Origin of the sequence: Nocardiopsis ansamitocini, from assembly GCF_030268225.1 — a bacterium.
In the GTDB taxonomy this organism is placed as follows: domain Bacteria; phylum Actinomycetota; class Actinomycetes; order Streptosporangiales; family Streptosporangiaceae; genus Nocardiopsis_D; species Nocardiopsis_D ansamitocini.
In genome coordinates, this window is record NZ_BSQG01000014.1 from 1 (window position 1) to 57,671 (window position 57,671).

Consider the following 57,671-nt stretch of genomic DNA (forward strand, 5'->3'; position numbering starts at 1 on the left):
CGACTTCGCCGATTTCGTCGTTGGCGACGTCGAGGTCGGGGACTTCGGTGTGGAGGTCGACGGGTTCGTTGCGGCCGAGGCGGTCGATGAGGGCGGGCAGGCGCCGGTCGGCCAACTCCTGCGTGCCGTCGCGCAACCGGTTGAGCCGGTCGACGACCTCGCGTGAGGAGCGCATCGCGAACACCGGGACCAGCACCGACACCAGGGCCACGCCCAGACTGCCCAGCACTGCGGTGAGAATCGCCTCGTCGGCGACCTCGTGCTGGATGATGTTGGACTGCTTGGCCTGGACCGAACCGATCTCGGTGTAGGTCGCCTTGATCGGCGCGTAGAGTTCGCGCCACTCCTGTTCGTCCACCGGCATGGACAGGTCCCGTTCGATCTCCCCGGTGAAGACGTTGTACTCGGCCGCGACCTCGCGCTGGACGATCGTGTCCATCAGTTTCGACAGTTCGATGTACTCGGGCTGTTCCCACAGCTCGGTCATCATCCTCTGCGGTTCGGGCGTGAGGTGCTTGTGGACCGTGGTCATCTGTTCGCGGTAGGACCCCACGAGCCGGATGAACTCCTGCTGGTCGGCGACGCTCAGCTCATCGGTGGCAAAGGCCCGGGACAACTGCGTGTCGGCCTGGGCGAACAGGTCCAGCGCCCGGAAACCGTAGGTCGCGCTCAGCCCCGGACCGATCGAGGCGGACGAGGGGATCCGACGGGCCTGGGTGTCGAAGAGGTCGGCGCCGGCCATGGTCAGACCGTTGTAGTACTCCTGGACCTCGCGCCGCGACGCCTGGCCCGCGTCCACCCGGGCGCGGACCTCGGGGATGGTGTCGAAGCGTTCCTGGAGGTCGGTGATCCGCGCCTGCACGGGCTCGGAGGCCAGCGGCATCACCTCGCGCAGCGAGCCCAGGACCTCGCTCATGAGTCCGTCGGCCTCTTCGCGGATCTCCCGGAGGGTTTCCCGGTGCTCGTCAGGGCGTTCCAGGTAGGCGATGGTCTCGGAGCGCTCGTCCATCACCGCCACGAGTGCGATGGCCGAGGGAAGCATCCGCTCCTCGCTGCTGTTGGCGACCACGTACTGCACGAAGGCGTTGTAGGCGAGGTAGCCGCTGACGATCAGCCACAGGACGACGAGGGCTGCCGTGGGCGCGAGGACGATTCTGCGGAGGCGGGACCTGATCGAGGTGTGCCGCCTCTTCTTGGTTTCCTGCACTGCTCTCCTATTGTCCGTTGACCTCTGCGCACGTCGGGACGCGGCGAAGAAGTGATCGACGCCGTGGGGGGATTGCGGCATCGGTGGATCCCATAGGGGTGGCGCGGATCCGTGTTCGCGCCGCGGCACGGGGGGTGAGTGTGCCGGGGCGCGTGCCGGTCGAAAGCCCTACTGATCCATCAGGGGGCGGGCCCAGGAATCCGGCCATCGGATCGTACCTTGCCCGGAAGAGACGCATTCACCACTTGATGGGGGTATCTGGGTAGTGGGTCCGGTCTGTACACCATGCCAACTGGATTTTTGTCGATGGTCTGCTTGACCGAATCTGCGTTGTTCCGGTGAATCGTGATTGCGAAGAACTACCGAATGGTTACCACCCGTCCGATGATTGGAGAATAAAGAAGGAGAGGGTGCGCCAGTCAGGGCCTATGCCGCCAATCTCCTGCGCTGGGACGGTTTTCCCGTTAGCCTTTTGGACTTATGGGAGGGTTTTTCGGCGGGTCGCCGGAGGTTGCGGGGATCGCGGTGCCCGGTGTCGTGTTCGTGACGCTGGTGGGATCCGCGCTTTTTCTGGCGCGTCAACATGATCGTTACGGTCGGCTCAGAGGATGGCCGGGACAGGTCACCATGGCCGTGCTCGCGGTGGGAGCCGGTTTGGTGGCCTATGCGGTCTGGCCGCTTCCCACGAGCATCGACGGTCTGTGTGCCCTCGACGGCGGCGCTGCCGTCGAGCTGATGCCCGGCGCCACCCTGTCGTTCTCGGACCCCGTGCGCGTCGTCGCCGGGATCGGCCTGTTCGCGTCGGTGGGCCTGCTCGCCCGTTACCGTTTCCGACGCGGTGCGCCGGCTGCCGCCGGCCTGGGGACAGGAATCGCCACAGTTGTGGAACTGGTCCAGTTCAGTGCGGTCGTCGGCCTCTACCCCTGCCCCTACCGGGTGGCCGCCGTCGACGACGTTCTGCTGGGAACGGTCGGAGCGCTGCTGGGGTGGGCGCTGGGACTGCCGGCGGTGCGATTGCTGCCGCGTGGCTGGCCGGCCGCGATCCCCGATTTCCTGCCACCGGGGTTGGCGCGTCGGGCACTGGGACACGCCCTCGACGTCGGCCTCTGGTTGTTCGGATCGCTCACCCTCGTCGCCGTTCTGACCGCGATCGGTCCGGTCGCCGCGGACGGTCCCGTTTCGACTGCCGTCCTCGTCACCCTCGCCGTCCTGGGCGGCCTGGTGCTCCCCCAGTTGCGTGCGGACCGTTGCCCGCCGGGCCGGGCAGCGGTGCGCCTGGCCCTGGTCGGGCCGGGCCCGCCCGCTCCGGCCGGGCGGTGGCGAACGTTTCTGCGCGCGGTACTGCTCTACGGCCCGGTGGTCACCCTGTTCGTGCTGGGCCTCCCGTGGTGGGCACTGGTGGTCGCCGCCATTCAGGGCTCCTGCGCTCTGGTCCGGGGCGACCAGGCCGGGCTCGCCGACCTGCTCGCCGGAACCCGGGTCGCAACCCGCGTCGTGGTGCGCGGTGGCCTGCCGGATGCATCGGTGCGCTATGTCCGGCCTTCCGAGAGCGGCCCCGGTCCCGTCGAGCGATCGCGGGTCGCCTCTTCGTGAACACGCCGCGCAAGGGATTCGTCGTCATGTCCAGGCGAAGAAGCCCAGCGCCGCGCCGATGATCACCAGGCCGCTCGCCAGGCCCATGAACATGCCGCGTGGCCACGCACTCAGCCAGGGCGCGGCCACCACCCTGGCCTTTTCGGGATGATCGGGGTTGTAGCAGACGGTGACGAGGTCACCGTAGCGGGCCGCCGCCCACGAGGTGTTGTCGTGCGTGGTCAGGACCTCTTCGCCCGACTCGGTGTGAAAGCGCACGATCATTCGCGAAGTGCCGCTGGTCTCCTGATAACCCACCACCCGGGCCTCGGTGTGCTCGCCGCGCGAGCGCAGCAGCCGGGCGCCGACGATGTCGCGCAGTAGCCAGGCCATTGCGGCCAGGCCGATCCCGATGGGCAGCAGCGGGTAGAGCAAATCCATGGCAACACCGTTGAGTGGTCGACGACAGTACGGTTTCGGTGGCCGCTCCCGACGGGACCGGCCACCGGACGGTCAGTGCGTGGGTTGGCCCGGTGGGGTCTCACCTGTGCCCAGAACGCCGTCGGCGATCTGTTCGCCGATGTCCACCCCGTAACCGATGCTCTCCAACTCGCCGGCGAGGTGCTCCACGGCTCCGGGGTCGGGGCGGGTGCTCAGGAGCGCCCGGAAGCGCCCGGTCGCCGCTTCGAGATCGTCGGTCGCCGCGTACATCCGGTGGCGGACCTCGCCGTGACGTCCTTGGAGGTACTGGGACTGCTCGTACCCTCCGGGGTGGGCGACCAGCGAGGAGACCCGATGTGCGATCTCCGCGGAACGTTCCACCAGGTGCTCGATCGAGTCGGCGATCTCGTTGACGCGCCAGACCATGCGGTGTGCGGTCTCCGACAACGGCCCCGTGAACAAGGGGGCCGCGAGTTCCTCGAACGCGACCGCGGCCTCGTGCGCACGCGTTGCGCAGGCGGCGTCGGGGTGGGCCGGCGCCGCCTGCGCGAGTCCGTGCGGGGACTGCCCCGCAGCAATGTCCCCGGGCTGGCTGAACAGGTAACCGAACACGACGACCGCGGTCAACCAGACGATGACGCCGATCACGACCGCCGCGTATACCGGTAGTCCGATTGCCCAGGCGAGGCCACCCGCGATGGCCCCGGAAAGGAGCCGCCACGGGTGGGTGAACTTCTGCGACTGCATGCCGTTGTCGTCCTCGTCGAATCGGGCGGGGCTAGAAGTTGGAGATCACGGCTTCGAAGATCTTGTCGATGCTCTCCGGATCGGAGGAGTCGTAGGCGGCGGCGTTGGTCGCCTTGGCGATCGCCTCCATCGTCTCCAGGTCGGCGCCCTCACCGTAGCCGATGGTGAAGATCCGGACCCCCTGCTCACCTGTCTCCACGCTGATCTGACCGATGAGGTCGTCCATGCTGATGCTGTTGGGGTCCTCGTTGCGGCCGTCGGTCAGGAACACCACGGCGTTGATGGCGTCGTCGCGGAAGTTCTCCGTGACCATCTCGTAGGAGGCCAGCGCGGTGTCGTACAGGCCGGTACCGCCGCCCGGGGGCAGACCCGAGATCTGCTCGGTCAGTTCCTCCCGTCGAGGAGAACCGTTGACCTGGGCGTCGAGCGGCCCCATCGGGACCAGTTCGCGCCAGTCCTGGCCGCCGTCCTCCAGATTGGTGCTGAACATCCACAGTCCCAGGTGGTCGGTGTCGGAGAACTGGTCGAGAGAGGCGGTGGCCGCTTCCTGGGCCAGGGACAGCTTGTTCTTGCCGGTGCCGCCGACTGCCTCCTGCATCGACCCGGAGGTGTCGATCACCAACAGGACGTTGGCGGGCTTACGCAGGTCGGCCCAGTTCTCCAGCATCTCGCCGAGCACACCCGACGACGGGGGAGTGAGCAGTTGCGTGGGTTCCTGAGCCAGTACGCCGTTGTCCTGGGTCAGCTCCTCGCCGGTCCCGCCCTCGGCGTCGCGGAAGAAGTTGTCCTTGAACTCCTGCTGGGCCTTCTCCGCCAGCAGGTACTCCAGGAATCCCTCGGCGGCCGGGCGCTTGGCGTCGTCGATCCAGTCCAGGACCACGTAGGGGTGGTCCGACATCAGGGTGCCCTCGTCGGGGTAGACCGCGGCCAGCGGGACGTTCGGCGCGCTTCCCTCACCTGCGGTCTCGGGGTTTCCGGTGGGGTTGCCCTGGTTGTAGTGCACGACCGACATCTCCTCCACCGCGACGGCGGAGATGTAGGAGAGTCCGCGCCCCTCGGCGTCGGCGCGCTGCAGGTTCGACAGGAATGTCAGGGTGATGTCGCCGTAGTGCACGATCGAGCGTTCCACACCGCTGACGAAGGCCCGGGTCTCGCTGTTCTCGATGTCGGCGGAGGTCAGGTCCGAGGTCAGGCCGGTGGCCGCGAAGTAGGAGCCGATCGTGGCGTTCAGACCGGAGGTGGAGTAGTTCGGGTTGGTCTTGCCCATGCGGAACTCCCCCCACTCCGGATGTCCGTAGGAAGCCCAGCCCTCGTCGTTCTCCGACAGCTCCAGAAGGTCCGACCAGCCGAGCTTCTCCTCGGGCCAGCCCAGAGCCTCGGCCATGGGCCGCGGCATGGCGATCACCAGCGGCGAATTGGCGATGGAGGGGGCGTCCTGGGGGAGCAGGCCCGCCATGTCACCGGCGGTGGCGCGGTCCCGGGCGATCTGCACCCACCCTGAACTGGCGGGGGACCACACGTCGGGCTGCGTGCCGTACTCGGCTTCGTCCCAGGTGCCGTTCTGCAGTGCTTCCAGGGTGACGCCGGAGGACTGGTCGATGATGGAGACCTCGGCGCAGCCGCCCTCGACCTTCGTGCCGCTGTAGTCCTCGGCGAACTGCTTCATCAGCCCGGCCTTCTCGGGGGAGGCCGCCACGGTCAGTTCGATCTTGTCGCCCGAGCAGCCCAGCAGGGAGGGGAGTTCCCCTCCGGTGGACACCCACCGAACCGCCGCGATGACCACGATCGCGACGACCGCCACGATGACGTAGGGAACCAACCGCCGGTGCAGTGGTGCTGGTGCTGCTTGGTATGACATCGGGTCCCGTCCCTCGGCTGCTTCTGCTCCCTTTAGAGGCAGGCTAGAGGTTCTGGGTTGCATTACGGACGCGAAATAGTGCAATCGCGGAGAAAGAAGATATCTGGCGGTATATATCGGATATGGGGAACCCTGCGCTCTCCAGCAGGAACAGTGCTCAGACAGGTGCGTCGGAGGTGGGGACCCGCGTTCCCAAACCGTTTTTCCACGAGACGGATCAGAGCGGAATGCACCTCCTCCACGGGACGGTCGGGGGGTGAGGGTCCGCCAGTCCGGCGCGACGGTCGACACCACTGTGAACAATGCCGAACCGGTGACCGCGACGTCGAGGTCACCGGGCAGTTCGCCCTCGTCGACCAGGTCCTCTAGCAGCTCCGGGATCACCCGGATGGCCTTGGCGCGGGTCTGGAGGACGGGTCTCGTACCATGCCTGGCCGGTCCGCCACGTCTCGGCCATCAGGAGCCGGGCCAGTGCCTCATGGGCGCCGACGGACTCCAGCTCCGCACGCAGGACCGCCGCAAGTGCCCGGCCGCGGCGGATAACGCGCGCACGCTGCCCGTGGGTATTGGCCCGAGGCGGACTGGGACACAGCTCACCCCGGGGCGGGGCTGCCCGGCAACCCACCCGGGCAGGGGCGCCGCCGCAGCGGGGTCCCTGCCCGGGTGGAAGCGAACGACTACCAGCTCGTCGGAACCGGCTGTCCCTCGCTGTATCCCGCCGCACTCTGCACCCCGACCGTCGCCCGCTCGCGGAACTCCTCCAGGGTCGTCGCGCCCGCATAGGTCATCGAGCTGCGCACCCCCGCCACGATCTCGTCGATCAGGTCCTCCACGCTTGGGCGCTCGGCGTCCAGATACATCCGACCGGTGGAGATGCCCTCCTCGAACAGCGCCTTGCGGGCACGGTCGAAGGGGGAGTCCTCGGCCGTGCGCAGCCGAACCGCGCGGGCCGAGGCCATGCCGAAGCTCTCCTTGTACAGCCGCCCCTGGGCATCGCGCAGGGCGTCGCCCGGAGACTCGTAGGTCCCCGCGAACCAGGAACCGATCATCACGTTGCTGGCGCCGGCGGCCAGCGCCAGGGCCACGTCGCGAGGGTGACGCACGCCGCCGTCGGCCCACACCGATCGGCCCAGCTCACGAGCGGCCTCGGCGCACTCCAGCACCGCAGAGAACTGCGGTCGGCCCACGGCGGTCATCATCCGTGTGGTGCACATGGCCCCGGGACCCACGCCGACCTTGACGATGTCGGCCCCGGCCTCGATCAGGTCCCGGGTTCCCTGCGCGGTCACGATGTTGCCCGCCACGATCGGCACGCCCGGCTCCAGGGCGCGCACCGTGCGCAGTGCGGAGAGCATCTTCTCCTGGTGCCCGTGGGCGGTGTCGATCACCAGCGCGTCGGCGCCGGCCGCCAGCAGCTCGGCCGCCTTGCCCGCGACGTCGCCGTTCACGCCGACCGCCGCGGCCACCCGCAGCCGGCCGGCGGCGTCCACGGCCGGCTGGTACATGGTCGCGCGCAGTGCTCCGGTCCGGGTCAGCACCCCGACCAGGGCCCCTTCGGGGTCCACCACCGGGGCGAGTCGGTGCCGGAAGTCGTGGAGAGTGTTGAACGCCTCCTTGGGGTCGGTGCCCGCGGCCACGGTCAAGAGGTCGCTGGACATGACCTCGCGCAGTTGGGTGAAGCGGTCCACCCCGGTGCAGTCGGCCTCGGTCACCACGCCGAGGGGGCGACGCTTGTCGTCGATGACGATGACAGCGTTGTGGGCCCGCTTGGGCAGCAGGTTCAGCGCGTCGCCGACCGTACCCTCCGGGCCGAGCGTGATCGGGGTGTCGTGCACCAGGCTTCGCTGCTTGGTCCAGGCGATGACGTCGGTGACCACATCGATGGGGATGTCTTGGGGAATAACGGTGATCCCGCCGCGTCGTGCTACGGTCTCGGCCATCCGACGTCCGGCAACCGCGGTCATGTTCGCCACGACGATCGGGATGGTCGTGCCGGTACCGTCATGTGATGCCACATCGACATGCATCCTGGACTCCACGGCGGAGCGCCTGGGAACCATGAACACGTCGCTGTAGGTCAGATCCTGAGTCGGAACCTGGTTGTTCAGAAAGCGCACGCTGCTCCTCGGTCGTCGCGGCCGGGGGCGGGGACTGCGGGCGCCGGCCTGGACACACCCCGAGTACGCCCCTCCATTACTTCTTGATTATGTCCGCGCAGACCGTGACGTGTGGCACCGGCCCGGTCGCGTCCGGAGCCCACCCACGCCTTCCCCCGCGCGCGTCGCACGTGCGGCGGTTTCCGCGCCGGGGCCCTCGCAGGAGAGATTGATGACGCGCTTCACGCTCGATGACGTCCGGGAGCGGACCTACAAGCAACGCGATGCCTGGTGGACGGTCTTCCTGGTCGACCCCTTGGCCGGTCGGCTGGTGGTTGCGACGGCCAACCGCACGTCCCTCACCCCCAACCAGCTCACGGTCGGAGCAGGACTGTTCGGCCTGGGCTCGGCGATCTGCTTCGCCATGGCCACCTGGCCGTGGCTGGTGGCCGGGGCCCTGCTCTTCCACCTCAGTTTCGTACTGGACTGCATGGACGGCAAGATCGCCCGTCTGAAGGGCACCGGCACGGTGTTCGGTGCGTGGGTGGACTTCGTCTTCGACCGGATCCGGTTCTTCGGGTGCATGCTCGCGCTCATGATCGGCCAGTGGCTGCACACCGGTGAGATCGTCTACCTGCTGCTGGCCCCGGTCGCGACCTTCGTCGACCTGTTGCGCTACCTCAACGGCCCCCAGATGGGCAAGACCCGGGCAACCATGCGCACCCGCCTCGCCGAGGCCGAGGCGACCGGTACCGTCACGGTGCAGGACACCGACCCCGAGGCCATCGAGGCCGCGCCGATGGCGGGCGACGAGGGCGACGAGGGCGACAGCGCGGCCCAGCCGGCACAGTCCAAGGGCAGGCTCGCGCGCATGAGCGCCGCGCTGCGACGCCACCGGGTCCGTATGCACCTGTTCAGCGGCATCGAGTTCGAGATGTTCGTCTGCGTCGTTGCACCGCTCACAGCGGTCGTCTCCCTGTTCACGCCGCTGGACAGCCTCATCGTCGCGGTCGTGGTGCTCTCCTGTGCGGCACTGCTGGTGTTCGAAGCGGCACTGGTCGCCCGGTTGTGGGCGGAGACCCGCCGGTTCGAGAAGAAGATTCGCACCTACTGAGGGCTGCGCCGCCGAGGTCGGAGGAACGACCTCGGCGGCGCTGTGCTCAACCGCCGGCAGGAGCGGTCGCGCGCTCGTCGGTCCTGCGCCCGTCCGACGCCGCCGTCACAGGGGGGTCGTCGGGTTTGATGAGCCAGTCCGCCCGGGGTTCCACGACGGGGCGCAGGACGGCCCGCAGCGGGCCCCAGCACAGCAGCAGTGTCAGGGCCACCGCCATCACGATGTTCAGGGCCAGCGCGGCGAGCCCGTCGGCCAGGGAGTACCAGCCGAAGTGCTTGATCACCTGGAGGACGAGGCCGTGGCCCAGGTAGACGAAGAGCGTGTAGGCACCCAGCCGGGTGAAGACCGTGCGCCGACGGGGCACCGCCGCCAGGAACGCCGCGGTCATCACCAGCGCAGCGATCATGAGGGCGACGCGTAGCACCAGTGCCGGGCCGAGAGGGTCGATGTCGCGGTCGAGCAGGCTCTCGCGCCAGTACAGCGATTCCACCGACAGCCGCTGGGAGACCGGGACCGCCACCGCCGCTGCCGCCACGAGGACCAGCCACCCCACGATCCGCACCCAGATCGGCTTGAGCAGGTCGAAGTGTTCCCGACGCAACACGAGGCCGATCACGAAGAACGGCAGCATGGACAGGACCCTGCCGATTCCCAGCGCCGAGCCGACGTTCACGAAGGCCGTTGCCAGCGAGATCGCCACGGCCACCGCGACCGGCCAGCGCAACTGGTTCCACACCGGAACGCTCAGTCGCCAGATGAACAGGGCCACCAGGAACCACAGGGTCCAGGTGGGGGTCAAGGGGGAGTCGGGGGAACCGCGGTCCATCAACTCGGCCAGTCCCACGTGGATGACCCAGAAGATCAGATAGGGCACGGCCAGCGCCAGGACCAGCTTCTCCACCCGCCGGGGAGAGGCGTCGAAGGACCTCGACAGGTAGCCGCTGATCAGGATGAAGGCCGGCATGTGGAAGACGTAGATCCACAGGTAGAGCGTGTCCGCGCCGAGAGAGCCCCGCAATGGGCCGATCGAGTGTCCGATCACCACGAGAACGATCAGGAGGAACTTCGCGTTGTCCAGAAGCGAGTCGCGTCCTTGACCGCTGGGCGGTGGTGCGGCGGAAACGGGGTCGGGCTTGGCGGCGATGGGAGTCGGGGCCACGAGATCTCCGGGGCTGTTGTCGCACGGTCACTTAGAGGAACGTGCTGTGATTTGGCCAAGGTGAACCTGGGAATCTGCTGGGATTAGGATCTAGAGGGTACCCCTCGGACACGTCTCAAACGTTGTCCGATGGTAGAAAGTGAGTTTTGCCCGTGTCATGTGCGGTTGTGAGTCACGGGAGACCGCAGGAGTAGGCTCACTTGCCGGTCGCCGTGATTGAGATCTGTGCCCGCAGGCGAGACAATCGCCGGGGTGGCTGGTCCTCGGGCTGTATTCATGGCCGCCGTCGCGGTCCCTGTCGGAAAACGATGTCATGAAGGCGGTGGCGGCAGTGCCCCAGGCGGTCGATCCCCAGCGTGTCGCCGAACACGGCGGCGAGGTCATGCGGCTCGTCGACGAGATCTTCCCCCTCGTCGAGGGGTTCTACGTGGACCTGCACCGCAACCCTGAACTGTCGCACCAGGAGAACCGCACCGCCCGCGCGGTCGCCGAGTGGCTGTCCCGAGCCGGTTTCGAGGTCGAGACCAACATCGGCGGAACCGGCGTGGTGGGGGTGCTGCGCAACGGCGACGGCCCCACGGTGCTGTTGCGCGGGGACATGGACGCCCTGCCCATCGAGGAACAGACCGATCTGCCCTACGCCAGCACCGCACGAGGGGTGGACGCCGACGGTCAGGACGTGCCGATCATGCACGCCTGTGGACACGACGCCCATACCGCCTGCCTGGTCGGTACCGCCGACCTGCTCGCCAGCTCCCGCGACAACTGGCGCGGCACCCTCATGATCGTCGCCCAGCCCGGCGAGGAGACGCTCGACGGGGCCGAGGGAATGCTCCAGGACGGGCTCTACGAGCGCTTCGGCCGACCCGACATCGCGCTGGGGCAGCACGTCGGCCCCCAGCCGGCCGGCATGATCGTGCACCGCGCGGGCGTCATCCTGGCCTCGTCGGCCACCTACCGGGTGCGGATCTTCGGACAGGGCGGTCACGGGTCCCAGCCGCACACCACCATCGATCCGGTCGTCATCGCCGCGACCATCGTCACCCGGCTGCAGGCCATCGTCGCGCGAGAGATCAACCCCAGCGAGATGGCCGTCATCACCGTCGGGGTGCTACGGGCAGGGAGCAAGGCCAACGTCATCCCCGACGAGGCCTACCTGGAGATCGACACCCGCGCTCTCAACAACAAGGTCGCCGAGCAATTGCGCGCCTCCATCGAGCGCGTCATCACGGGGGAGGCCAGGGCGGCCAACGCGCCCCGCGACCCCGAGATCACCCTCACCCACTCCGGCGGCGTCACCCGCAACGACCCCGGGCACACCCGGGCGCTTTCCGCCGCGCACCGCGCCTACTTCGGCGACGCCTACGTGGTGGACATGCCGGAGCCCTTCACCGCGACCGAGGACTTCGGCCGGTTCGGGCTGCCCGACGATCCCAACCCCATCCCCTACGTCTTCTGGTTCGTGGGGGCCACCCCCCACGAGGTCTGGGCGGCGGCGCCGGGCACCACCCCCTTCGACAAGATCACCGGTGTGCCGGGCAGCCACTCCGCGCGCTTCGCCCCTGACCGCGAGCCCACACTGCGCGCCGGCCTTGCCGCGCTGACGCTGGGCGCGCTGTCCTACTTGGCCGCACCCACGACGGAAGACGACTCCGACGACCCGCACGCCTTCGTCCCCACGGCGTGGTCGGAGACGGAGGCTGCTGCGCCCGCGGCCGACGACTGGGACGATGAGAATCCGGTCGAATCCACTCAGAACGCAGACATGGACGCCCTGCTCGGCGACGACGAGGACGAGGGCGAGTCCACCCAGAGCGCGGGACCGGAGGATTTCTTCGACGATCCGCCCCCGCCCATGCGCGGACCGACCCAGGGCACGCAGACCGGACCCTCGGATTCGTTCCGCCCTCCGTCGGGTCCCGCCTACTACGCGCCGCCCCCTTCCGGATCCCCGATTCAGGCACCGCCACCCCTTCCCGGCACCGATCCCGACGACTACCGGATCTGATCCCGGTACGACCGATCCCCTGACCCGACCTGGCGAACCGGCCGCGGGAGCATCCCGCACAACAGAACGGCCTCATGACAGTGTGGCTATGGGGAGATCGCCTGAGACGGCGGGCCCTGCGGCATCCGCAGGAGAATCTGCTGCTCTGGATCTGTGTGGCGGTCACTGCGCTCACCCTGGTCGGCGCGGCCAACCGGGCGATCGAGGGTGACACGGGGCAGCCACTCATCATCCTCGGGATCCCCGCCCTCGTCTTCTTCGTGCGGGGTCAGCTCTATGCCAGACAACGGGTCAACGGGGTGCGCATCACCGAGCGCCAGTTCCCCGAAGCGCACCGGATGGTCGTGGACGCCGCCCGGGCGTTCGACCTGCCGAGAGTGCCCGATGCCTACGTCGTGCTGGGCAACGGCCAGATCAACGCTTTCGCCTCCGGCCACGGGTTCCGGCGCTACGTCGCCCTCAACAGCGATCTGTTCGAGATCGGCGGACGGCTCCGCGACCCCGACGGGTTGCGTTTCATCATCGGCCACGAGGTCGGCCACATCGCTGCCGGGCACAGCTCCTTCTGGCGGCAGTTGGGCATCTCCATCGCCAACATCATCCCGGGAATCGGCAGTTCCCTGGGGCGTGCGCAGGAGTACACCGCCGACAACCACGCCTACCAGTTCTGTCCGGAGGGGATGGAGGGCCTGCGCGTGCTCGCTGCCGGAAAGTACCTGTACCGGGAGGTCGACTTCGACGAGATCGTCGCGCAGGCCGAGGTCGACCAGGGGTTCTTCGTGATGCTGGTGAACTTCCTGTCCACCCATCCGATCAACACCTGGCGGTTCGCCGCGCTCAAGGACCGAACCCAGCCGGGCCGGGTCTTCTGACGTCCGACTTCGGGCGCCGGCCCCCACGGCCCGGCGCCCGGGCCGTTACAGGGACCCAACCAATTCGGGGTCGAAGTTGTTGCCGGTCAGCACGGTCGCCACCCGGCCTCCGGGGATGCTCCGGTCGGCCAGGGCGGCGATTCCCACCGCCGCGGAAGGCTCCACGATCAGCCCCAGGCAGTCGCGCAGCAGCCGCAGCGCGTCGAGGATCGCCTTCTCGTCGACGACCAGCATGTCGTCCACCACCTGGCCCATCCAATTCACCGCCTCGGCCACCGCGACCCGTACGGCAATGCCGTCCGCGCTCGTGCGGACGGTCTCGGTGGACAAAGGCGCCCCTGAACGCCAACTGTGCGCCATTACCGGTGCACCCGCCGGGACCACCCCGATCACCCGGGTCTGGGGCGAGCGCGACTTGAGCCAGCGCCCGATTCCCGAGATGAGCGCCCCGTTGCCGACCGGCACCAGAACCGCGTCCAATCGCAGCGGTGCCAGTTCCAGCCCGATCGTCCCTGCGCCCTCGGCGATCCGGGGTTCCCGGCCGTCTTCGACGAACACGCACTCCTCGCGCCCCTCGGCGTAGGCGCGGGCTGCTTCTTTCGCGCTGTCGAAGTCCGCACCCTCGACCACGACGCGGGCTCCCAACTCGCGCATCCGGGCGATCTTGGTGGGACTGGCGGTCTTCGCGGCGAACACCCGGACCGACAGTCCGCGCTCGCGGGCCACGTAGGCCAGGCCCTGACCGAAGTTCCCAGCGGACGCACAGACGATGGCGCGGGTTTCCTCGGTGTCGCGCAGCAAAAAGTCAGCGCCACGGCCTTTGAAGGAGCGGATCGGATTGAGAGTCTCAAGCTTGAGAATCGTTTCTCTCCCCACCCGCCTGGACAATGTTTCGTCGCAGATCTGTGGAGTATTTCGAAAAATAGGGTTGATGATCCGGGAAGCAGCTTCGATTCGGTCCAAACGGAGGGTATCGATCGACATGTGCGCATGGTAGATCCACCCGTGTCTTTACGGGGCGAATTCGGTGACGCTTATCGCCGTCCGGCAGCAATCCCCTCACCCTCGGCGGCCTCGGCATACCGGTGCGCAAGCTGCGTAGGCAGCGGCTCGTGCCGCAGGTAGTCACGGCTGAAGGCGCCCGTCCCATGGGACAGGGAGCGCAGGTCCACGGCGTACCGTGCGATTTCCAACTGCGGGACCTCGGCCTTGATCAGGATGCGTCCCCCGGGTGCCGGTTCGCTGCTGACCACTCGCCCGCGGCGTGCGGACAAGTCGCTCATCACCGCTCCCATGCAATCGTCGGCCACCAGTACCGACACCAGATCCACCGGTTCCAGGACGCACACCCGGGTGCTTTCGGCGGCGTCCTTGAGCGCCAGGCGCCCTGCCTTCTGGAACGCCATGTCGGAGGAGTCCACCGAGTGGGCCTTCCCGTCGTAGAGCGTCACCCGCACATCCACCATCGGATACCCCGACAGCACGCCCAGCTCCATCTGCGCACGTACACCCTTCTCCACCGAGGGGACGTACTGACGGGGAACCACTCCGCCGACGATTTCGTCCACGAACTCCACTCCGGCTCCCGACGGCAACGGCTCCACCTTGATCCGGCAGATGCCGTACTCGCCGTGTCCGCCGCTCTGTTTGACGTTGCGTCCCAGTCCGCGGGACTCGACAGAGAAGGTCTCCCTCAAGGGAACGCGGACCGCGTCCGTCTCCACGGCGACCCCGTAACGGTTGCTGAAGCGGTCCAGGGTGAGGTCGAGATGGGCCTCACCCATGCACCACAGCACCATCTGATGGGTCTCGGGATTGACCTCCACGCGCAGCGTCGAGTCCTCGGAGGTCAGCCGGGAAAGCGCCTGGACGAGCCGCTCCTCGTCGGCATCGTGGACGGCATGCACCGCGGTGGGCAGCAGCGGATCGGGAAAAGCCCAGGGCGTCATGCACAGGGGAGCGTCCTTCTCCGAGAGGGTGTCGCCGGTCTCCGCCCGCGTCAGCTTGGCGACCGCACACACGTCCCCCGCGACGACCGCGCCGACCGGATCGGTGCGCCGGCCGGTGGGGACGGTCAGCGGCCCCACCCGCTCGTCCGCCTCGTGGTCCTGGCGCCCCCGGGCGGCCGACCCGTGCCCGCACACGTGCACGACGGTGTCGGGGCGAAGGGTGCCGGAGAACACCCGGACCAGACTCACCCGGCCGACATAGGGATCGGTGACCGTCTTGACCACCTCTGCCAGCAAGCGGCCGTCGGGGTCGCAGGACAGGGCAGGGGCAGGCCGACCGTCCGCCCGGGTAAACGGGGGCAGTGGCCGTTCTGCGGGGGACGGGCAGGCCAGCGGCAGTTCTGCGCGCAGTTCTGCGACCCCGACCCCGCTCAGTGCCGACAGCGCCAGGACCGGGTGGAAACCGCCCCGTGCCACCGCCGCCTCCAGGTCGGCGACCAGCATCGCCCGGTCCAGGTCCTCACCGGCCATGTAGCGATCCATGAGCGTCTCGTCCTCGCTCTCCTGGATAACGCCCTCGATCAGTTCTGTGCGCAGCTCTTCGTTCCGGGCCACCAGCTCCTCCGGTGGTTCTCCCTCGACCCGGGAACCGGAGGAGTAGTCGTGGTAGCGCTGGGAGAGCAGACCGAGGAGACCACCGACCGACCGTTCGTCCCCCTCCCCGGTCATCACCGGTACGTAAGCCGGGACCACGCCGGGGCCGAACACCTCCCGACACTGCTCGACCACCCCGGCGAAGTCCGCACGGTGGTGGTCGATCTTCGTGACCGCCACCGCCCGGGGCATGCCCAACACGGCGCATTCCTCCCACAGCAGTCGAGTGCGCCCGTCGATACCGTCGGTCGCCGAGACCACGAACAGGGCTGCATCGGCGGCGCGCAGTCCGGCGCGCAGTTCGCCCACGAAGTCGACGTAGCCGGGGGTGTCCAGGAGGTTGACCTTGACATCACCCACCCAGACGGGCGCGACGTCGAGGTTGACCGAGCGTTGCTGCCGGGCCTCCGCCTCGTCGTGGTCGCTGACGGTCGTGCCCTCCTCGACCCGCCCGGCCCGATTGAGCACCCCCGACTCCACGAGGAGCGCTTCCACCAGGGTGGTCTTTCCGGAACCGGAAGGACCGACCAGTACTACGTTGCGGATGTTCTGTGGTCGGCTTGCCCTGGGGCCCCTCCCGTCGGCCGCCGAACCGGATCTGTCCGCCATGCTCACCACTCCCCACGGGGTGACGTCGCTGCCCCGCCCCGGATGTGACGTGGGCCATTACCACCGTTACTCGCATACCCAAAGATGACAAGAGGGATGCGAGGTCAGAAGTCCGGCAGGCGTCCGCCGGGCGGATGAGGAGCCCGCAACCGCGCGGGCGGGATTGGGGACAGGGGACACGTTCCGCCGGTTCGTTCCCGGGACCGAACGGGCACGATGGAACGTGTGTCCGATCTACTGCATGATCAGCTCCCACGTCCGGAACCACGCAGGCAGCGGCTGACCACGAGCGACGGGGTCCACATCGACTCGGTGTTGCGCAAAGTGGGAACCAGGACGGCCGCGGTCGTCCTGGCCAACGGGTTCACCGGTACCTGGCGCAGCCCCAACACCACCATGATCGCCGACCGGATGCTGGCGGTCGGCGACGTCATGACGTTCGACTTCCGCGGTCACTACGATTCCAGCGGTGAGTGCACGGTGGGGGACCAGGAGGTCCTCGACCTCGAAGCAGTGGTCGCCCACCTGCGCGAAATCGGCTATACCCGGATCGCCACCGTGGGCTTCTCCATGGGAGCGGCCGTGGCGGTGCGGCACGCGGGGATGTTCGGCGGGGTGAGCGCGGTGGTCGCGGTCAGCGGTCCCAGCCGCTGGTTCTACCGGGGGACCGCGCGGATGCGGTTGCTGACCTTCGGTGTCGAACAGCCGGTGGGCCGGCTGTTCCTGCGACTGGCCCGCAAGGTCCGCGTGGTGAGGCGCACCTGGGAGGTCATACCGCCCGACCCCACCGAGCTCGCCGGGGCCATCGCCCCCGCCGGACTGCTCGTGGTGCACGGCGACGCCGACAGCTACTTCCCGGTCGAGCATGCCCGCCGCATCCACGAGGCGGCCGCCGATCCCAAGGAGCTGTGGATCGAACCGGGAATGGGACATGCCGAAAGAGCCATGACCCCGAAGCGGGCCGAACGCGTTGCCGTGTGGCTGGAGCCCTTCCTGTGTTCTGCTTCCGATCCCGCAGGGCCTGCCGGAGATGACCGCAGGGACGAGTGACCCGGTCGTGTGCGCCCCCCGGATCCAGGGAAACGAGCCGGCGGGCGCACACGGCGCCGTCTCTAGTAGGAAGAGACGTGCGGGTGGTCGTAGTGGTTCTGGGTGATGCTGCCCCGGTCCGACATCGGCTTCCAGCCGGCGCCGGGGTTGCGGGAGTCCCAGATCTTCTGTTCCCAGATCACGTACATCACGCCGAGGCGGTCGGCGTTGTTCTTGGCGTACTCGGCGATCTGGGTGCCCAACTGCTGGTTCGCCGCGCTGGGCGCCGCACCACCGGCGCTCATCATGAAGTCGCAGGCGCGTCCGGACCCGTGCTCGCCGGAGTCGCCGGGGCGCAGGCAGCCCACGGGGTAGGGAGCGCCGAACTCGCCGATGATCTCGTCGCGGATGGCCGCCATCCGTGGGGTCACGCCGTCGAAACCGGGGCCCCGCGCACTGTCGGGAACAGACCCGTTGCCGCTCCCGCCACCGCTGCCACCGCCGCCGGCGGCGGGCTCGGGTACCTGCTCGGCCTCGTACTTCGCGATTTTTTCCTTGACCTCGTCGCGCTGGCCCTTCAGCTCGTCGACCAGTTCCTTGGCCTCCTTGAGCTTGCTCTTGGCCTCCTTGTCGGCCTCCTCGGCCTCGACCTGCACCTCTTGAAGGTTGCTGACCCGGGAGCCGTTGCTGTGCGAGATCTGGCCGAGCAGGGCTGCGTCGCCGAGCATGTCGTCGGGCGAGCTGCTCAACGCGATCTCGATGGAGGGGTCGAGTCCGCTGCTCTTGTACTGGGCCGCGGCGAGGCTGGCCACGCTTCCACGCGAGGACTTCAGTCGGCGCTCGATTTTCTCCAGCTTGGCCTCGGCCTTTTCGGCCTCCTGCTTCGCGCTGGTGTACTGGCGAAGCTCGCCGTCGTACTCCTCTTCCAGCGTCTCGGCCTGCTCGTTGAGTTCTTCGAGGGTGATTTCCTCGTCTTCCGGGTCGGCGTGCGCGGTGGCCGGCAGTGCGACCAGCGCCGCGGTGAGCAGCGCGGTGACGACGGCGCCGCGACGGCGGGCACGCGTGAAGACGGGTTCGTGGTTTCTGATCACAGTGAGTTGCTCCGTGGGGCGGACCTGTGGCCTCGCTTCGAAGGGGCGAATAGTTCCGGTGGGCCACGTGATGCTTCAGCAGACCCTACGAGATCTCCCCGTTATCTGCCTAGTCGGTGTCCTAATTTGTGACCTTAAAAGTCCGAAACTACCCCAAACCACCAAAAGCTGACGGGAGAGTACTGGGGGCCGGCGCCTGCGTGCGCAGGAACCACTCGGCCCTGCGGACCTCGCCCATCGCCTCCCTGCGGCTGTCCCGGTCCAGCCGGTCGAGGTAGAGCATGCCGTCGAGGTGATCGGTCTCATGCTGGAGGCAGCGTGCCAGCAGCCCACTGCCCTTTACGGTGACGGGTTCGTTGCGCAGGTCGACTCCGTTGACCACGGCATACTGCGAGCGCTTGGTGGGGTACCAGAGCCCGGGTACGGAGAGGCAGCCTTCGTTGCCGTCCTGGATTTCTTCCGAGCGCTCCACGACCACGGGGTTGATCACGTAGCCGATGTCACCCTCGACGCTATAGCTGAACGCGCGCAGCCCGACCCCGATCTGGGTGGCGGCGACCCCTGCCCGGCCAGGGGCGTCAACGGTGTCCAAAAGGTCGCGGACCAGGGCTTCGGTATGACGATCGAACGTGGTGATCGGGGTTGTCGGCGCGGTGAGGACGGGCTCGCCGAAGAGGACGATGGGGCGCTTGGTCATGGCTCACAGGTTAGCCCCGCCGGATCGGCCGGAGACTGCGGCGATCGAGGGCGAGCGGGCGCAACGGCGTCAGGCCGGACTGGTGGCCAACGCGTCGTCCAGCACCATCTCGATGTAGTCCAGTGCCGCACGCCGCCGTGCCAGCGCGTTCTCGTACAGCGAGGGCAGCGCCGAGTTCCGGCGTACGCGTAGGCACTCGTTGACAATGCGTTCCCAGCGGTCGGGGAAGGCGTGCAGCGCGTAGAAGCCGGCCCCCGATTTCGAGGTGATCTCCCCGGTGCGCAGGGTGAAGTGCAGCCGGCTCACACTGAGCACGCTCCAGGACGGGGCCAGCGACCCCAGGGCGGCCAGGCCGCGCGGTGTGACCAGGCGTCCGGCCTTGGCCCGCCAGCGTCGCCAGTGCTGGTCGAGGCTGCCCAGCGACCATGCCTGCAGGCTTGCGCGCTCGTCCCAGACGTCCAGTTCGAGCGGGTGCGGTCCGCGGACGGGGACTCCGCGCTCGGCGAGCACGTGCCAGGTCACCGGGTTGACGTCGGCACCCGCCCTGGTCCGGAAACGCCCGCCCAGCACCGAGGCCACCGGCCCACAGTGCTGAGGGTCGTGGGTGAGGTCGTCCCAGGCCACGTGGATACCGTTGAACTGGGGGTGGGGGAACCGGGACCGCATCCTGGAGTGCACCCGCCGCAGCGCGGCGTTCTGGGCACAGTCCAGGCGCTGACGGGTCACCACCACGAAGTCGACGTCGCTGGTCCGGGGCCGGTAATCGCCAAGGGCCACCGAACCGGTGAGGTAGAGGCCTTCGACCAGGCCGGGCGCCTCCTGGTCGGCATCGAGGAGGAAGGCCTCCGCCACAGTTCGCGCCTGCGGGTGGACAGCCATCGTCAACTCCAGTTCGATCCGGTGGTGGCGGGTGCCATCGGTCGGGGTGGCTGGTGACGGGCACATCGGCCGACTCGTCAGGGCGGCCCCGCGGCCCCGCGTCTTTACCCAACAGTGTGGGAGCCGAGCCTGCCGATGGCAAGTGAACGCGGTCGAACCGCACCCGTTCACCCCATCGATGGTGGTGCACGCACCACCATCGGGACGCGTGGGTCAGCGCCGTTCGTGCCGGCCACCGGAAGCGCCGGGCGAGAAGGAGGCGTCGCCGTCGAGGGCCGCTGAGGTGAGCCGGTTCAACTCGGCGGTCACCCGCTGTTCCTCGGCGACCTCCTCCGCGCTCGGGGACAGGATGACGACGAGTGCCAACAGCACCGAGAACACGGTCAGGGCCACACTGAGCGGAACGAAGACGTCTGACGCTCCAGCGCCGTCCAGCGCCGTCAGCGCCGCGGTCGTCCCGGTGTGGGCTTCAACCCCCATGCCCAGCATTCCCACGTAGTGCATCGAGGAGACGGCGACGCCCATCACCAGCGCCGCGCCGACGGTGGCCAGCTTGCCCCGTACGTTCAGGATCGCCCACAGCGCGGCGGTCGCCGCCACGACAGCGATCACCACCGCAACGGCCACGAACACGTAGTCGTGCGTCAGGTGACCGTTGAGCCGCATCGAGGCCACGCCCGTGTAGTGCATGCCCGCCACCCCCAGGCCGGTGATCGTGCCGGCGAGCAGCAGTGATTTGGCGCTCTGGTCCAGCAGGGTCACCATGGTGAGTCCGACGCCCACGAATGCGGTCGCCAGCAGCGCGCTGAGGACGGTGAGCAGCATGTCGTAGCGGATGGAGACGCCCGGGGCGCCGAAGCCGACCATCGCGATGAAGTGCATCGCCCAGATCCCGGTGAAACCGATGGAGATCGCGCCGACTCCGAGCCAGACCCACCGGATCGCCCCCTCTCCAGTTCGCGCCCTTGAGGTTGCTGCCAGCCCGAGCAGTGACCCGACGAACGAGACCAGGTAGGCCAGGCCCGGAGTCACGAAGCCATAAGAGAAATGCTGGATTTCCTGCATTAGCTCATCACGTTTCTTGGGGGAAGGGACTAAAGTCTTTTTTGCTGATTACCGTGAGTAAACGCAGTCGTTGATTAAGAAATGAATTCTTTTTGGACTCAAAACAAAATCAATGACTTGACTTGCGGAAACATTAACTCGCTGCGAGTGGCTGTGAGCGGTGTGCAATGCCGACCGACACGGAGCGGAATCAGTCCGCTGCCAGTAGCTCCTCGGCCAGCCCGACCATGGACTCCGCTCGCGTGTCCCAGTTGGGCGCGCCGGTGCAGAAGGGCTCCCCGGCCCGACGCAGTAATGAGGCTGCGGTGAATACCCCGAGGCCGCGTCGCACCGCCAATGCCAGATCCGGTGTCGATTCGTCCACGTAGCCCGCAAGAAGCGGCCCCAGGGTCGCAGTCGGGTCGGTTCCCATCGCGCGCCCGTGGAGGTAATCGGCCGCCGCGAAGTCGGCGAGATCCGAGGCGGGATGTGCCATGCGCACCCGGTCCAGGTCGACCAGGGCCAGGCCCTGCTCGCCGCGCACCACCTGCTCGGCGCGGAAGTCGCCGTGCGACAGTACCTGCGGGGCCGCCAAGCTCCGCAACGCCTCCCCGCACCGCCGTGCGACCGCCTCCGCCCGGGCTGCCAAGCCGGGGAGGATGCCGGCCAGGACGGTGGCGGCGGCCACCGGCGCCCCGGAAGCGTCGGACCGGGAGAGTTCCCGCGGTGGTGTCACGGCATGGATCCGGGCGAGGAGCCCGCCGGCTTCGCGAAGAGCCTCCTCGCGTTCTCCCGTCACCCGGTCCAGCGGTTCGCCCGGTGTCCAGCTCAGTGCCAGCAGTCCGTACCGGCTCACCCGGACCAGGTCCGGTACCGGTAGCCCGGCTGCCGCCAGCGCCAGGTAGGCGGCGACGTTGACGCTGCCGGCATAGGCGCGGACCACGTGTCGCGGTGTGTGCCAGGCGTCGTCGACGCGCCCCACCCAGCGTCGTCCCGGTTGGTAGGCGAGGGTGTGCACCGAACTTCCCGGCCCTGCCGCGAAACCGTGTGGGCTGGATGCGAAGTGCCGGGCCGCGGGAACGGAGCGGTCGTCCACCGGGGGGCCCATTACCACGCCGGTGGCGGGGTCGTTGAGCGGTCCGCGCAGTCGGGGGTCGACGAGAGCGTTCACGTCCACCGAGTGTGCTCCCGGCTGTGGAGCCCATCTGCGCGCGTAGTCGGCCTCCTCGGCGATCCGAGTACCGCTGTCCCCTGCCGAGAACGCACGCGCGAAGGCCCACTCGGGACCGCTCGGGTAGTCGAGCACCAGCCCTGCGGTCAACCGGACGCCCGGTTGATAGTGCAGGTAGGCCGCGCGTGCGGCGGACGGTCGCTCGACGCCGCGAGGAAGTAGCGCGTGGACCGCGTCCAGAACGGCCGTGGGGTCGAGCAGCACGCCCAGTCCGGGGATCCCGGGGTCGCGGCGGATCAGTTCGTCATGGGCGCTTTGGGCCACCAGCACTCCTCCTGTGTTCGTCCCGGCCCGCCGGCAGGGCGCGCCACTGTGTCCTGACCGGGGTCTTCCTGGCAACGCGGTCGGTCAACCCTCCGGGGATCACCTACTGTTGCTCCGCGTATCACCGCCTGGCCGTCCCAGATCCCCGTCGTCGATCCGTTGTGCCAGTTCAGCGAGGTTGTGTGGTTGTCGCTCGCCATGATCGACGCCGCCGTGCCCCCATTACTCCTGTCGGGCACGGCCGGTTGTGGCCGATCGTTCTCGGCTCCCTACTGACCAGGTGCGTACCGGTCAAGCGCCCGGATGTGCCGCGAAGAAGCCGCTTGCCGGGGCAGCGCGTGAAACGGTTCCCATCGCTAGTCGTTTCCCAAGGTGAATCAGCTCGGTTAAATCCCGAGAAGGCTGATAACTGCCCGCTGACCTGCGATAAGCCGGTTGCCAGAGGGGTGGGGAATTGCTGGTGGGGCTGGGGTGAATTCTTTGAGTTTCCGCTAATTTGCGATCCGACCGTGGGAGAAAATGTTAAATCGTGGTCGCAGATGGGTATTTTCAAGTTCCCCGGCGCCGTTCTTGGCAATGGCGAACGCCTGTCGGCCGGAATCTCTCTAGAGAGGTTGGTAATTAGGAGTGCTCAGGTCCTCCATTGCCCCAGTGGGGCTGGGTTCGGCTTTAGGGAGAACGCGTGTCGAGTGATCGGCGTAACATCCCTGTGATCTGGAAAAGCCAATTGCTCTCGGTTATCCTCAGCGGAGTGCGGTTGTTCGGTGCAGGTAGAGCGGGTGGGATTCCTCTCGTTTCCGCGCCAGAGTGGTCGCGCAAACGGTCTTTCGCGGTCCCTTTGAACAGGGTTGATGTTGTCATTGCACGCTGTTTTCACGTGTGTAACACGGCTTCATTCGTGTGAAACCCCTGCTCATTAGCCTCGGCATTAACGAGCAGGGGTACTCGGTGGTTTTGGAGGAGGCGGATATGGTCCCGACCATGGTTCTCGTAGCAGACGGTTCACGTGACGCGCATCGCAAGGAGGCGCTGCGCGACCTGGCCGACGCTGTAGCCGAACGCGGGGAGGCCCCCGTGCTGACGGCCTTTGGTACTCGTGCTGAACTCCAGGCGACGGTGGAGGCCGTCGACGGTCCCCTGGTGGCGGTCCCCGCCTTCCTCGCCGGCGGGGACATGGCCAGCGCACAACTGTTCGCCGAGCTCAACATCGCCGACCGCTTCGACGCCTGCGCAACCGCGCCGCTGGGAGCGGTCCCCTCGATCGTCGCCAAGCTCGTGGGCCGACTGCGTGCCGCGGGCTGGCGTTCCGGGGACGGTGTCGTCCTCGCGGCCGACGCCGGCCCCGGCAACGACGACCGCCGCCAGGTGACCGATGTCGCCCGCATGCTGAGCCGCCGCGTCCAGGCCCCGGTCCAGATCGGCTATCTCAACGCCTGGGCGCCCTCGGTCTCCGATGCCGTGGACCGGCTGCGCCGCAACGGCCACCAGCGGGTCGCCGTCGCCACCTGGCAGCTGGTGGAGGGGGCGGACCTCGACCGCCTTCGCGACATCGGTGCCACGAGCGTCACCGCCCCGCTTGGGCCCTCCCCGGTCGTCATCGACACCCTGCTGGCACAGCACCGTGCGGCGAAGGCCAGGCTTGCCGCCTGACCCCGTGCTTCGGTCGGTCATGGGAACGCCGACCGGGGATCAGCGCCGCGCCCTCGCCAGAGGAAAGCACGCGGTACCCCGCGTGGTCCGGCTCGAACCGAGCCGGACCCGTCGCGTGCAAACGGCAACGACGACGCGCCCGGTTCCGTGGACAGGAGCCGGCCGTGACCCGGTGCACGGTTTCCGCAGCCCCGATCTTCCGGCAGGCGACGCGGACCGGTGCCACGCCGTTGAGGAACGAGCAGGGGCCGGAGTGGGCCCGCCGAACCACCGCGTACCCACCGGTCGCCCTGTACGGGCCGGTCCGGGCCGGGGGCTCGCGCGTACACGGCTGCATTTCCGCCGCGCTGACCAGGTCACTGATGGTTCGTACGTCAAGCCGAACCCCGGTGACGTGCGTGATTTCCCCAAGACGGGGAAGCAGGGGTACTGGTACGGAGAGGTCACAGGGTGGGTTGTATGAACGACGTCGCAGCGCAATTGATCGACAGTGGGCAGCGGGACCGGATCGTTCGCAGATTCGGTGCAGGGGCGCTCAACTGGCTCGAAGGCCTTCCGGCGCGAGCCCAGGAGTTGGCCGACGACTGGGAGCTGACCCTTCTGGGAGCGGCCCCGCACGGGCAGACCTCGGTGGTGGTGCGCTGCCGACAGTCCGACGGTTCGGCGGCCATCCTCAAGCTGTCCCCGGACCCCGCGTTGATCGCTATGGAGGGTCGCACCCTCGGTCTGTGGGCGCCCACCCGGAGGGTGCCCGACGTCTACCGGGTGGATCCCCGCCGTGGCGGTCTGCTCATGGAGGCCATCGAACCGGGTGACAGCATCGCTCAGGGCGGTGTGCTCCCGCCGCTCACCGATATCGGTGAGCTCATCGCCGAACTGCACTCCGTCCCTGCTCCTGAGTCGGTGCTGCGGGAGATGTATCCGCTGGATATCCGGATCAACTTCGTCTTCGAGCTCTGGGAGCGCAGGCGCGCAGAAGGACCGGCCGCCGAAGTCGTCCCCGCGTCGATGGTCCACCACGGGCACGCGCTCGCCCGTGCACTGGCCTGCGCCAGGGAGAACGTCGTTCCCCTGCACGGTGACCTGCACCCGGGCAACGTCCTGGTGGGCGGGCCGGAGCGTGGTCTCGTCGCCGTCGATCCGCGCGGATGCGTGGGGGACCCGGCCGCCGACGCCGTCGACTGGGCGGTGTGGCGTGCGGCGTCGGTGGGTGAGGTGCGGGAGCGGGTCGAGATCCTCGCCCCGGCGATCGGTGTGCCGCCCAAACGCCTCATGGACTGGTGCCGGGCCCTCGCCCCACTACTCGCCGTCGGCCTTGCCGACAAGGAGCAGACCGCGACCCCGGAATACGCCGCTGTCGTCGAGCTCGCCGAGTCGTAGCGCTGGAGGAACCGGATCCCGCCGAGCCGCCCGGCCCCGGGCGGGCCGGCCTTCCCCCGCGGACAGGAGCGGCCCTCCGAGGACCGGGACGGTTCCCTTGCCGGACAGCGCGCACGTGCCCCTGAGGCGACCGACGTCAACGGTCACTCCCTCTTCTCGAATCGATACCCCATCCCCGCCTCGGTGATCAGGTAACGCGGTCGGGCAGGGTCGGGTTCGAGCTTGCGGCGCAGCTGGGCCAGATAGACCCGCAGGTAATTGGTCTCGCTCTGGTAAGCGGGGCCCCACACTTCGCGCAGCAGCTGTCGTTGACTGATCAGCAGACCACTGTTGCGGACGAGGATCTCCAGGATGTGCCACTCGGTGGGAGTCAACCGGATCTCCGTTGCCGGCTGCCCCGCGCGCAGCACCTTTTTCGCGTTCAGGTCCACCGTGAACGCCGCTGTACGCACCATGGGGGCCTCCGCCACCGGGGCCGCGCGCCGTGCCGCCGCACGCATCCGTGCCAACAACTCGTCCATGCCGAAGGGCTTGGTCACGTAGTCGTCGGCTCCGGCGTCCAGCGCCCGGACCTTCTCCGCGGCGGAATGCCGTGCCGAGAGCACGATGATGGGCATCGTGGACCAACCGCGCAGCCTCTCGATCACCGCCATCCCGTCCATATCGGGCAGGCCCAGGTCCAGGAGCACGACATCGGGAGGACACCTGCTCGCGGAGGCCAACGCGCCCGCGCCGTCGGCCGCCGTGTCCACCTCATAGCCGTGTGCCCGAAGGTTGATGCGCATGGCGCGCACGATCTGGGTGTCGTCGTCCACGACCAGAATCCGCATCAGTCGCTCCCGGACACGGGGCGCGCATCGCCCGTAAGCAGTGCGAAGACCATCGTCAGTCCTCCGCCGGGCGTGTCCTCGGCGACCAGCGAGCCGTCCATCGCCTCGGTGAAGCCGCGGGCCACGGCCAGCCCCAATCCGATTCCGGTTCCCCTCGGGGTGTCGCCCAGCCGTTGGAACGCCTCGAAGATCCGTTCCTTGGACTCGTCGGGGACACCGGGGCCGTGGTCGCCCACGCGCAGCTCCACGATCGCCCCGAGGACGCTGGCGGAGACCCGCACCGGTGCCGCCCCCGCCGGATTGTGCCGTACCGCGTTCTCCACCACGTTGGCCACGGCCCGCTCCAGCAGGCCGGAGTCGCAGCGCACCCGGGCCAGCTGCTCGGGGACGTCCACGGACACCAGCTCCTGGGGGACTCCGATGAGTGCCCTGGGGACGACCTCCTCCAGCCCTACCTCCTTGAACTGCGGGCACACGGAGTCGGTCTGTAGGCGGCTCATGTCCAACAGGTTGTCGATGAGCCCGTTCAGCCGATCGGTGGACTCCTCGATTGTTTCCAGCAGCTCTGTTCGGTCGGCCTCGTCCAGTGCGATGTCGGTCGCACGCAAGCTGGACACACTGGCTTTGACCGAGGTCAACGGGGTACGCAGATCATGCGACACGGCGGCCAGCAAAGCCGTCCGGATCCGGTTGCCCGCGGCCTGACGACGCGCCTCCGCCGCGTCCCGGGTCAGGCGCTGGCGCTCCAGCACGATTCCCACGCTTGTGGCGAAGGCGCTCAGGACCCGGCGGTCCGACGCCGGGAGGACGTGTCCGCGCAGTCCCAGCGCCAGGGAGTCGCTCACCGACACCAGCGCGTCGGCCTGCCCGGGATCGGTGCACGGCTCCGGTCCGGTCGAGTCGACCACTCGCCACTGGCCGTTCTCCCCCTGCTCCAGCAGGGCGGCCGAACGCTGCCCGAAGGTTTCGCGGACCCGCCCCAGGAGGGCGGGGACCGGTTCGTCGCCATCGAGGACGCTGCTCGCCAACAGGCTCAGCGCGCCAGCCTCCGCCCGGGCGAGCGCGGCCTGGGCCGAGCGTCGCGCGGCCAGATCCACCACAACCGCCACGGTTGCCCCCACGATCACCGATGCGACCAGTGCGGCGGCGTTGTCCAGCAGCGGAACCGTCAGGGTCCCCGAGGGCGCGCTGAAGAAGAGGGCGAGCAGTACCGTGTTCCACGTCGCGCTGAACAGGGCCGGCCACAGACCGCCGGCCAGTGCCACCGCAACGGTGACCAGCAGGTGCAGCAGGATGTTGGTCGTCGTGTCGAGCAGGTTCAGCGGTGGGACGCGCAGCGCCAGGGTCACCACGACCGGAAGAACCACGGCCAGCAGCCAGCCCCACACGGTGCGATTGCGACCCAACCCGCCTCCGAGAATCGAGAGCGGCCCCCGGCCGCGGCCGGCATGCTCGTGGCCCACCATGTGCACGTCGATGTCTTCGGCGTCACGCGATACCACGGCGCCCACTCCGGGACCGAAGAGGTATTGCCACCCTCTCCTGCGCGACGACCCGAGAACGATCTGCGTGGCGTTGACGCCCCGCGCGAACTCCAACAGCGAAGCGGCGACGTTGTCGCCGATGACCTGGTGATATCCGCCGCCCAGTTCGGAGAGCAGTCGCTGCTGCGCCCTCAGCGTCTCCGGTGGGGTGCGTGCCAGTTCGTCGCTGGACACCACGTGCACCGCCATGAGCTGGCTGGGCTGGGGGCGGCCTCCGGGAGACCGGGCGGCGATCCGGGCGGCCCGTCGGATCAACGTCTCCCCTTCGGGGCCGCCGGTGAGCGCCACCACCACCCGCTCTCGGGCCTCCCAGGTCAGCCGGATGTTGTGCGCGCCCCGGTAACGGGCCAATCCCTCGTCCACACGGTCGGCCACCCACAACAGCGCCAGTTCGCGCAGTGCGGTCAGGTTGCCTTCGCGGAAGTAGTTGGACAGTGCCGCGTCCACCTTGTCGGCGGAGTAGACGTTGCCGTGCGACATTCGCCTGCGCAGTGCAGTGGGGGACATGTCGCACAGCTCGATCTGGTCGGCGCGGCGCACCACGTCGTCGGGCACGGTCTCCTGCTGGTACACGCCGGTGATCTGCTGCGCCACGTCGGTGAGCGACTCCAGGTGGTGCACGTTCACCGTGGAGATCACGTCGATTCCGGCGTCCAGCAACTCCTCCACGTCCTGCCAGCGCTTGGCGTTGCGCGAGCCGGAGGAGTTGGTGCGGGCGATCTCGTCCACGACCGCGACCGCGGGACGGCGTGCGATCAGCGCGTCCAGGTCCAGTTCACCGACGGCCCCCTTGCGTTCCACGCGGCGCGCCAGTACTTCGAGCCCATCGAGCAGCTCGGCCGTCTGGACGCGCCCGTGTGTCTCGGCGAGGCCGACCACGACGTCGGCGCCCCGCTCGCGGCGCCGGCGGGCCTCGCCCAGCGCCGCGTAGGTCTTGCCGACACCGGGGGCAGCGCCCAGGTAGATGCGTAGTCGTCCGCGTGCCACGGTACTCATTCCACACGGTTTCCCTGGGCAGCGCCACATCGGATGCCGACGGGTGCGTCGAAGGGCAGTACTCAGCCGCCGAGCGGCGCCAGACTGCGGACGGGCTGCGCGGCCAGGCGGGCGTGCAGCGCGGTGGCATCGTCGTGCACTTTGCCAAGAGGGACGCCTTTGCTGCGTTCCTCTGCGCGGACCCAGTCCACGAGTGCCTTCGGCCCACGCACCCGGAGATGGTTCCACACCGCCTCCCAGCTGTGGCCGTAGTACTCCACCAGCCGGGTGCAGCCGTCCGACAACAGCGCGAACTCGTTGGTCCGGACCGTTCCCGTCACCGCCTCGTAGGCTGCTTCCGGTGCGGTGCTGGCCACCCAGAAGCCCCCCGGGGTGTTACGGGAGGCGCGCACCAGTTGCCGCGGGTAGGGGCGGCCTCCCGGCAGCCGGTCCACCCGGGTGTCGCTGACCGCGCGGACGCCACCGTCCTCCAGCGCGAACAGCACGGCGGAATCGGCCAGCACCAGATAGTCCAATCCCTGGTCGCTGTGCCGTGCCAACGCCGCCGTCGCCGAGGGACTGTCAGGGTTGGCCAGGTCGCAGTGGCCGCCATGTGCGTACCGCACACGCGAGATCGCGCACGCCAGCACGTCGGCCAGGGACATATCGGTGTCCATGAGGGCCTGCAGTGATTCGGAGAGCCGGTCCACCAGCCAGGTGACGCCGTGAATGCAGCCGCTCTCCACGCCGGACGGCGCGGTCGCTCCGTCCAGAACGAACGCCCACTCCCCGGCCGCGGCGACGCGGTCTTCGTTGTATGCGCCGACTCCGCGTTTGCTGGTCTGTCGCACTCGCATGGGCCCCTCGTTTCACATCTGTGACAGGAGCACCACGATTGGGCGCCCTCTTACGCCGTTGAGTTGGGATGAGCTTCCCCGGGCGGGGGACAGCCGCCGTGGCCAGGACGGCGACGACCGTTCGTGGGACGTTTTCGTCCAGGTCACTGCCCTGTACGCCGGTGGCGGGCAGCAGTCGACGCCGACCGGCGGTGCTGGTGCGAGCCGGTCGGCTCGGTGCGCCGTACTCGCGGCAGCGGCTGTGCGGCCCGTTCCCGGCCGCCGCTGGGATACAGCGGGGCTCTGGCCGGGGGACGTCGACATTGCGCGGGTGTTTCGCACCGCGCGCTTTCTCGCGCAGGATGGCGGATTTGCCGACTTCTGGCGCAAAGGGGGCACGTTTGACCAGGTGACCGCGGTTCCCAGTGTCTCAGGCCGGGATTCGCGAGACTAGGAGAATGCTCTGTTACCCCAGGTTTTGATGAGAACGAAGTGGCGAGAGGGGAGAGTTGCCCGCTATCGCCGGACAGGGGAGTGAGCGGCGCCATACGGAGAGTTCGGGATACCGGCAGCGCGCAAGGGGCCACCTGTGGGAAGGGACGAAAACCCCGGCGGCCCCGCCGCGGGACGGACACCCTGAGACGTTGCCTCAGGACCTGCGGCGGGGAGCGGGAGAGGGCGACGATTCCCGGGTGATCGAGGGGCGCGGGCCCGCTGCGCTCAGCGGCGCCGGGTGCCCGGCAGGATCTTGGCGGCGACGATGGCCGAGACCAGCGGCGCGGCCAGGGTGATCAACCGTTCGCACCCCGCGCTGCCCAGCGCGGCATAGGGCGCCAGGGCCAGTGAGTCGGTGTGTGCCTCGATCTCCTCGCGCTGCCCCAGCCCGGCCTCGGTGAGCACGGTGGAGCCGTCATAGGCCGATGCGACCATGCCCCGAGCCGCCAACCGGTCGGTGGCGGCGGCCCACTCGTCGGTGCTCCAGGCCCTGGTCACACGCAGCGCCCGGGCATTCGCCCGGCCCGTCGCTGCGTGGGTCACCAGTGATTCCACCGGGTCGAGGCCGGCCAGTAGGAGCGCCGCCAAGTGCCCGTCCCCGCGGAACTCGCGCAACAGGGTCTGGGCGTGCCACAGCACCAGGTGCGGTTCCTCGGGCCACTCCAGTTCCGCGTACGCCCCGAACAGGGTGCGGCCCTGGGAGTGACGGCCGGCCTCCAGGGCCGCCGTGCGGGCCAGCTCCGCGGCCTCTGCGAGGCCCTCGGAGAAGAGGACCTTCTCCTCGGCCATCGAACGCAGGGCGGTGTCCGCCGCCTTCACCCTGGTCCTGATCACGGTTCGGGGAGAGGCCAGCGTCCACGCCCGCGGCACGGCCTCGGCGACAAGGACGGGGTTGAAGTTGTAGAAGGCCGATGTCACCGGTCCGGCGCCCACCGCACCGAGGGGCGCCGAGCGTGACGCGAAGTACCCCATGACCGTCGGCTCCAGGCCGATCGCCTCGTACGCCGCGCTTGCCTCCGGCGCGAAGTAGATCATCGTGTGAACAGGTTCGAGCGCTGCCCATGCCTTGCGCGCCTGGGCTGCTGTCGGTGCCGACGTGCTCATTGTCGCCTCCATCGGTTCCTGCTGCGGTGTCCGTGATGACCAGTGGCCACCAAACGTCATCATGCCGAACGGCGTTCTGGTCGAGGAGACGGCCCTGGCGCATCCGTGGATCGGGAGTGCCACCAAACGGTTTCCCGACTATTGACAGCCGTCACTTCGGCTACGTAGGAAGAAACGAGTACTTCGGTTAAACAGGGGGTGACCGTGGAGGTCGTGGCCACGACGCGCGGCAATGTCCGAGGGACCCGGGCCGACGGCGTGTCGGTGTTCCGGGGAATCCCCTACGCGACCGCGCCTGTCGGGCCCGACCGATTCCGGCCCCCACGACCCCCCGAACGCTGGCAGGGAGTCCGCGCCACGGACGCCTTCGGCCCGACCGCGCCGCGCGCCCCCTACCCGGGCGGTATCGCCGAGATCTTCCCGGAACGGACCGTCCCCGGTACGGGCTACCTCAACCTGAACGTGTGGACCCCCGCCCCTGATGCCGCAGGGCTCCCCGTCATGGTGTGGATCCACGGAGGGGCGTTCACCAACGGCTCCGGTGCGGAAGCCGCCTACGACGGTTCGGCCTTCGCCCGGGACGGCGTGGTCGCGGTCAGTTTCAACTACCGGCTGGGCGTCGAGGGTTTCGGCCTGTTCCCCGACGCCCCGGCGAACCTGGGGCTGCTCGACCAGATCGCGGCACTGGAGTGGGTGCGCGACAACATCGCGCATTTCGGCGGCGACCCCGCCAACGTCACCGTTTTCGGGGAGTCGGCGGGCGCGATGAGCGTGTGCACGCTGTTGTCCATGCCCAGGGCACGCGGCCTGTTCCACCGGGCCGCCGCCCAGTCCGGTGCCGGGTCCACCGTCGTCGACCCGGTCGACGCCGCCACGGTCACCGGGGTCCTCGCCCAGCGGTTGGGGACCGAGCCCACAGCCGCCGCATTGGGCCGCGTGCCCGTAGCGGCGCTACTGGAGGCCCAGGCGGCGGTGGCCAAGGAAGCCATGGCCGAGCCCGATCCCGCCGTGTGGGGGGAGCGGATCGCGGGAGGCTCCCTGCCGCTGCCCTTCGCCCCCGTCGTCGACGGGAACCTCGTGCCCGCCCGTCCGGTCGACGCCATCGCCGCGGGGGCGGGGGGCGACGTCGACCTGCTCATCGGTACCAACAGCGACGAGTACCGGCTGCTCCTGGTCGCCAACGGGCTCCTCGCACACGTCACCGAGGAGCGCCTCGACGGACACCTCTCCAGGGCCGGCCTCGATCCCGGAGCAGTCCGTGTCTACGCCACCTCCTGCCGCAGCGACCACCCCGGTGACATCCTCGCCGCTGTCATCACCGACCAGGCGTACCGCATTCCCGCCTATCGGGTGGCCGAGGCGCGGGCGAACGCTCCCGCGCGCACGTTCGGCTACGAGTTCGCCTGGCGTACCCCCGTTCTCGGCGGTGGGCTCGGCGCCTGCCACGCGCTGGAGATCGGCTTCGTCTTCGACACCCTGACCGCCCTTGAGGGGTTGGTCGGCGCGGACGCCCCCCGTGAGCTGGCCACTGCCATGCACGACGCCTGGATTCGCTTCGCCACGACCGGCGATCCCGGCTGGACCCAGTGGAACCCGCGGACCCGCCACATCATGCGTTTCGACCAACCGACCCCGGCCGTCATCGAGGACCCGGGCTCGGCGACCCGGTTGCTCTGGGAGAAGGCACCGGTCTAGGCGGTCTTCGTCCCCGTGTCTTTGGAACCTGGCGAATCGGGCCGTCCGGTGCCGGAGGGGGCCGGGGAGCGCAGGCCGTTCCGGATCGGGGCGCCGACCCGGTGAAGGTGCCGCAGGGCCTGGGCGTAGGAGTCGATCATCCCGGTCTGCTGGTAGGGCACGCCCAGTTCGGCGCAGTAGTCGCGCACGATCGGTTGCGCCCGGCGCAGGTTCGGGGTGGCCATGCTGGGGAACAAGTGATGCTCGATCTGGTAGTTGAGCCCGCCCAGCACCGCGTCCACGAATCGGCCGCCTCGCACGTTGCGCGAGGTCAGAACCTGCTTGCGCAAGAAGTCCAGTTCGTCTTCGCGGGTCAGGGTCGGCATCCCCTTGTGGTTGGGTGCGAACACGCACCCCAGGTAGATGCCGAACAGCCCCTGGTTCACGGCGAGGAACACCAGGGCCTTGAGCGGGGAGAGCACCAGCAGCAGCACACCGATGTAGAGCGCGAAGTGGGCGAACAGCAGCGCGGCCTCAATCCATCGTTGTTTCAGCGAGGGACGGAAGAGCGCGCGGACACTGGCTACATGGAGGTTCATTCCCTCCAGAGTGAGCAGCGGGAAGAAGAGGTAGGCCTGCCACCGTCCCAACAGCCGGGGCACCCCCCGGCTCCGCTGTGCCTGCCCGTCGGACCACACCAGCGCGTCCGGGGCCACGTCGGGATCGAGGTCCTCGTGGTTGGGGTTGGCGTGGTGGCGCGTGTGCTTGTCCATCCACCAGCCGTAACCCATACCGATGCCGAGGTTGCCCACCACCCGGCCGAGGATGGCGCTGGGGCGTCGGGTGCGAAAGATCTGGCGGTGCGCGAGGTCATGGGCGAGCAGGCCCATCTGGGTGAAGACCACTGCCAGGAAGGCCGCGACCAGGATCTGCCACCAGGAATCCCCGATCAGCACGAATGCCGTCCAGCCACCGACGAAGAGGGCGCCCACCAGGATGAACCGGGCGGTGTAGTACCACGGGCGTCGTTTCAGGAGCCCCGCGCCGTTCACCCGTCTGGACAATTCGGCGAAATCGCTGCCGCTCCTGCCCGACCGGTCCCGCGTGCCGGCCGCTGATGCCGCTCGTCTCAGTCCGGATAACCGCTCGTCCATGATTCTTCCTCTCGTTCGCGGACCTATGACGCCTCCAACAGGGGGAGACCGTCACCGCGGCGCTGGAAGGCGCGGATGTCCGGCTCGCGGGGGGAACGGACGCCCCGCGCGGTAAGAGGTAATTTCGAGCCTACCCGGCCGTCCGGCAGCCGTCAGGGGGTGAGGAAACCGGGATGCACCCCATTGCCGTACCGAGACGACGGGCCAAAGGGCGGCTCCGGTCGAGCCCGTCGCGCCGAGGCTGCTCGTGACGCACACTCCGCCGCTGCCCAGGGAGCGTCCGCCAGGGCGAAGCCGCTGTCCGGGACGTATTTCCGAGTACGGCACGGTAAAGACGCCGGCGGCCGAGGCGCCCCTGCGGGTCGCGGACACCACCGCAGCCGACAGCGTCTCCGGAAAAATTGGGAAAAGCATGTCTTCGCAGCAGGAGAAGCACGCTCACCGCGACTACCGGCAGGAACGCGGGCAGTCCCGGGTGGACGCCCTCTTCCGGTGTCGAACCGATCGCCGGCGGGTGCGGTGCGCGGCAGCCACCTTGCCGGCGCCCACAACGACTGCTCCCGGTGACGGGGATCACTTTCGTGCGTGCTGAAGGGGTGGGCTCCTGCCGGTCCGGGACCATTGTGGTCGTCGCGGTCGCTCCCGGCCGTCGGTGCAACGGTCGCAAGAATGCGCGGACCGGGTGTGCGCAAGAAGAGAGCGGGCAAGAAAAAACCAGCGGACGCTATGGGCATCCGCTGGCCGGTATGGGTTTTCGAGTGCCCCCTGCAGGATTCGAACCTGCGCACACGCCTCCGGAGGGCGTTGCTCTATCCCCTGAGCTAAGGGGGCTCAGTTCGGTTACGACTCTAGCAGGGTGTCGAGGCGGGTTGTGCGATCTGGCTCCTACCGGGTTGGGCATCCGCCAGCGCCACCGGTCGTTTGAGCGCTAGTGTCACGCCCGTGGTTGAAGCCAGTGGACGCGTGCTCGTGGTTGACGACGATGAAGTGATACGACAGCTCATCGCGTTGAACCTGAGGTTGGAGGGGTTCGACGTGCACACTGCTGTGGACGGGCAGGACTGCCTGGAACAGGTACGGGAGGTGCTGCCCGAGGTGGTCACGCTGGATGTGATGATGCCCCGGCTCGACGGGTGGGAGGCCGCCGCGCGCCTCAAGCGCGACGCCGAGACCCGTCACGTGAAAGTCGTGCTCATCACGGCGCGCGCCCAGGAGACCGACCTGCGCCGCGGCTCCGACATCGGGGTCGACGCCTTCTTGACCAAACCGTTCGATCCTGCGGAGCTCATCAGGATCGTGCGCGACCTCGCAGCCGCATCCCGAGCGGCGTGAGCCGGCTCGCACCGCCGCTCGGCACACCCGCCGGGGTCGACGCCCTCCTGCGCGCGAGCTGTGCCGCCGCGCTCGGTGTCCCCACCGAGCGACTGCCTCCTGCGCAGCCGCGCCGGGCCCGCCCCGGTTCCGGTGCCGATTACGCCAGCAGTCTGCCGCTGCGCCTCGCCGGGCCGTTTCGCCGGTCGGCCGCCGACCTCGCCGTCCGTGCCGCGGCGATTCTGCGCGAGAACCCTGCGGTGGCCGGCTCCGGGGTGGAGGGCGCAGCCTTCCTCACCCTTACCCTCACCCCCACGTCCCGGCTCGGGCCGGTCGTCGCCGCTGCCGCGGACCCCTGGAGCTATCTCGCGGGCGGCGGTCCCCAACCGGCGATCGAACGGTCGGCCCAGCCGCCGCTGCGCGACCTCGCGCAGGCCGGTGACCTAGCCGCGGCGCGCGACCTCGCCCGCGCCGACGCGCGGCTGCGCATCGCCGCGGCGGTCGGACACGGAGTCGAGGCGCCCTCCTCCGGCGCCGGAGAAGGGACCGGTTGGCGCGACCGCTACATCGACGCCCCCGACCCACAGGGCGCCTCTGCGAAGCTGCTCGCCGTAATCGGAGAGGCCGCTGCCCGGTTCTCCTTCTGTCGAAGCCCCTCCGACCGGGTCCGCCCGGACGAGGCCACCGGTCCGGGGCTCCCCGCACTTCCCAGTGCCTGGGCGCCGGGGACGTGGGCGCGCGCAGTCGGAGCGAACCCTGCTTTCGCCGTTCGCTACGCCCATGCCCACGCCCGAGCCACCCGCGACCTCTGGGCGCCGGCGTCGGGACGCCCCCCGGGCGGCTGGGACTTCGGCGATCCCGTGGCTGCGGCGGCCCTCGCCGAACCGGCCGCCGCGGACCTCGTCTCGACCCTGTTCGACGGTCCCGCCGCACTGGCCGCCGCCGCGCGACGTAGCGAACCCCATATCCTGGTGCGATACCTGGAGGAGCTCAGCGCTGCCTACCATGAGTGGTGGGAGTCGTGCGACGCCATCACGGGGGACACCCTTCACCGTGACGCCGACGCGTGCGCCCAGACCGCCGCGGCCCGCCTCGACGTTTGCGAGGCCACCGCCGGTGTGCTGCGCGTCGGACTGTTCCTCATCGGAGTGCCCGCGCCCACAAGGCCGTGAGTACTCCGTGGTCGCCCACGCGCGTCCGGTACGGAGAACGAACCACGCATCCGTCCGAGAGCGCACGCATCACCCTGTCGTTTCGATTCCGAGAGTCGTGCCAATGAGCCGCAACGCCCACCCCGCCGGACAACGCCACGCGGATGTGCTCCCCGAGGAGCACCCGCCCAGTCCGCCCCGCAACCTCACCGAACTCGACCCCAACGTGTGGCCGCGCACGGCCAAGCGGGTCGACGGCGAGATCACCATCGGCGGCGTCGGAGTCGGCGAGCTCGCCCGCGAATACGGGACCCCGTTGTTCGTGCTGGACGAGGACGACTTCCGTGCCCGTGCCCGCGACTACCGCCTGGCCTTCAGCGACGCGGACGCCGACGTCTACTACGCCGGCAAGGCGCTGCTGACCAAGGCCGTGGCGCGCTGGGTCCTGGAGGAGGGCCTCAAGCTCGACGTGTGCAGCGGCGGCGAACTCGCCGTTGCGCTTGCCGCGGGCTTCCCGCCGGCCAAGATCGGAATGCACGGCAACAACAAGTCCGAGGCCGAACTGGCCAGGGCCGTCGAGGTCGGGGTGGGGCGCATCATCGTCGACTCCTTCGACGAGATCGAGCGCCTGGAGCGAATCGCCGCTGAGCAGGGCCGGGTGCCCGACGTCCTCATCCGCGTCACCACCGGTGTCGAGGCGCACACCCACGAGTTCGTCGCCACCGCCCACGACGACCAGAAGTTCGGCCTCGCGCTGAGCAGCGGCGCCGCAGCAGAGGGGGTGCGCCGTCTTCTGGCCTCCGGCCACCTCAACCTGGTCGGCCTGCACTCCCACATCGGCTCGCAGATCTTCGACACCGCCGGATTCGAGGTCGCGGCCCGTCGGCTCAGCACCTTCATCACCCGGATCCACGCCGAACACGGCGTCTTCCTGCCCGAACTCGACCTCGGCGGAGGCCTGGGAATCGCCTATCTTCCCGGCGACCGGCCGCTGGAGCCCAAGACGATCGCCGAGAGCCTGCTCGGCATCGTCGCCAGGGAGTGCGCTGCCAACGACCTGCCGATGCCGCGTATCGCGGTGGAGCCCGGCCGCGCCATCGCCGGACCTCCGGGGGTCACCCTCTACGAGGTCGGCACGATCAAGGACGTCGAAGGCATCCGCACCTACGTCAGCGTCGACGGCGGGATGAGCGACAACATCCGTACCTCGCTGTACGGCTCCGAGTACACCTGCGTGCTCGCCTCGCGCGACAGCGACGCCGACCCCATGTTGTCGCGGCTGGTCGGCAAGCACTGCGAGAGCGGTGACATCGTGGTGCGCGACCTCCACCTTCCCGCGGACCTGCGCACCGGCGAGCTCGTCGCCGTGGCCGCGACCGGCGCCTACTGCCACTCCATGGCCAGCAACTACAACCACCTGCCCCGTCCGGCCGTGGTCGCGGTCCGTGAAGGCGTCGCGCGAACCCTGATCCGGCGGGAGACCGAGGATGACCTCCTGCGGCTGGACGTAGGCTGACCCTGCCCGGGAAACAGGCCCGGGAGCCCCGCTTCCGACCGGGGCGAGGAGAACGAACGCGGACATGAGTGAAGAAGTGGGAGTCACCCCCTTATGGCACTGAAGGTGGCGCTGCTCGGTTGCGGCGTTGTGGGCTCGGAAGTAGTCCGACTGGTGAACGAGCAGTCCGGCGAACTCCAGGCGCGCATCGGCGCGTCTTTGGAGATCGGAGGCATCGCTGTGCGCCGTCTGGGGCGCGCACGCGGGACGGGCCTGGATCCCGAGCTGTTCACCACCGACGCCATGGGTCTGGTGACCCGGGAGGACATCGACCTGGTGGTCGAGGTCATCGGTGGAATCGAGCCTGCCCGTTCGCTCATCCTGGCCGCCATCAAGGCGGGCAAGTCAGTGGTCACGGCCAACAAGGCACTGCTGGCCGAGGACGGCGCCACCATCCACGCCGCGGCACGCGCCGCGGGGGTGGACGTCTACTACGAGGCCAGCGTCGCCGGGGCGATCCCGCTGCTGCGGCCCCTGCGCGACTCCCTGGCCGGCGACCGTGTCCACCGCGTCCTCGGCATCGTCAACGGCACCACCAACTACATCCTGGACCGGATGGACCGGCTCGGCGCCGGCTTCGCCGAGTCGCTGGAGGAGGCCCAGTCCCTCGGTTACGCCGAGGCCGACCCCACGGCCGATGTCGAGGGCTTCGACGCCGCGGCCAAGGCCGCCATTCTCGCCCGGCTCGCCTTCCACACCCCCGTCACGGCCGCCGACGTGCACCGGGAGGGGATCACCGAGGTCTCGGCCGCCGATATCGCCAGTGCCAAGGCGATGGGCTGCGTCGTCAAGCTCTTGGCGATCTGCCAGCGCGCCGAGGACAAAACCTCCATCGGCGTCCGCGTCCACCCGGTGATGCTGCCGCGCGAGCACCCGCTGGCCAACGTCGCAGAGGCGTACAACGCGGTATTCGTGGAGGCCGAGTCCGCGGGGCGCCTCATGTTCTACGGTGCGGGGGCGGGCGGGGCCCCCACCGCGAGCGCGGTGCTGGGCGACCTCGTGGCGGTCGCCCGCAACCGGCTCGCCAACACTTCGGTGGCCGAAGGGGAGGAGGACACCGGTCTGGCCGTGCACCCGATGGGGCAGACCATCACCAGCTACCACGTCTCCCTCGACGTTGCCGACCGCCCGGGCGTCCTGGCCAGCGTCGCCGATGTCTTCGCCGACCACGGGGTCTCCATCAAGAACGTCCGTCAGGAAGGCTCCGGTGAGGACGCCCAACTGGTCCTCGTCAGCCACACCGCGCCCGACGCGGCGCTGTCGGCGACCGTCGCCGAGTTGCGCTCGCACGACATGGTGCGCGCAGTCGCCAGCGTGATGCGGGTCGAGACGTTCAGCGACCACTAGCCACGGTCGATCCGGTGCAACCCGGGCGTCAGCCGTTCCACCTGCTGAGACGCGAAAGGTCGGATGCGGTGCCGGACGCGGGTGGGCCTAGACTTGTGGGGATCACGAGGCCGCGCCCCACCCGGCCAGCCCGGGCGCACCGCGCCGCCGACCCGGCGGCGCCCCAGCGCCGGACCGCCTCCTGACCGCCGCACCCACTTACGCTTCACCACTCGAAAGGGCCCCGTCGTGAGCATGGCACGGGCGTGGCGAGGAATCGTCGAGGAATACCGCGACCGTCTTCCCGTCACGGCGAACACCCCGGTCGTCACCCTCTTTGAGGGGGGCACCCCGCTGGTACCCGCCACGCGGGTCTCGGAGCTGACCGGCTGCGAGGTCTTCCTCAAGGTCGAGGGACTCAACCCCACCGGTTCCTTCAAGGACCGTGGGATGACCATGGCCATCACGAAGGCGGCCGAAGAGGGCGCCAAGGCCGTGATCTGCGCATCCACCGGCAATACCAGCGCCTCCGCTGCCGCTTACGCCGTGCGGGCGGGCATGACCTGCGCGGTCTTGATCCCTCAGGGCAAGATCGCCATGGGCAAGCTCGCCCAGGCGCTGGTGCACGGAGCCAAGCTGCTGCAGGTCGACGGCAATTTCGACGACTGCCTGGAACTGGCCCGCAAGCTCTCGGTCGACTATCCCGTGGCATTGGTCAACTCGGTCAACCCGTTCCGCCTCCAGGGACAGAAGACCGCGGCTTTCGAGATCGTGGACACGCTGGGTGACGCCCCCGACATCCACTGTCTGCCCGTCGGAAACGCCGGAAACATCACCGCCTACTGGATGGGCTACAAGGAGTACGCGGCCGACGGCCACTCGACACGGCTGCCGCGGATGCTCGGTTTCCAGGCCAGTGGATCGGCGCCGATCGTCAACGGGGCCCCGGTCGTCCAGCCGCGTACCATCGCCACCGCGATCCGGATCGGAAACCCGGCCTCCTGGCAGTTCGCGGAGAAGGCCCGCGACGAGTCCGACGGTCGGATCGACGCCGTCACCGACCGGCAGATCCTCTCCGCCTACCGATTGCTCGCAGGGGAGGAAGGCGTCTTCGTCGAGCTCGCCTCCGCTGCCAGTGTGGCCGGCCTTCTCCAGGCCGTCGAGGCGGGCCAGGTGGCCCGGGGCAGCCGGGTGGTCTGCACGGTCACCGGCAACGGGCTCAAGGACCCCGACTGGGCACTGGCGGGGGCTTCCTCCGCGGTCACCGTTCCGGTGGATGCCGCCTCCGCCGCTGCCGCGCTCGGCCTCGCCTGACCGGCGATCCTTCGTAAGCAACCGGTCGCGTCCCGCCTCTCGGGTCGGGACGCGACCGTCCCGACCCTCGCCGCACCGACTGTCGCGCGGGTTCGACACCGTTCGCGCCGCCCCCTTTTCCCGGAGCAGCCCAATGTCCAAGCCGTACCGCACGACGGTGACCGTGCAGACTCCCGCTACCAGCGCGAACCTCGGGCCGGGGTTCGACGCTCTTGGCCTGGCCCTGGAGTTCCACGACGAGATCGAGGCGACCGTCCGCGCTGACGACCGCGTCGTGGTGACGGTGGAAGGGGAGGGAGCGGACACCGTCCCCCTGGACGAATCCCACCTCGTCGTACGCGCACTGCGCACCGCCTTCGAAGCGGCGGGGGAGCGGATGCCCGGCATCGACCTGCACTGCCGCAACCGTATTCCGCACGCCCGCGGCCTGGGCTCGTCCTCCTCGGCGATCACCGCGGGGATCACGGCCGGGGCCGCCCTGCTCGGACGCCGCGACGAGAAACAGCCCGACGGGGTCGACCGGGATTGGATCTTCTCCTTGGCGGCCGACCTCGAAGGCCACCCCGACAACGTCGCGCCGTGTGTCTACGGCGGGTTCACGGTCGCCTGGCGTGGAGACGGTGGGTGGCACGCGCTGTCCACCGCTCCTTCGCCCAGAATCCGGCCGATCGTGTGCGTCCCCGACGGCGGTCTGTCCACCGAGCGCGCCCGCGGACTGCTCCCGGAATCGGTTCCGCACGCCGACGCTGCTTTCTCGGCGGGCCGCGCCGCGCTATTGACCGCGGCCGTTTTCGGCCACCCCGAACTTCTCTTTCCCGCGACCGAGGACCGGCTGCACCAGGAATACCGCGCCGAGGCCATGCCCGAGAGCGTCCAACTCATCCGATCCTTGCGCGCCAGTGGATTCGCCGCGGTTGTCTCCGGAGCCGGGCCCACGGTCCTGGTGCTCGCTGACCTCGCTGAACACGGAGTTGCGGGTGCACAGTCGGGAGCGTACGGCGATCGTGATCAAATCAGTCTCGATCTGGTTGATTCAATCCAGGGTCGAACGGGTACTGGTTGGCACATACGCCCCTTAAGAATCGATCAGGCAGGGGTGCGTGTCACTTCTCCCCGTTCATAGACTTGTGTCGAGGAATAGCTGTGGGCTCCGGTGATGTTAGGCTAGGTGAAGCACCAGATGCCCCATTGCGGGGCGTGTGCTCATCCGCCACAGTGTTTTCCGCGTATCACGCGCAAGTGGTCTCTTTCCCGCAAGCGCTTCGCACGGCAGTCACTGTGTCGAGTTCACGGCGCGCCCGTGGCTCTGCCCACTCCACTGAAGTCTCGTTTTCCTCGTGCAGGAATGACCAAGATGGCATGCGGGCAGCATCATCGAGCCCATAGCCCCAACGTCTGGCTGTCCCCAGAGCCCGCCGCGATCGGGTAAAAGGGCCCGTTGAGCATCAACGGTCCCGGCATCCACGTTGGGCACGCCTGACCCGGCCCTGCCGGTTCGCACCATCGGGCTGGCCGATCTAGTCACGACGACGGCCTTAAGCCCGCTCCTTGGGAAGGACCCTTAGTGAGCGACACCACCGAACTCCACCCGGACGCGGCGGTCAGTACGCACAGCACGACCCCGTCCAGCGTGGACGTCGGCGACACCGAGCCTCGGGCCGGTAAGAGCACGTCAACGCGGTCTCGCGGCCGTTCCGGTGGTACCGGGCTGTCCGCGCTGAAGCTCACCGAGCTCCAGCGCCTTGCGTCGGACCTCGGGATCACGGGCACCGGGCGGATGCGCAAGAACGACGTCATCAGCGCCATCGAAAGCAAGCAGGGCGGACCCGTCCAGGCTGCCAAGTCCCAGAAATCGGCGAAGACCGCCGAAACCAAGGGCTCGGCCGCTAAGGTCGAGTCCACCGACGGCGCTGCGCGCCGCGGTGCCGAGAAGTCCGCCAGTACCGATGCCGCATCGGCGCCGGAGGCCGCCAAGAGCGGGGCTCCCGCCGCAGAGGCCGAGGCACAGGCGGGCGGCGCCGTTCCCGAGCAGGCCGAGCGTTCCGAGCGCTCCCGCAGCCGTCGGTCGTCCCGCCGGCGCGGTGACGACTCCGGCGAGCAGCAGACGCCCGCCGATGGCACTGATCCCTCTACCCCCGCGAGCGGCGTGACCAAGACATCGAATACCCAGACCACCGGTTCCGACCAGGGCCAGTCCGGCCAGAGCGGCCAGGGCGGCGGCAGGGAGCGTCAGCGCAACCGCCGCAACCGTGACGGCCGCGACCGTGACGGCCGTGACGGCCGTGACGAGCGCCGTACCAACCGCGACAGCGGCGGTAGCGGCAACGACCAGGCCCAGAACGCTGGACGCCCCGATCGGGGCAACAGCGGCGGTAACAACAACGATGATGACGACGAGTTCGGCGGACGCAGAGGGCGCGGACGTCGCCGGGACCGTCGGGACCGTCGCGGTCGCGGAGACCGCCAGGAACCGGAGCCGGTGATCTCCGACGACGACGTCCTGTTGCCGGTCGCCGGAATCCTGGACATCCTGGACAACTACGCGTTCGTGCGGACCACCGGCTACCTGCCCGGGTCCAACGACGTCTACGTCTCGCTGGCCCAGGTCCGCAAGAACGGTCTGCGCAAGGGCGACGCCATCACCGGTGCGGTGCGCCAGCCCCGCGACGGCGAGCGCCGCGAGAAGTTCAACGCGCTGGTGCGCCTGGACAGCGTCAACGGGATGTCGCCCGACCAGTCGCGCGGTCGCGCGGAGTTCTCCAAGCTCATTCCGCTCTACCCGCAGGAGCGCCTGCGGTTGGAGACCGAGGGCAACATCCTCACGACCCGCATCATCGACCTGATCTCACCCATCGGCAAGGGGCAGCGCGGACTCATCGTCTCCCCGCCCAAGGCGGGTAAGACGATGGTGCTGCAGTCGATCGCCAACGCGATCACCGAGAACAACCCCGAGTGTCACCTCATGGTCGTCCTGGTCGACGAACGCCCCGAAGAGGTCACCGACATGCGGCGCACGGTCAAGGGCGAGGTCATCGACTCGACCTTCGACCGTCCCGCCGAGGACCACACGACCGTCGCCGAGCTCGCCATCGAGCGTGCCAAGCGCCTGGTCGAGATGGGCCTTGACGTGGTAGTCCTGCTGGACTCCATCACACGGCTGGGACGTGCCTACAACCTCTCCGCACCGGCGAGCGGGCGCATCCTGTCCGGTGGTGTCGACTCCACGGCGCTGTACCCGCCCAAGCGGTTCTTCGGAGCGGCCCGCAACATCGAGAACGGCGGCTCGCTGACCATCCTGGCCACCGCGCTGGTCGAGACCGGCTCGCGGATGGACGAGGTGATCTTCGAAGAGTTCAAGGGCACCGGCAACATGGAGCTCAAGCTCAACCGGAGCCTCGCCGACAAGCGGATCTTCCCCGCCGTCGACGTCGACGCCTCCAGCACCCGTAAGGAGGAGATCCTGATGTCGGGCGAAGAGCTCACCATCATCTGGAAGCTCCGTCGAGTGCTGCACGCCCTGGACACCCAGCAGGCACTGGAACTCGTTCTGGACAAGCTCAAGGGCACACAGAGCAACGCGGAGTTCCTTCTCGAGGTGCAAAAGACCACAGCGGGCCCCAACAAGCACTAGCTTCCTCAGGCGCCGGCAGCAAAGGAGTGCCCCTCCCATCTCGGGAGGGGCACTCCTTTGTCGTGTGCGCGCCTATTCCGGGCGTCGTGCGGCCACCGGTGCGGGGACGCCCCGGTGGTCAATAGAGTGCGCGACCCATGATCGAATTGTCAGGCAATGGAGACTAATCGCCGGATACCGGTTGCAGGCGCCGCGCTGACGGCTGCCGTGTTGCTGACGCTGAGTCAGGGATGCCAGCTGACGGACATCGGATGGGCACCGGTCGGTCGAGCCGCGGCGGCCCCCCTCGCGCCCGACCCGCCGCAGATTCCGGCCGACGAGCGCGCTTCTCTCCAGGAACGACTCGACGAGGTGGTCACCGAAGGCTCCAGCGGTGTCGTGGCCGAGCTCGTGGTCACGGGGCCGGGCGGCTCCGATGTCTGGACCGGGACCTCGGGGACGGCCGACCGCGCCACCGGGGCGCCCATCGATCAAGGCGCGCATTTTCGCATCGCGAGCATCTCCAAGCCCTTCCTCGCCACGGTTCTGCTCGAACTCGTCGGAGAGGGGCGGGTCGAGCTCGACGGCACCGTCGAGGAATATCTCCCCGGGCTGCTCAACCGTGGTGACGAGGTCACTCTTCGGATGCTCCTGAGCCACACCAGCGGCATCTACAGCTTCAGCAGGTCCATGCCGCCCGTGCTCGGTACTCCGGATCGGCAGTGGCGGCCCGAGGAGCTCGTGGCCATCGCCAACGAGCACGAGTTCGTGTTCGAACCCGGCCAGGGCGGGGGCTACTCCAACACCAACTACGTACTCGTCGCCATGGTCATCGAGAAGGTCACCGGGGTTCCCTACGACCAGGAGGTGAGCCGCCGACTCCTGGAGCCGCTGGGACTGGACCAGACGTTCATCCCCTCGACCGTCGACATGCCCGCCCCGGTTCTGCACGCCTACCTCCCCGTGCGGGCCTTTCCCGGCGCCGAGCCCGAACCCGCCGAGATCACCGAGTTCAACCCGACGCGCTGGTACGGGACCGCGCAGATCGTCTCCACCGTCGCCGATGTCAACCACTTCTACACCGAACTGTTGGGCGGGAAGGTTCTCGATCCCCCCGAACTCGCCCAGATGCTCACCGTGCAAGGCCTCAGCCCGCAGCAGGGCTACGGTTACGGGCTCGGCCCCCATCAGCGAAGGCTCTCCTGCGGAGTCCAGGTATGGATGCACTCGGGACACATCCCCGGGTACCGGACATGGACCGTGCACAGCGAGGACCGGCATTTCACCATGTTCCAGGCCCGTTTCGACGCCGACCCCGACGCGCCCGCCTGGAGCGTCATCGAAACAGCCCTGTGCCCACCGGAGACGGGAGGCCCGCGTCCCGAGGTCCCGTCAGCTCCGCCCAGCGAGGCCCCCTCGGCGCCGCCCGGCGAGGCCGGAAGGGGCTCCTCCGCGGGGTAGGACCAGGGGTGCGGAATACACGCTGGACGATTGCGGTTTGAAGGTCTGGCAAACTGGTGTATTGACCGCCGCGGTACCGGTTCGCGCATGCCCCCGTCCATTCGGGATGTTCATCGCTGCGCGCGTGCGTCCGGCGACCGCACCTAGCGAGGAGATCCACGATGCAAGCTGGCATTCACCCCGATTACAACGTGACCACGGTTACCTGCACCTGCGGAAGCACCTTCGTGACCCGCAGCACCGCCACCGGTGGCAGCATCCGTACCGACATCTGCTCGGCCTGCCACCCGTTCTACACCGGCAAGCAGAAGATCCTGGACACCGGCGGCCGCCTGGCCCGCTTCGAGAAGCGCTTCGGCAAGCGCAAGTAGCGTTCGAGCCGGCGACGGCGCCGACCGCTCCTGCGGTCCGGCGCCGTCGATACGGGCCGCGCGGGAAAGACCGCGCGGTTTTTCGAACCGACGCTTTCGATGGGGACTACCAAGTGAAGCTGGACGATCTTCTCGGCGAGTACTACGAGCTGGAACAGCAGCTCGCCGATCCCGCCGTGCACGCCGATCCGTCCCAGGCGCGCAGACTGGCCAAGCGCTATTCCCAGCTCACCCCCATCATCAGCACCTACCGTGAGCTCCAGCAGGTCGAGAACGACATCCAGGCCGCCAACGAACTGGCCGCCGAGGACCCCGACTTCGCAGCCGAGGCCAAGGAGCTCACCGGCCAGCGCGAGCAGTTGATCGACCGCCTGCGCCAGCTCCTCATCCCGCGCGACCCCAATGACGACAAGGACGTCATCCTGGAGGTCAAGGCGGGCGAGGGCGGTGAGGAGTCCGCCCTGTTCGCCGGGGACCTGGTCCGGATGTACCTGCGCTACTCCGAGCGGCAGGGCTGGAAGACCGAGGTCATCGACGCGACCCACTCCGACCTGGGCGGTTACAAGGACATCACGATCGCGGTCAAGGCCAAGGCCAGTGCCGACGCAGGACACGGCGTGTGGAACCAGCTCAAGTTCGAGGGCGGCGTGCATCGCGTGCAGCGCGTTCCCGTCACCGAGTCCCAGGGGCGGATCCACACCTCCGCCGCCGGTGTGCTGGTCGTACCCGAGGCCGAAGAGGTCGAGGTCGAGATCCACGAGAACGACCTGCGCATCGACGTCTACCGTTCCTCCGGCCCCGGTGGGCAGAGCGTCAACACCACCGACTCCGCGGTGCGGATCACGCACAAGCCGACCGGCATCGTGGTCTCCTGCCAGAACGAGAAGAGCCAGCTGCAGAACAAGGAGTCGGCGATGCGGGTGCTGCGCGCCCGACTGCTCGCCGAGGCGCAGGCCAGCGCCGACGCAGAGGCCCAGGCCGAACGCAAGAGCCAGGTCCGCACCGTCGACCGCTCCGAGCGGGTGCGCACCTACAACTTCCCCGAGAACCGCATCTCCGACCATCGGGTGGGTTACAAGGCCTACAACCTCGACCAGGTGCTCAACGGCGACCTCACCGGGGTCCTGACCGCGCTCATCGACGCGGACACCAAGGAGAGGCTGGAGGCCGCACAGCAGTGAACCTCCTGCTCGACGAGGTGGCGCGGGCGACCCTGCGGCTTGCTGAAGCCGGCGTCGCCTCGCCCCGCACGGACGCCGAAGAACTTGCCGCCTTCGTGCACGGCGTCCGTCGAGGAGGGCTGCACGGTGTCGCCGACGGTGACTTCGACGCCCGGTACTGGGAGTGCGTGGCCAGGCGTGCGGCCCGGGAACCGCTGCAGCACATCACCGGCCGGGCGTTCTTCCGCTACCTGGAGCTCCGGGTCGGCCCCGGCGTCTTCGTGCCCCGGCCCGAGACCGAGATCATGGTCTCCTGGGCCATCGACGTACTGCGCGCCATGGATGTAGCCGACCCGCTCGTGGTGGACCTGGGAACCGGTTCGGGGGCGATCGCCATCTCCATCGCCCAAGAGGTGCCGCGTTCCAGGGTGCACGCGGTCGAACTCGACGACGTCGCGCTCGCCTGGGCCAGGCGCAACATCGAGGACAGTGGGCACGCCGACCGCATCACCGCCCACCGGGCCGACATGCGCGACTGTCTTGCAGAGTTCGCCGGCCGGGTCGATCTGCTGATCACCAATCCGCCTTACGTTCCCACCGATGGTGCCGAGCAGATCCCGCCCGAGGTCCGTGACTACGACCCCGCACCGGCGCTGTGGTCCGGCGCGGACGGACTCGACATGATCCGCACCTTGGAGGGTGTCGGTCGTCGGCTGCTGCGCCCCGGGGGATACCTGGGGATCGAGCACGGCGACGGCCAGGGCATCGACATCCCCCGGCTGTTCCCCGAGGAACAGGGGTGGCGGGACGTGCTCAACCACAAGGACCTGGCCCGCCGCGACCGTTTCGTGGTCGCCCGCCGCGCCGATGACTGACCTGGACGAACCGAGGTGACGTTGTGAGCCGCAGCTACGACTGTGGGGACGAGGAACAGCGCAAGACGGGGATCGCCGACGCGGCCTCCACCGTCCGTCGGGGGGAGTTGGTGGTATTGCCCACCGACACCGTTTACGGTGTCGGTGCCGACGCCTTCAGCCCCAGCGCGGTGGCCGGGCTGCTCGCGGCCAAGGGCCGGGGCCGGGACATGCCGCCCCCCGTGCTGGTGGGGTCGGTGCGTGCCGCGCAGGCGCTCATCGAGGACCTCGGCAACCACGGCCAGGACCTGATCGAGGAATTCTGGCCGGGACCGCTCACCATCGTGTGTGCGGCCACCCCCAGTCTGTCCTGGGACCTCGGTGACACCAAGGGCACGGTCGCGGTTCGGATGCCCATGCATCCGGTCGCGCTGGAACTGCTCAAGGACGTCGGTCCGATGGCTGTCAGCAGTGCCAATGCCTCCGGGAACCCCGCCGCGACCACAGCGGCTCACGCCGCCGAACAGTTGGGAGACAGCGTTGCGGTCTACCTGGACGGCGGTCCGTGCGCGGATGAACTGCCCTCCACCATCATCGATCTGACGTACGCGGTACCGCGGGTGCTGCGCTCGGGTGCCATCCCCATCGAGCGGCTGCGCGCCGTGTGCGGAACGGTCATCGCAGAGCTGAAGACCACCCGTCCGGCGCCCGGCGAGGCCAAGGAAACCTCCGAGCCCGACGCTCCGGCAGATCGCGGCCAAGGCCCCGCCGCCCCCGAACCGGACGCCTAGCAGCTTCTCGATGCGCGACTGTCGGGAGACAGCGGTGGCCGACTCCGCCGCCCTGGACACCCCCTTGTACGACCGGGGCCGCGTGCCGGCCGGACAGCAGCCACGGCCGAGGAGCACCGCCCAACCGAGGGATGCGGGGCCGGTCGTCGTAGGGCCCGTTGTTTACGGGCCGTGGCCGGGCGTGGAGTACGACGATCGGAACAACGTCTTCGGTCGTTCCGGTCGTCCTGACGGTCGGGTGACGGACCGGCCCTCGTTGCTGGGCATCGTGCCGCGAGGGGCGGACGTGTCGCGTCCCGGGTTTCCTGTCCGGGGCGTGGCTTGTTTCGGGCGGAGGGGCCTCAGGGAGCGGGCAGGCCGTCTCTCTGCTCAGGAACAGGCAGCCGTGCCCCCTGGGGTCTGCTCGGGGGCCGGACGGCGGCGCAGGGGCGGTTCCATCGGAGGGCGGATCCCGAGAAAACGGGAATCCGTTGACACCGGCGGAACGCAACCGGAGTATCGGACATGCCGTCAGCGTCTCCGGGATGCTCCAGAAGTGCTACCGTCGTGGCCATCCACCACCCGTCGCATGCCGCGCCATAGGCGCGGCCGCGCAACCGGAAGGTCTCTGCAAAGCCGTGCGTGAGTACGCGTTGACGTTCGTCATCGCCGTGGCGGTCACCTACCTGCTGACCCCCTTCGTGCGTCGTGCCGCGATCGCCTTCGGGGCGGTCCCGCCGGTCCGCGACCGCGACGTGCACACCGAACCGATCCCACGACTGGGCGGGATCGCGATGTACGGGGGATTCGCCGCAGCGCTCCTCATCTCGGCACAGCTGCCCCACCTCCAGGAGATCTTCTTCGACCAGACGTGGTGGCGCGGTCTCCTGCTGGCCGGCGGGATGATCACCCTGCTGGGCATCGTCGACGACCGGTGGGGGATCTCGGCCGTCCCCAAGCTCGCCGGACAGGTGGCGGCGGCCGGCATCCTGGTGTGGCAAGGCGTGCAACTGTTGTGGCTGCCATTACCCGGTACCACCCTGGTCCTCGGCCCGGAACTCGGTTCGGTGATGTCGGTACTGCTGATCGTGGTCACCATCAACGCCGTGAACTTCGCGGACGGCCTGGACGGTCTGGCAGCGGGGATCGTGGCGATCTCGGCCTTCGCCTTCTTCGCCTACTACTACGTGGTCGCCGTCGACCAGGGGTTCGACCGCCAGTCCTACCCGGCGATGATCGCGATCATCCTGGCCGGGGTGTGCATCGGTTTCCTCATCCACAACTTCAACCCCGCCCAGGTCTTCATGGGCGACACGGGGTCGATGCTGATCGGCCTGCTGCTGGCCTCCATCACGATCACGGTGACCGGCGAGTTCCAGGCGAACTCGGTGACGCGCTTCGACGCCAGCGGGCTCGTCGCGATGCTGCCGATCATGCTTCCGTTGCTGGTCCTGGCGTTGCCGCTGGCCGACCTCGTTCTGGCGGTGGTGCGTCGGACACTGGCCGGAAAATCGCCGTTCGCCCCGGACAAGAAGCACCTGCACCACCGGTTGCTGGAACTGGGACACTCCCACGCGCGTGCCGTCCTGCTCATGTACCTCTGGGCGGCGATCATCTCGTTCGCCGCGGTTTCGCTGTCGATCTTCGACGCGCCGCTGATGGTGCTGACCGTTACCACATTGGTAGCCATCTGTGCGCTTGGCCTGATCACGCTGCCGCGGCTGCGCCGACGGCGTGCTGTGCTCCGGGCGCGACAGGCCCGCGCACGAAAGGGCGGCCCCGGCGCCGTGGACCAGCGGTGACCCCGGTGGTGAAGGCAGTCGGCCCTCCAGGCAGCTCAGCGAGTGGGAGCCATGGGGGACACCCGCGTGAGGCATCCGACATCGGTACCGAATCCGGCGGTGTTTCGGCACACCATGCGTTTTGTAGGCAAGAGGTAAAGGTGCCCCCGGATCTGGTGCTAAAAACCTTGTGATAGCTTTCACGAGCAAGCACCCCACTGAACAGCACCGGAGCTTCTTCATGCAGGAACACGACGCCCGGATTCTCCGAGGCGCCGCGATTCCCACACTGATCATCGGAGTCGGCGCCACAGCGCTCTTCGCCCTGCTCTCGGGTACGGCCGGAGCGGCCGGAGCCTTCTCCGCGCTTCTCCTTCTCCTCCTCTTCTTCGGCAGCAGCGCGGTTGCCGTCTCCCGGATCAGCAAGCGCAACCCCGAGCTCTTCATGCCCGCCATGATGGGGGCGTTCCTGGTCAAGGCGGTGCTGCTTGCCGTCGCGCTGGTCCTGCTGCGCGGCGTCGACTCCCTGGCCTGGATGGACATGACGGCGTTCGCCGTCACCGCGCTGCTCGGAGTGGTCGCCTGGCTGGGGGGACACACCTACGTCCTGGCCACCTCCACGACCCTTCACGTCGAGCCGGAGTCCGTGTCCACCTCCCCCGGCGGGGAGCCAAAGCATGAGAACGCGTGACCCCCGCGGTCGGCGCGGCCAGGTTCATGGACCCCGCCAAGCATCCCCCCGTTGCATCCTGCTATCTTCCGGAGCGAGATGAGCGAGTCGCGCAAACCGGAAGAAACCCCGATCGACGGGGTCGGCACGCTGTCGTTGCTGATATCCGGCATGATGGTGTGGGGCGGCGCCGGCTGGCTGGTCGACCGATTAACGGATCACCAGGCGCTCTTCCTCCCCATCGGCATCCTGTTCGGACTCGGACTGGCGATGTACATGCTCTTCGCCAGGCTGCACCCCCGACACTAGGTGTCACCCCTCCTTCGCCCGCGACCGAGACCCGCCACGGGTCCGGTGTGACGCGGGCGAAGAAGCCGCCGCAGACCGCCCTTGCCGGTCCGCTCGGAACTGACCAGTCTCTCTTGATTCACGACGGAAGGGTTCGCCGTGAGTGCTGACACGCTCAACCTCGCTGCCGAGGGCGGTGGTGGTCTGTTCACGCCAGGAGGTCCCGGTTTCGAAGCCCCCTCCGTCGGGATCTTCTTCCCGTCCCCCTGGGTCGACTACGACATCCCGATGACCAGCGGCATCACCAAGTACGCGGTGCTGCTCGCGGTGGCCTCCGGCCTGGCGCTGCTGTTCCTGTGGTGGACCTCGCGCAAGCAGTCGCTGGTCCCCAACCGCAGCCAGAGCATCGGTGAGATCTTCTTCCTGTTCATCCGGGAACAGATCTCGCGGCCCATGATGGGGGTGAAGGGGGACAAGTACCTCCCGCTCCTGATCTCGCTGTTCATTTTCGTGTTCGCCATGAACATCATGGGAATCATCCCGTTCCTGCAGCTCCCGGTCACCAGCAACCTGTCCTACCCGGTAGGTATCGCGCTGGTCGTCTACGTCACGTTCATCGTGGTGGGGATCCGCTCGCAGGGCGGGGTCGGCAAGTACCTCAAGGGCGCGGTCGTGCCCTCCGGTGCCCCCGGTTGGATCCTGCCGCTCCTGGTCCCCATCGAGATCATCTCGAACTTCCTGATCCGCCCGGCGACGCACGCCATTCGTGTGTTCGCCACCATGTTCGCGGGGCACCTGCTGCTCGCGACCTTCGCCGCCGCCGGCTGGTACATGTTCAACCCCGCCGCGGGCCCGCTGTTCGGGACCATCTCGGTCCTGTTCTCCGGTGCCTCGTTGCTGGCGTTCGTCGTGTTCACAGCCTTCGAGCTGGTGATCATGTTCTTGCAAGCCTTCGTGTTCACGCTGCTCGCGGCGCTGTACATCGGTCAGGCGCAGGAGGCGCACTAGGCCGTAAGGCCGGTGTGCCACGTTTTTCCCGACACCGACCATCCAGCGCGTCCAGTCCAGGGTGCGCTTGACCCCCAAACTGGCCCAGTGTGGCCATGATCTTCAAGGAGAAGTCCATGGAAGGCAGCCTGAACGTCATCGGTTATGGCATCAGCGTCATCGGTGCCGGCATCGGTGTGGGAATCGTGTTCGGTATGGGCATGCAGGCCATCGCCCGCCAGCCCGAGGCCCGCGGCCCCCTCCAGACCAACATCTACATCGGCTTCGCGCTGATCGAGGCCCTTGCGCTGCTCGGCTTCGTTCTCGCGTTCGCCATCTAAGGCGAACCGGCGAAGGAAGTAGGCAATCGAACGTGAAGGGGCGCTGACCATGTTGGGCTTGGCCGCCGAAGAGAACGTTCTGCGGATTCACATCGATGAACTCGTCTTCGGCCTCATCGCCTTCGTTCTGATCTTCGTGCTGGTGTACAAGTACGCCGTCCCGCGGATCACGAAGATGCTCGACGAACGCGCCGACTCCATCGAGGGCGGCATCGAGCGGGCGAAGCAGGCGGAGGCGGGAGCCGAAGAGCTGCGCCAGCAGTACAGGGAGAAGTTGGAGGAAGCCCACCGGTCCTACGCGGCAGAGCTGCAGAAGGCCGGTGAGCAGCGCGCCGCCATCCTGGCGGAGGCGCGTGAGGAGGCCCAGGTCGAGGCCCGCCGCATCATCGAAGCGGCGCACGCCCAGATCGAGGCCGACCGCCAGCACGCCCTGCACCAGCTGCGCACCGAGATCGGGACGCTGTCCACCGATCTCGCCACCCGCATCGTCGGCGAGACTCTCGCCGACAACGCCGCGCAGGGCCGGGTCATCGACCGGTTCCTCGCCGAGTTGGAGCAGGACCAGAGCACCCAGCAAGCCGAGGTGCGCTGATGCGCGGACTCAGTCGAGCTTCGCTGGAAGAGGTGACGCGGCGTCTCGACGCCGTCCTGACCTCGACCGAAACCGCCACGCTGGGACACGAGCTCTTCGAGGTTGTGGCTCTCCTGCACGGAGAGCGCTCCCTGCGTCGATGGCTGGTCGACCAGTCAAGGACCCCTGAGAGCAAGTCCGGGCTGATCGGCTCCCTCCTTGAGTCGAAGGTGTCGCCGGCCACGATTCTCGTGGCCAGCGACATCGTCCAGGCAAAGTGGTCCACGGGCCGCGACATGGTCGACGCCGCCGAGCAGGTGGCCGTGTTCGCCACGGTCGCCGGCTTGGCGGCCGACCAGCGCCTGGGTGAGCTCGAGGACGAGCTGTTCCGGTTCGGCCGGATCGTCGCAGCCCAGCCAGAACTGCGCGCCGCACTCACCAACGACGCCGTCGGGGTGGGGCACAAGCGGGCCCTGGTGGAGAACTTGCTCTCGGGCAAGGTCAGTGCCGCAGCGCTCGCGCTCGTCACCGAAGCCGTGAGCCGGCCGCGGGGACGTACCCTTGAGCAGGGTTTGGACCACTTCGGCCAGTTGGTCGCCGAGCGGGCCAAGCGCTACATCGCCGTGGTGCGCACCGCAGTTCCCCTGAGCGCTCCCCAGCAGTCCAAACTGCAGGAGGTACTCACCCGGGTGTACGGGCGGGCTATCCACCTCAACATCGAAATCGCCCCGGAAATTGTGGGTGGGCTCTCCATCCGCGTGGGCGACGAGGTTATCGACGGCACCGTCGCCGGGCGCATCGCCGAGGTCCGGCGGCGCCTGGCCGGCTGACCTGACGAATCACCGAAGACGCACGGCGTCGGTTCCGAACCGGCGCGACGAGAGCTACGCGGCGCCGGCAGGTTGGCCGTGTAACGGAGAACAAAGGACATACGTGAGATGGCGGAGCTGACGATCCGACCGGAGGAAATCCGGGACGCGCTGCAGCGCTTCGTCCAATCGTACGAGCCGGATGCCGCCGCACGCGAGGAGATCGGGACCGTCACCTACTCCGGTGACGGCATCGCCCGCGTCGGTGGCCTTCCCTCTGCGATGGCGAACGAGCTGCTGGAATTCGAGGACGGCACTCTGGGTATCGCCCAGAACCTGGAGATCGGCGAGATCGGTGTCGTCGTCCTCGGTGACTTCACCAAGATCGCGGAGGGCCAGCCGGTGCGCCGCACCGGTCAGGTTCTCTCGGTGCCGGTAGGCGACGCCTACCTGGGCCGCGTGGTCGACCCCCTCGGCCGTCCCATCGACGGCCAGGGTGAGATCGAGACGTCACAGCGTCGCGAGCTCGAACTGCAGGCACCCACGGTCATGCAGCGCCAGCCGGTCGGCGAGCCGCTGCAGACCGGCATCAAGGCCATCGACGCGATGACCCCCATCGGTCGTGGCCAGCGCCAGCTGATCATCGGTGACCGCCAGACCGGCAAGACCGCGGTCTGCATCGACACGATCATCAACCAGAAGGCCAACTGGGAGTCCGGCGACCCCACCAAGCAGGTGCGTTGCATCTACGTGGCGGTGGGCCAGAAGGGCTCGACCATCGCGAGCGTGCGCGGTGCGCTGGCCGAGGCCGGCGCGCTGGAGTACACCACGATCGTGGCGGCTCCCGCTTCGGACCCCGCGGGCTTCAAGTACATCGCCCCCTACACCGGTTCGGCCATCGGCCAGCACTGGATGTACGAGGGCAAGCACGTCCTCATCGTCTTCGACGACCTGACCAAGCAGGCCGAGGCCTACCGTGCGGTCTCGCTGCTGCTGCGCCGCCCGCCGGGCCGTGAGGCCTACCCGGGTGACGTCTTCTACCTGCACTCCCGTCTGCTGGAGCGCTGCGCGAAGCTGTCCGACGAGCTGGGCGCGGGTTCGATGACCGGTCTGCCGATCATCGAGACCAAGGCCAACGACGTGTCGGCCTACATCCCCACCAACGTCATCTCCATCACCGACGGCCAGGTCTTCCTGGAGTCCGACCTGTTCAACCAGGGTCAGCGCCCGGCGATCAACGTCGGTGTGTCGGTGTCGCGAGTCGGCGGCGCCGCGCAGACCAAGGCCATGAAGAAGGTCTCGGGCACGCTGCGCCTGGGCCTGGCCCAGTACCGCGACCTGGAGGCGTTCGCCGCCTTCGGTTCGGACCTGGACGCCGCTTCCAAGGCTCAGCTCGAGCGCGGTGCCCGCCTCATGGAGCTGCTGCGCCAGGGCCAGTACTCGCCGTTCCCGATGGAGGAAGAGGTCATCTCCATCTGGGCGGGTACCACCGGCAAGCTCGACGACGTTCCGGTCGAGGACATCCGCCGCTTCGAGGGCGAGTTCCTGGACTACCTGCGCCGCGAGCACGGCAAGGTTCTCGACGGCATCCGTGAGAGCGGCAAGCTCGAGGACGGCGCCATCGACACGATCACCGAGTCGATCGCGGAGTTCAAGAAGGGTTTCCAGACCACCTCCGGTTCCATCCTCGGCAGCGAGGAAGAGACCGAGGCGCTGGAGCAGAGCAAGGTCGGCCAGGAGACCATCAAGGTCGCCAAGACCGGCGGGAAGTAACCCATGGGTGCACAGCTTCGCGTTTACCGCCGGAGGATTCGCTCGACGAAGTCGATGGCGAAGATCACCCGTGCGATGGAGCTGATCGCCGCCACGCGCATCACCAAGGCACAGCGCGCGGCCGAGGCGGCCGGGCCCTACGCGCGGGAGATCACCCGCGCGGTCTCGGCGGTGGCGGCTCGCGTCAGCGACCACCCGTTGCTGACCGAGGCACAGAATCCGGTCCGGGCCGCTGTCCTGGTCATCACCAGCGACAAGGGTCTTGCCGGCGGATACACCACCAATGCGATCAAGGAAGCCGAAGGTCTCTCCACGCTTCTGCGCGAGCAGGGCAAAGAGGTCCTGACCTACATGGTCGGACGCAAGGGCATCGGCTTCTACAACTTCCGTGAGCGGCCCCTGGCGGGTGCGTGGGACGGCTTCACCGAGCGTCCCACCTACCAGCACGCCAAGGAAATCGGCGCGGCCCTGATGGACAAGTTCATCCAGGACACCGCGGAGGGCGGTGTGGACGAGATCCACATCGTCTCGACCGAGTTCGTCTCCATGATCACTCAGCGGGCCGGCGCCTACCGGGCGCTTCCGCTGGAGGTCGAGGAGGTCGACGCGGAGGAGCTCGAGACCTCGCAGGGCGGCCCCGTGCCGTTGTACGAGTTCGAGCCCTCACCTGAGGAGGCGCTGGACCAGCTGCTTCCCCAGTACGTGACGAACCGGATCTACTTCGCGCTTCTTGAGTCGGCCGCGTCGCAGCAGGCGTCGCGTCGCGCCGCCATGAAGGCCGCGACCGACAACGCCGAAGAGCTTGTCAAGAACCTGACCCGCCAGGCCAACCAAGCCCGCCAGGCGGAGATCACCAACGAGATCAGCGAGATCGTCGGCGGCGCTGACGCGCTCGCTGGTGCCAGCGCGGGGAGTGAGTAAGAGAAGTGACTGCGACTGTTGAAGGGACGGCCGCGCCCGGTACTGTTACCGGCCGCATCGCCCGGGTCACCGGCCCGGTCGTCGACGTGGAGTTCCCCGTCGGCTCCCTGCCCCCGATCTACAACGCCCTGCACACCGAGGTCACGCTCAGCGGCGCGACCAAGACGATCACGCTAGAGGTTGCCCAGCACCTCGGCGACAACCTGGTGCGCACCATCAGCCTCGCCCCCCAGGACGGTCTTGTCCGGGGTGCCGAGGTCCGCGACACCGGCGAACCGATCTCGGTTCCGGTCGGCGACGTCGTCAAGGGACACGTCTTCAACACCCTGGGCGAGCCCCAGGACGTCTCCCTCGCGGAGCTGAACGTCACCGAGCGCTGGCCGATCCACCGCCAGGCCCCGGCCTTCGACCAGCTCGAGTCGAAGACCGAGATGATGGTGACCGGTATCAAGGTCATCGACCTGCTCACCCCGTACGTGCGTGG

The 57,671-nt window shown here is 68.5% G+C and carries 48 protein-coding genes and 1 tRNA gene (1 of these 49 running past the window's edge); 30 read left to right on the plus strand and 19 right to left on the minus strand.

From position 1 onward, the window contains the following. Positions 1-1,207: nitrate- and nitrite sensing domain-containing protein (locus QSJ59_RS23240; protein WP_285761889.1), on the minus strand; the 1,207-nt coding region annotated here is incomplete at its 3' end. Positions 1,208-1,834: 627 nt separating this feature from the next. Between QSJ59_RS23240 and QSJ59_RS23245 the strand changes: the two genes are divergently transcribed. Then, positions 1,835-2,800 (plus strand): VanZ family protein, encoded by a 966-nt coding sequence (locus QSJ59_RS23245; protein ID WP_285761891.1) that lies wholly within the window; start codon positions 1,835-1,837, stop codon positions 2,798-2,800. 24 nt (positions 2,801-2,824) lie between these two features. Here QSJ59_RS23245 and QSJ59_RS23250 read toward each other — a convergent pair whose 3' ends face one another. The 4 genes from QSJ59_RS23250 to QSJ59_RS23265 form a co-directional block, all read right to left on the minus strand. Further along, entirely contained in the window at positions 2,825-3,220 is a 396-nt protein-coding gene (locus tag QSJ59_RS23250; RefSeq protein WP_285761892.1) for a DUF3592 domain-containing protein, read from the minus strand. Between the two features lie 72 nt (positions 3,221-3,292). Then, entirely contained in the window at positions 3,293-3,967 is a 675-nt protein-coding gene (locus QSJ59_RS23255; RefSeq protein WP_285761893.1) for a hypothetical protein, read from the minus strand. A gap of 31 nt (positions 3,968-3,998) precedes the next feature. Then, positions 3,999-5,825: a substrate-binding and VWA domain-containing protein gene (locus QSJ59_RS23260; protein ID WP_285761894.1), complete on the minus strand. Its 1,827-nt coding sequence runs from the start codon at positions 5,823-5,825 to the stop codon at positions 3,999-4,001. 677 nt (positions 5,826-6,502) lie between these two features. Then, the gene (locus tag QSJ59_RS23265; RefSeq protein ID WP_285761896.1) at positions 6,503-7,942 is read right to left on the minus strand and encodes a GuaB1 family IMP dehydrogenase-related protein; all 1,440 of its coding nucleotides are present in this window, start codon (positions 7,940-7,942) and stop codon (positions 6,503-6,505) included. Positions 7,943-8,153: 211 nt separating this feature from the next. Here QSJ59_RS23265 and QSJ59_RS23270 point away from each other — a divergent pair, with 211 nt between their 5' ends. After that, positions 8,154-9,035: a CDP-alcohol phosphatidyltransferase family protein gene (locus QSJ59_RS23270; RefSeq protein WP_285761897.1), complete on the plus strand. Its 882-nt coding sequence runs from the start codon at positions 8,154-8,156 to the stop codon at positions 9,033-9,035. Positions 9,036-9,081: 46 nt separating this feature from the next. On the opposite strand, the gene QSJ59_RS23275 is transcribed toward QSJ59_RS23270, so the two are convergent. Continuing rightward, entirely contained in the window at positions 9,082-10,194 is a 1,113-nt protein-coding gene (locus QSJ59_RS23275) for an acyltransferase family protein (protein ID WP_285761898.1), read from the minus strand. Between the two features lie 313 nt (positions 10,195-10,507). On the opposite strand from QSJ59_RS23275, the gene QSJ59_RS23280 reads away from it, so the two are divergent. Together QSJ59_RS23280 and QSJ59_RS23285 are read left to right on the plus strand one after the other, a co-directional pair. Next, a complete protein-coding gene (locus tag QSJ59_RS23280) occupies positions 10,508-12,202 on the plus strand; it encodes an amidohydrolase (RefSeq protein WP_285761899.1) in 1,695 nt (564 codons plus the stop codon). A gap of 74 nt (positions 12,203-12,276) precedes the next feature. Then, positions 12,277-13,074 carry a M48 family metallopeptidase gene (locus QSJ59_RS23285; RefSeq protein WP_285761900.1) on the plus strand — a complete coding sequence of 266 codons (798 nt, stop codon included), beginning with the start codon at positions 12,277-12,279 and terminating at the stop codon, positions 13,072-13,074. A gap of 45 nt (positions 13,075-13,119) precedes the next feature. On the opposite strand, the gene QSJ59_RS23290 is transcribed toward QSJ59_RS23285, so the two are convergent. Together QSJ59_RS23290 and QSJ59_RS23295 are read right to left on the minus strand one after the other, a co-directional pair. Next, positions 13,120-14,058 (minus strand): threonine ammonia-lyase, encoded by a 939-nt coding sequence (locus QSJ59_RS23290; RefSeq protein ID WP_285761901.1) that lies wholly within the window; start codon positions 14,056-14,058, stop codon positions 13,120-13,122. A 50-nt stretch (positions 14,059-14,108) separates the two neighbouring features. Next, positions 14,109-16,286 carry an elongation factor G-like protein EF-G2 gene (locus QSJ59_RS23295; protein ID WP_285761902.1) on the minus strand — a complete coding sequence of 726 codons (2,178 nt, stop codon included), beginning with the start codon at positions 16,284-16,286 and terminating at the stop codon, positions 14,109-14,111. Positions 16,287-16,511: 225 nt separating this feature from the next. Here QSJ59_RS23295 and QSJ59_RS23300 point away from each other — a divergent pair, with 225 nt between their 5' ends. Beyond that, positions 16,512-17,336 (plus strand): alpha/beta hydrolase, encoded by an 825-nt coding sequence (locus tag QSJ59_RS23300; protein WP_285761903.1) that lies wholly within the window; start codon positions 16,512-16,514, stop codon positions 17,334-17,336. 62 nt (positions 17,337-17,398) lie between these two features. Here the strand turns inward: QSJ59_RS23300 and QSJ59_RS23305 are convergent, their stop codons facing one another. The 5 genes from QSJ59_RS23305 to QSJ59_RS23325 form a co-directional block, all read right to left on the minus strand. After that, positions 17,399-18,406: a coiled-coil domain-containing protein gene (locus tag QSJ59_RS23305; protein WP_432707527.1), complete on the minus strand. Its 1,008-nt coding sequence runs from the start codon at positions 18,404-18,406 to the stop codon at positions 17,399-17,401. Positions 18,407-18,554: 148 nt separating this feature from the next. Continuing rightward, complete coding sequence (gene def / locus QSJ59_RS23310; RefSeq protein ID WP_285761904.1) at positions 18,555-19,103, minus strand: peptide deformylase; 549 nt, start codon at positions 19,101-19,103, stop codon at positions 18,555-18,557. A gap of 69 nt (positions 19,104-19,172) precedes the next feature. Beyond that, positions 19,173-19,982, minus strand: coding sequence for a nucleotidyltransferase domain-containing protein (locus QSJ59_RS23315; RefSeq protein WP_285761989.1), 810 nt, complete (start codon positions 19,980-19,982; stop codon positions 19,173-19,175). A gap of 213 nt (positions 19,983-20,195) precedes the next feature. Beyond that, on the minus strand, positions 20,196-21,014 hold the full coding sequence (locus tag QSJ59_RS23320; protein WP_285761905.1) for an MHYT domain-containing protein: 819 nt from the start codon (positions 21,012-21,014) through the stop codon (positions 20,196-20,198). 223 nt (positions 21,015-21,237) lie between these two features. Then, positions 21,238-22,521, minus strand: a complete 1,284-nt coding sequence (locus QSJ59_RS23325) for a phosphotransferase (RefSeq protein WP_285761906.1) — start codon at positions 22,519-22,521, stop codon at positions 21,238-21,240. 969 nt (positions 22,522-23,490) lie between these two features. Between QSJ59_RS23325 and QSJ59_RS23330 the strand changes: the two genes are divergently transcribed. Together QSJ59_RS23330 and QSJ59_RS23335 are read left to right on the plus strand one after the other, a co-directional pair. Next, a complete protein-coding gene (locus QSJ59_RS23330; RefSeq protein ID WP_285761907.1) occupies positions 23,491-24,171 on the plus strand; it encodes a sirohydrochlorin chelatase in 681 nt (226 codons plus the stop codon). A gap of 459 nt (positions 24,172-24,630) precedes the next feature. Then, a complete protein-coding gene (locus QSJ59_RS23335) occupies positions 24,631-25,551 on the plus strand; it encodes an aminoglycoside phosphotransferase family protein (RefSeq protein ID WP_285761908.1) in 921 nt (306 codons plus the stop codon). A gap of 143 nt (positions 25,552-25,694) precedes the next feature. Here the strand turns inward: QSJ59_RS23335 and QSJ59_RS23340 are convergent, their stop codons facing one another. The 4 genes from QSJ59_RS23340 to QSJ59_RS23355 form a co-directional block, all read right to left on the minus strand. Further along, entirely contained in the window at positions 25,695-26,381 is a 687-nt protein-coding gene (locus QSJ59_RS23340) for a response regulator (RefSeq protein WP_285761909.1), read from the minus strand. Further along, positions 26,381-28,921, minus strand: a complete 2,541-nt coding sequence (locus tag QSJ59_RS23345) for an ATP-binding protein (RefSeq protein WP_285761910.1) — start codon at positions 28,919-28,921, stop codon at positions 26,381-26,383. Before QSJ59_RS23345 ends, QSJ59_RS23340 begins: the two co-directional genes overlap by 1 nt. A 62-nt stretch (positions 28,922-28,983) precedes the next feature. Next, complete coding sequence (locus QSJ59_RS23350) at positions 28,984-29,757, minus strand: protein phosphatase 2C domain-containing protein (protein WP_285761911.1); 774 nt, start codon at positions 29,755-29,757, stop codon at positions 28,984-28,986. A gap of 699 nt (positions 29,758-30,456) precedes the next feature. Then, positions 30,457-31,335 carry an SCO6745 family protein gene (locus QSJ59_RS23355; RefSeq protein ID WP_285761912.1) on the minus strand — a complete coding sequence of 293 codons (879 nt, stop codon included), beginning with the start codon at positions 31,333-31,335 and terminating at the stop codon, positions 30,457-30,459. A gap of 213 nt (positions 31,336-31,548) precedes the next feature. Here QSJ59_RS23355 and QSJ59_RS23360 point away from each other — a divergent pair, with 213 nt between their 5' ends. Continuing rightward, entirely contained in the window at positions 31,549-33,030 is a 1,482-nt protein-coding gene (locus QSJ59_RS23360; protein ID WP_349497233.1) for a carboxylesterase/lipase family protein, read from the plus strand. Here QSJ59_RS23360 and QSJ59_RS23365 read toward each other — a convergent pair. Further along, positions 33,027-34,163, minus strand: coding sequence for a fatty acid desaturase family protein (locus QSJ59_RS23365; protein WP_285761913.1), 1,137 nt, complete (start codon positions 34,161-34,163; stop codon positions 33,027-33,029). The two genes, QSJ59_RS23360 and QSJ59_RS23365, sit on opposite strands and share 4 nt — an antisense overlap. A 759-nt stretch (positions 34,164-34,922) precedes the next feature. Continuing rightward, positions 34,923-34,994: transfer RNA gene (locus tag QSJ59_RS23370), tRNA-Arg, on the minus strand. Positions 34,995-35,126: 132 nt separating this feature from the next. Here QSJ59_RS23370 and QSJ59_RS23375 point away from each other — a divergent pair. The 22 genes from QSJ59_RS23375 to atpD all read left to right on the plus strand — a co-directional run. Beyond that, the gene (locus tag QSJ59_RS23375) at positions 35,127-35,495 is read left to right on the plus strand and encodes a response regulator (RefSeq protein ID WP_285761991.1); all 369 of its coding nucleotides are present in this window, start codon (positions 35,127-35,129) and stop codon (positions 35,493-35,495) included. Next, the gene (locus tag QSJ59_RS23380) at positions 35,492-36,646 is read left to right on the plus strand and encodes a DALR anticodon-binding domain-containing protein (RefSeq protein WP_285761914.1); all 1,155 of its coding nucleotides are present in this window, start codon (positions 35,492-35,494) and stop codon (positions 36,644-36,646) included. Before QSJ59_RS23375 ends, QSJ59_RS23380 begins: the two co-directional genes overlap by 4 nt. Before the next feature lie 103 nt (positions 36,647-36,749). After that, the gene (lysA, locus tag QSJ59_RS23385) at positions 36,750-38,141 is read left to right on the plus strand and encodes a diaminopimelate decarboxylase (RefSeq protein WP_285761915.1); all 1,392 of its coding nucleotides are present in this window, start codon (positions 36,750-36,752) and stop codon (positions 38,139-38,141) included. Between the two features lie 93 nt (positions 38,142-38,234). Further along, entirely contained in the window at positions 38,235-39,527 is a 1,293-nt protein-coding gene (locus QSJ59_RS23390; RefSeq protein ID WP_285761916.1) for a homoserine dehydrogenase, read from the plus strand. A 234-nt stretch (positions 39,528-39,761) separates the two neighbouring features. Beyond that, on the plus strand, positions 39,762-40,820 hold the full coding sequence (gene thrC / locus QSJ59_RS23395; RefSeq protein WP_285761992.1) for a threonine synthase: 1,059 nt from the start codon (positions 39,762-39,764) through the stop codon (positions 40,818-40,820). 133 nt (positions 40,821-40,953) lie between these two features. Then, positions 40,954-41,943, plus strand: a complete 990-nt coding sequence (gene thrB / locus QSJ59_RS23400) for a homoserine kinase (RefSeq protein ID WP_285761917.1) — start codon at positions 40,954-40,956, stop codon at positions 41,941-41,943. A gap of 441 nt (positions 41,944-42,384) precedes the next feature. Then, on the plus strand, positions 42,385-44,451 hold the full coding sequence (gene rho, locus QSJ59_RS23405) for a transcription termination factor Rho (RefSeq protein WP_285761918.1): 2,067 nt from the start codon (positions 42,385-42,387) through the stop codon (positions 44,449-44,451). 156 nt (positions 44,452-44,607) lie between these two features. After that, positions 44,608-45,891 (plus strand): serine hydrolase domain-containing protein, encoded by a 1,284-nt coding sequence (locus QSJ59_RS23410; protein WP_285761919.1) that lies wholly within the window; start codon positions 44,608-44,610, stop codon positions 45,889-45,891. 161 nt (positions 45,892-46,052) lie between these two features. After that, entirely contained in the window at positions 46,053-46,262 is a 210-nt protein-coding gene (rpmE, locus tag QSJ59_RS23415; protein WP_285761920.1) for a 50S ribosomal protein L31, read from the plus strand. Between the two features lie 113 nt (positions 46,263-46,375). After that, positions 46,376-47,443, plus strand: coding sequence for a peptide chain release factor 1 (gene prfA, locus QSJ59_RS23420; RefSeq protein WP_285761921.1), 1,068 nt, complete (start codon positions 46,376-46,378; stop codon positions 47,441-47,443). Further along, complete coding sequence (gene prmC, locus QSJ59_RS23425; protein ID WP_285761922.1) at positions 47,440-48,297, plus strand: peptide chain release factor N(5)-glutamine methyltransferase; 858 nt, start codon at positions 47,440-47,442, stop codon at positions 48,295-48,297. Before prfA ends, prmC begins: the two co-directional genes overlap by 4 nt. 23 nt (positions 48,298-48,320) lie before the next feature. After that, the gene (locus tag QSJ59_RS23430; RefSeq protein WP_285761923.1) at positions 48,321-49,067 is read left to right on the plus strand and encodes an L-threonylcarbamoyladenylate synthase; all 747 of its coding nucleotides are present in this window, start codon (positions 48,321-48,323) and stop codon (positions 49,065-49,067) included. A 617-nt stretch (positions 49,068-49,684) separates the two neighbouring features. Continuing rightward, on the plus strand, positions 49,685-50,848 hold the full coding sequence (locus QSJ59_RS23435) for an MraY family glycosyltransferase (RefSeq protein WP_285761924.1): 1,164 nt from the start codon (positions 49,685-49,687) through the stop codon (positions 50,846-50,848). Between the two features lie 220 nt (positions 50,849-51,068). Beyond that, positions 51,069-51,518, plus strand: coding sequence for a Cg1360 family ATP-synthase-associated protein (locus QSJ59_RS23440; protein ID WP_285761925.1), 450 nt, complete (start codon positions 51,069-51,071; stop codon positions 51,516-51,518). A 78-nt stretch (positions 51,519-51,596) separates the two neighbouring features. Then, positions 51,597-51,806 (plus strand): hypothetical protein, encoded by a 210-nt coding sequence (locus tag QSJ59_RS23445; protein WP_285761926.1) that lies wholly within the window; start codon positions 51,597-51,599, stop codon positions 51,804-51,806. 138 nt (positions 51,807-51,944) lie between these two features. After that, positions 51,945-52,793 carry a F0F1 ATP synthase subunit A gene (gene atpB, locus QSJ59_RS23450; protein WP_285761927.1) on the plus strand — a complete coding sequence of 283 codons (849 nt, stop codon included), beginning with the start codon at positions 51,945-51,947 and terminating at the stop codon, positions 52,791-52,793. Positions 52,794-52,909: 116 nt separating this feature from the next. After that, positions 52,910-53,113: an ATP synthase F0 subunit C gene (atpE, locus tag QSJ59_RS23455; RefSeq protein WP_133742835.1), complete on the plus strand. Its 204-nt coding sequence runs from the start codon at positions 52,910-52,912 to the stop codon at positions 53,111-53,113. Positions 53,114-53,162: 49 nt separating this feature from the next. Next, positions 53,163-53,705 (plus strand): F0F1 ATP synthase subunit B, encoded by a 543-nt coding sequence (locus QSJ59_RS23460; protein WP_285761928.1) that lies wholly within the window; start codon positions 53,163-53,165, stop codon positions 53,703-53,705. Next, a complete protein-coding gene (locus tag QSJ59_RS23465; RefSeq protein WP_285761929.1) occupies positions 53,705-54,514 on the plus strand; it encodes a F0F1 ATP synthase subunit delta in 810 nt (269 codons plus the stop codon). The genes QSJ59_RS23460 and QSJ59_RS23465 overlap by 1 nt, the downstream gene beginning before the upstream one ends. Positions 54,515-54,622: 108 nt before the next feature. Beyond that, on the plus strand, positions 54,623-56,266 hold the full coding sequence (atpA, locus tag QSJ59_RS23470) for a F0F1 ATP synthase subunit alpha (RefSeq protein ID WP_285761930.1): 1,644 nt from the start codon (positions 54,623-54,625) through the stop codon (positions 56,264-56,266). Between the two features lie 3 nt (positions 56,267-56,269). Beyond that, positions 56,270-57,187: a F0F1 ATP synthase subunit gamma gene (locus QSJ59_RS23475; RefSeq protein ID WP_285761931.1), complete on the plus strand. Its 918-nt coding sequence runs from the start codon at positions 56,270-56,272 to the stop codon at positions 57,185-57,187. 5 nt (positions 57,188-57,192) lie between these two features. Beyond that, positions 57,193-57,671, plus strand: the 5' portion of a protein-coding gene (atpD, locus tag QSJ59_RS23480; RefSeq protein WP_285761932.1) for a F0F1 ATP synthase subunit beta. It continues 964 nt past the right edge of the window; 479 of the gene's 1,443 nt are visible here — the first part of the coding sequence; the start codon lies at positions 57,193-57,195; its stop codon lies off the right edge, out of view.

Excerpts from the sequence above, each read along its gene's own strand:
- QSJ59_RS23245 (WP_285761891.1), top strand. The coding sequence starts at position 1,835 with ATGGCCGTGCTCGCGGTGGGAGCCGGTTTGGTGGCCTATGCGGTCTGG.
- QSJ59_RS23250 (WP_285761892.1), bottom strand. The coding sequence starts at position 3,220 with ATGGATTTGCTCTACCCGCTGCTGCCCATCGGGATCGGCCTGGCCGCA.
- QSJ59_RS23255 (WP_285761893.1), bottom strand. The coding sequence starts at position 3,967 with ATGCAGTCGCAGAAGTTCACCCACCCGTGGCGGCTCCTTTCCGGGGCC.
- QSJ59_RS23260 (WP_285761894.1), bottom strand. The coding sequence starts at position 5,825 with ATGTCATACCAAGCAGCACCAGCACCACTGCACCGGCGGTTGGTTCCC.
- QSJ59_RS23270 (WP_285761897.1), top strand. The coding sequence starts at position 8,154 with ATGACGCGCTTCACGCTCGATGACGTCCGGGAGCGGACCTACAAGCAA.
- QSJ59_RS23280 (WP_285761899.1), top strand. The coding sequence starts at position 10,508 with ATGAAGGCGGTGGCGGCAGTGCCCCAGGCGGTCGATCCCCAGCGTGTC.
- QSJ59_RS23285 (WP_285761900.1), top strand. The coding sequence starts at position 12,277 with ATGACAGTGTGGCTATGGGGAGATCGCCTGAGACGGCGGGCCCTGCGG.
- QSJ59_RS23290 (WP_285761901.1), bottom strand. The coding sequence starts at position 14,058 with ATGTCGATCGATACCCTCCGTTTGGACCGAATCGAAGCTGCTTCCCGG.
- QSJ59_RS23295 (WP_285761902.1), bottom strand. The coding sequence starts at position 16,286 with ATGGCGGACAGATCCGGTTCGGCGGCCGACGGGAGGGGCCCCAGGGCA.
- def (WP_285761904.1), bottom strand. The coding sequence starts at position 19,103 with ATGACCAAGCGCCCCATCGTCCTCTTCGGCGAGCCCGTCCTCACCGCG.
- QSJ59_RS23315 (WP_285761989.1), bottom strand. The coding sequence starts at position 19,982 with ATGGCTGTCCACCCGCAGGCGCGAACTGTGGCGGAGGCCTTCCTCCTC.
- QSJ59_RS23330 (WP_285761907.1), top strand. The coding sequence starts at position 23,491 with ATGGTCCCGACCATGGTTCTCGTAGCAGACGGTTCACGTGACGCGCAT.
- QSJ59_RS23335 (WP_285761908.1), top strand. The coding sequence starts at position 24,631 with ATGAACGACGTCGCAGCGCAATTGATCGACAGTGGGCAGCGGGACCGG.
- QSJ59_RS23340 (WP_285761909.1), bottom strand. The coding sequence starts at position 26,381 with ATGCGGATTCTGGTCGTGGACGACGACACCCAGATCGTGCGCGCCATG.
- QSJ59_RS23345 (WP_285761910.1), bottom strand. The coding sequence starts at position 28,921 with ATGAGTACCGTGGCACGCGGACGACTACGCATCTACCTGGGCGCTGCC.
- QSJ59_RS23350 (WP_285761911.1), bottom strand. The coding sequence starts at position 29,757 with ATGCGAGTGCGACAGACCAGCAAACGCGGAGTCGGCGCATACAACGAA.
- QSJ59_RS23355 (WP_285761912.1), bottom strand. The coding sequence starts at position 31,335 with ATGAGCACGTCGGCACCGACAGCAGCCCAGGCGCGCAAGGCATGGGCA.
- QSJ59_RS23365 (WP_285761913.1), bottom strand. The coding sequence starts at position 34,163 with ATGGACGAGCGGTTATCCGGACTGAGACGAGCGGCATCAGCGGCCGGC.
- lysA (WP_285761915.1), top strand. The coding sequence starts at position 36,750 with ATGAGCCGCAACGCCCACCCCGCCGGACAACGCCACGCGGATGTGCTC.
- QSJ59_RS23390 (WP_285761916.1), top strand. The coding sequence starts at position 38,235 with ATGGCACTGAAGGTGGCGCTGCTCGGTTGCGGCGTTGTGGGCTCGGAA.
- thrC (WP_285761992.1), top strand. The coding sequence starts at position 39,762 with ATGGCACGGGCGTGGCGAGGAATCGTCGAGGAATACCGCGACCGTCTT.
- thrB (WP_285761917.1), top strand. The coding sequence starts at position 40,954 with ATGTCCAAGCCGTACCGCACGACGGTGACCGTGCAGACTCCCGCTACC.
- QSJ59_RS23410 (WP_285761919.1), top strand. The coding sequence starts at position 44,608 with ATGGAGACTAATCGCCGGATACCGGTTGCAGGCGCCGCGCTGACGGCT.
- rpmE (WP_285761920.1), top strand. The coding sequence starts at position 46,053 with ATGCAAGCTGGCATTCACCCCGATTACAACGTGACCACGGTTACCTGC.
- QSJ59_RS23440 (WP_285761925.1), top strand. The coding sequence starts at position 51,069 with ATGCAGGAACACGACGCCCGGATTCTCCGAGGCGCCGCGATTCCCACA.
- QSJ59_RS23445 (WP_285761926.1), top strand. The coding sequence starts at position 51,597 with ATGAGCGAGTCGCGCAAACCGGAAGAAACCCCGATCGACGGGGTCGGC.
- atpE (WP_133742835.1), top strand. The coding sequence starts at position 52,910 with ATGGAAGGCAGCCTGAACGTCATCGGTTATGGCATCAGCGTCATCGGT.
- QSJ59_RS23460 (WP_285761928.1), top strand. The coding sequence starts at position 53,163 with ATGTTGGGCTTGGCCGCCGAAGAGAACGTTCTGCGGATTCACATCGAT.
- QSJ59_RS23465 (WP_285761929.1), top strand. The coding sequence starts at position 53,705 with ATGCGCGGACTCAGTCGAGCTTCGCTGGAAGAGGTGACGCGGCGTCTC.
- atpA (WP_285761930.1), top strand. The coding sequence starts at position 54,623 with ATGGCGGAGCTGACGATCCGACCGGAGGAAATCCGGGACGCGCTGCAG.
- QSJ59_RS23475 (WP_285761931.1), top strand. The coding sequence starts at position 56,270 with ATGGGTGCACAGCTTCGCGTTTACCGCCGGAGGATTCGCTCGACGAAG.